The organism is Shinella sp. R2-11, from assembly GCF_055330205.1.
This window is the reverse complement of sequence record NZ_JBVAPC010000003.1, coordinates 566,263-621,163: the sequence shown is the minus strand read 5'-3', so window position 1 is coordinate 621,163 and position 54,901 is coordinate 566,263. Positions and strand designations below refer to the sequence as shown.

55 protein-coding genes and 1 pseudogene (1 of these 56 cut by a window edge) are annotated in these 54,901 nt (G+C 65.1%); 43 read left to right on the top strand and 13 right to left on the bottom strand.

Annotated features, from left to right (window positions below; translation table 11 throughout):
• Together ACZ1A1_RS11245 and ACZ1A1_RS11240 are read left to right on the top strand one after the other, a co-directional pair.
• Nucleotides 1-651, top strand: the 3' portion of a protein-coding gene (locus tag ACZ1A1_RS11245) for a Gfo/Idh/MocA family protein (RefSeq protein ID WP_463619995.1). 357 nt of this gene lie to the left of the window's left edge; only the last 651 of its 1,008 coding nucleotides appear in the window; its start codon lies off the left edge, out of view; its stop codon occupies nt 649-651.
• A gap of 39 nt (nt 652-690) precedes the next feature.
• Entirely contained in the window at nt 691-1,818 is a 1,128-nt protein-coding gene (locus tag ACZ1A1_RS11240) for an NAD(P)/FAD-dependent oxidoreductase (RefSeq protein WP_463619994.1), read from the top strand.
• Between the two features lie 284 nt (nt 1,819-2,102).
• On the opposite strand, the gene ACZ1A1_RS11235 is transcribed toward ACZ1A1_RS11240, so the two are convergent.
• Complete coding sequence (locus ACZ1A1_RS11235) at nt 2,103-2,969, bottom strand: MurR/RpiR family transcriptional regulator (protein WP_415215138.1); 867 nt, start codon at nt 2,967-2,969, stop codon at nt 2,103-2,105.
• Nucleotides 2,970-3,098: 129 nt separating this feature from the next.
• Between ACZ1A1_RS11235 and ACZ1A1_RS11230 the strand changes: the two genes are divergently transcribed.
• Genes ACZ1A1_RS11230 through ACZ1A1_RS11200 form a run of 7 tightly spaced genes read left to right on the top strand, consistent with a single transcriptional unit; the run spans nt 3,099 to nt 9,344 of the window.
• Nucleotides 3,099-4,364 (top strand): ABC transporter substrate-binding protein, encoded by a 1,266-nt coding sequence (locus ACZ1A1_RS11230; RefSeq protein WP_463619992.1) that lies wholly within the window; start codon nt 3,099-3,101, stop codon nt 4,362-4,364.
• 11 nt (nt 4,365-4,375) lie between these two features.
• The gene (locus ACZ1A1_RS11225; protein WP_463619991.1) at nt 4,376-5,260 is read left to right on the top strand and encodes a carbohydrate ABC transporter permease; all 885 of its coding nucleotides are present in this window, start codon (nt 4,376-4,378) and stop codon (nt 5,258-5,260) included.
• Nucleotides 5,253-6,071 (top strand): carbohydrate ABC transporter permease, encoded by an 819-nt coding sequence (locus ACZ1A1_RS11220; RefSeq protein WP_119254740.1) that lies wholly within the window; start codon nt 5,253-5,255, stop codon nt 6,069-6,071. The genes ACZ1A1_RS11225 and ACZ1A1_RS11220 overlap by 8 nt, the downstream gene beginning before the upstream one ends.
• The gene (locus tag ACZ1A1_RS11215) at nt 6,068-6,868 is read left to right on the top strand and encodes an ROK family protein (protein ID WP_463619990.1); all 801 of its coding nucleotides are present in this window, start codon (nt 6,068-6,070) and stop codon (nt 6,866-6,868) included. The genes ACZ1A1_RS11220 and ACZ1A1_RS11215 overlap by 4 nt, the downstream gene beginning before the upstream one ends.
• Nucleotides 6,865-7,710 carry a class II fructose-bisphosphate aldolase gene (locus tag ACZ1A1_RS11210; RefSeq protein WP_463619989.1) on the top strand — a complete coding sequence of 282 codons (846 nt, stop codon included), beginning with the start codon at nt 6,865-6,867 and terminating at the stop codon, nt 7,708-7,710. The genes ACZ1A1_RS11215 and ACZ1A1_RS11210 overlap by 4 nt, the downstream gene beginning before the upstream one ends.
• 6 nt (nt 7,711-7,716) lie before the next feature.
• The gene (locus tag ACZ1A1_RS11205; protein ID WP_463619988.1) at nt 7,717-8,295 is read left to right on the top strand and encodes a P-loop nucleotide/nucleoside kinase family protein; all 579 of its coding nucleotides are present in this window, start codon (nt 7,717-7,719) and stop codon (nt 8,293-8,295) included.
• Complete coding sequence (locus ACZ1A1_RS11200; protein ID WP_463619987.1) at nt 8,295-9,344, top strand: ABC transporter ATP-binding protein; 1,050 nt, start codon at nt 8,295-8,297, stop codon at nt 9,342-9,344. The genes ACZ1A1_RS11205 and ACZ1A1_RS11200 overlap by 1 nt, the downstream gene beginning before the upstream one ends.
• Before the next feature lie 51 nt (nt 9,345-9,395).
• On the opposite strand, the gene ACZ1A1_RS11195 is transcribed toward ACZ1A1_RS11200, so the two are convergent.
• Nucleotides 9,396-10,295, bottom strand: coding sequence for a GntR family transcriptional regulator (locus ACZ1A1_RS11195; RefSeq protein ID WP_463619986.1), 900 nt, complete (start codon nt 10,293-10,295; stop codon nt 9,396-9,398).
• Between the two features lie 303 nt (nt 10,296-10,598).
• Here ACZ1A1_RS11195 and ACZ1A1_RS11190 point away from each other — a divergent pair, with 303 nt between their 5' ends.
• The 7 genes from ACZ1A1_RS11190 (at nt 10,599) to ACZ1A1_RS11160 (ending at nt 17,376) form a co-directional block, all read left to right on the top strand.
• Nucleotides 10,599-11,414: an ABC transporter substrate-binding protein gene (locus ACZ1A1_RS11190; protein WP_313192478.1), complete on the top strand. Its 816-nt coding sequence runs from the start codon at nt 10,599-10,601 to the stop codon at nt 11,412-11,414.
• Between the two features lie 96 nt (nt 11,415-11,510).
• On the top strand, nt 11,511-12,227 hold the full coding sequence (locus ACZ1A1_RS11185) for an amino acid ABC transporter permease (protein ID WP_203319994.1): 717 nt from the start codon (nt 11,511-11,513) through the stop codon (nt 12,225-12,227).
• 9 nt (nt 12,228-12,236) lie between these two features.
• On the top strand, nt 12,237-12,977 hold the full coding sequence (locus ACZ1A1_RS11180; protein ID WP_463619985.1) for an amino acid ABC transporter ATP-binding protein: 741 nt from the start codon (nt 12,237-12,239) through the stop codon (nt 12,975-12,977).
• A 28-nt stretch (nt 12,978-13,005) separates the two neighbouring features.
• Entirely contained in the window at nt 13,006-14,163 is a 1,158-nt protein-coding gene (locus ACZ1A1_RS11175; RefSeq protein ID WP_463619984.1) for a M20 family metallopeptidase, read from the top strand.
• Nucleotides 14,164-14,165: 2 nt separating this feature from the next.
• Entirely contained in the window at nt 14,166-15,257 is a 1,092-nt protein-coding gene (locus tag ACZ1A1_RS11170) for a mandelate racemase/muconate lactonizing enzyme family protein (RefSeq protein WP_463619983.1), read from the top strand.
• Between the two features lies 1 nt (nt 15,258).
• The gene (locus ACZ1A1_RS11165) at nt 15,259-16,431 is read left to right on the top strand and encodes a M24 family metallopeptidase (protein WP_424549105.1); all 1,173 of its coding nucleotides are present in this window, start codon (nt 15,259-15,261) and stop codon (nt 16,429-16,431) included.
• Between the two features lie 21 nt (nt 16,432-16,452).
• On the top strand, nt 16,453-17,376 hold the full coding sequence (locus tag ACZ1A1_RS11160; RefSeq protein WP_463619982.1) for a dihydrodipicolinate synthase family protein: 924 nt from the start codon (nt 16,453-16,455) through the stop codon (nt 17,374-17,376).
• 61 nt (nt 17,377-17,437) lie between these two features.
• On the opposite strand, the gene ACZ1A1_RS11155 is transcribed toward ACZ1A1_RS11160, so the two are convergent.
• Nucleotides 17,438-18,637: a pyridoxal phosphate-dependent aminotransferase gene (locus tag ACZ1A1_RS11155; RefSeq protein WP_463619980.1), complete on the bottom strand. Its 1,200-nt coding sequence runs from the start codon at nt 18,635-18,637 to the stop codon at nt 17,438-17,440.
• Between the two features lie 165 nt (nt 18,638-18,802).
• On the opposite strand from ACZ1A1_RS11155, the gene ACZ1A1_RS11150 reads away from it, so the two are divergent.
• From ACZ1A1_RS11150 to ACZ1A1_RS11140, 3 genes are read left to right on the top strand one after another with little or no spacing between them, the layout of a single operon-like run.
• Complete coding sequence (locus ACZ1A1_RS11150) at nt 18,803-19,957, top strand: glutamine amidotransferase-related protein (RefSeq protein ID WP_463619979.1); 1,155 nt, start codon at nt 18,803-18,805, stop codon at nt 19,955-19,957.
• 12 nt (nt 19,958-19,969) lie between these two features.
• Nucleotides 19,970-20,755 carry an SDR family oxidoreductase gene (locus tag ACZ1A1_RS11145; RefSeq protein WP_463619978.1) on the top strand — a complete coding sequence of 262 codons (786 nt, stop codon included), beginning with the start codon at nt 19,970-19,972 and terminating at the stop codon, nt 20,753-20,755.
• 11 nt (nt 20,756-20,766) lie between these two features.
• On the top strand, nt 20,767-21,465 hold the full coding sequence (locus ACZ1A1_RS11140; RefSeq protein ID WP_463619977.1) for a fumarylacetoacetate hydrolase family protein: 699 nt from the start codon (nt 20,767-20,769) through the stop codon (nt 21,463-21,465).
• Nucleotides 21,466-21,511: 46 nt separating this feature from the next.
• Here the strand turns inward: ACZ1A1_RS11140 and ACZ1A1_RS11135 are convergent, their stop codons facing one another.
• Both ACZ1A1_RS11135 and ACZ1A1_RS11130 read right to left on the bottom strand, forming a co-directional pair.
• On the bottom strand, nt 21,512-22,573 hold the full coding sequence (locus tag ACZ1A1_RS11135; RefSeq protein WP_463619976.1) for an aldo/keto reductase: 1,062 nt from the start codon (nt 22,571-22,573) through the stop codon (nt 21,512-21,514).
• A gap of 17 nt (nt 22,574-22,590) precedes the next feature.
• Nucleotides 22,591-23,676 carry a LacI family DNA-binding transcriptional regulator gene (locus ACZ1A1_RS11130; RefSeq protein ID WP_463619975.1) on the bottom strand — a complete coding sequence of 362 codons (1,086 nt, stop codon included), beginning with the start codon at nt 23,674-23,676 and terminating at the stop codon, nt 22,591-22,593.
• Nucleotides 23,677-23,872: 196 nt separating this feature from the next.
• On the opposite strand from ACZ1A1_RS11130, the gene ACZ1A1_RS11125 reads away from it, so the two are divergent.
• The 6 genes from ACZ1A1_RS11125 (at nt 23,873) to ACZ1A1_RS11100 (ending at nt 30,286) form a co-directional block, all read left to right on the top strand.
• Nucleotides 23,873-24,895: an ABC transporter permease gene (locus ACZ1A1_RS11125; RefSeq protein ID WP_463619974.1), complete on the top strand. Its 1,023-nt coding sequence runs from the start codon at nt 23,873-23,875 to the stop codon at nt 24,893-24,895.
• A gap of 29 nt (nt 24,896-24,924) precedes the next feature.
• Nucleotides 24,925-25,935 carry a substrate-binding domain-containing protein gene (locus tag ACZ1A1_RS11120; RefSeq protein WP_203315555.1) on the top strand — a complete coding sequence of 337 codons (1,011 nt, stop codon included), beginning with the start codon at nt 24,925-24,927 and terminating at the stop codon, nt 25,933-25,935.
• A 75-nt stretch (nt 25,936-26,010) separates the two neighbouring features.
• Complete coding sequence (locus ACZ1A1_RS11115) at nt 26,011-27,579, top strand: sugar ABC transporter ATP-binding protein (RefSeq protein WP_463619973.1); 1,569 nt, start codon at nt 26,011-26,013, stop codon at nt 27,577-27,579.
• Entirely contained in the window at nt 27,576-28,610 is a 1,035-nt protein-coding gene (locus ACZ1A1_RS11110) for an ABC transporter permease (protein WP_463619972.1), read from the top strand. Before ACZ1A1_RS11115 ends, ACZ1A1_RS11110 begins: the two co-directional genes overlap by 4 nt.
• 22 nt (nt 28,611-28,632) lie before the next feature.
• Entirely contained in the window at nt 28,633-29,634 is a 1,002-nt protein-coding gene (locus tag ACZ1A1_RS11105) for a dihydroxyacetone kinase subunit DhaK (RefSeq protein ID WP_463619971.1), read from the top strand.
• 4 nt (nt 29,635-29,638) lie between these two features.
• Nucleotides 29,639-30,286: a dihydroxyacetone kinase family protein gene (locus ACZ1A1_RS11100; RefSeq protein WP_463619970.1), complete on the top strand. Its 648-nt coding sequence runs from the start codon at nt 29,639-29,641 to the stop codon at nt 30,284-30,286.
• 52 nt (nt 30,287-30,338) lie between these two features.
• On the opposite strand, the gene ACZ1A1_RS11095 is transcribed toward ACZ1A1_RS11100, so the two are convergent.
• Nucleotides 30,339-30,917: a UbiX family flavin prenyltransferase gene (locus ACZ1A1_RS11095; RefSeq protein WP_463619969.1), complete on the bottom strand. Its 579-nt coding sequence runs from the start codon at nt 30,915-30,917 to the stop codon at nt 30,339-30,341.
• Entirely contained in the window at nt 30,914-32,425 is a 1,512-nt protein-coding gene (locus ACZ1A1_RS11090) for a UbiD family decarboxylase (RefSeq protein WP_463619968.1), read from the bottom strand. The genes ACZ1A1_RS11095 and ACZ1A1_RS11090 overlap by 4 nt, the downstream gene beginning before the upstream one ends.
• A gap of 107 nt (nt 32,426-32,532) precedes the next feature.
• Here ACZ1A1_RS11090 and ubiT point away from each other — a divergent pair, with 107 nt between their 5' ends.
• Genes ubiT through ubiV form a run of 3 tightly spaced genes read left to right on the top strand, consistent with a single transcriptional unit; the run spans nt 32,533 to nt 34,963 of the window.
• Complete coding sequence (ubiT, locus tag ACZ1A1_RS11085) at nt 32,533-33,039, top strand: ubiquinone anaerobic biosynthesis accessory factor UbiT (RefSeq protein WP_313192497.1); 507 nt, start codon at nt 32,533-32,535, stop codon at nt 33,037-33,039.
• A complete protein-coding gene (ubiU, locus tag ACZ1A1_RS11080; RefSeq protein ID WP_463619967.1) occupies nt 33,030-34,007 on the top strand; it encodes a ubiquinone anaerobic biosynthesis protein UbiU in 978 nt (325 codons plus the stop codon). Before ubiT ends, ubiU begins: the two co-directional genes overlap by 10 nt.
• A gap of 23 nt (nt 34,008-34,030) precedes the next feature.
• Entirely contained in the window at nt 34,031-34,963 is a 933-nt protein-coding gene (ubiV, locus tag ACZ1A1_RS11075; RefSeq protein ID WP_463619965.1) for a ubiquinone anaerobic biosynthesis protein UbiV, read from the top strand.
• Nucleotides 34,964-35,078: 115 nt separating this feature from the next.
• Here the strand turns inward: ubiV and ACZ1A1_RS11070 are convergent, their stop codons facing one another.
• The 3 genes from ACZ1A1_RS11070 to ACZ1A1_RS11060 all read right to left on the bottom strand — a co-directional run bounded on the left by ACZ1A1_RS11070 (nt 35,079) and on the right by ACZ1A1_RS11060 (nt 38,574).
• Nucleotides 35,079-36,452 carry an aminotransferase gene (locus tag ACZ1A1_RS11070; protein ID WP_463619963.1) on the bottom strand — a complete coding sequence of 458 codons (1,374 nt, stop codon included), beginning with the start codon at nt 36,450-36,452 and terminating at the stop codon, nt 35,079-35,081.
• 11 nt (nt 36,453-36,463) lie between these two features.
• Entirely contained in the window at nt 36,464-37,960 is a 1,497-nt protein-coding gene (locus ACZ1A1_RS11065) for an NAD-dependent succinate-semialdehyde dehydrogenase (protein ID WP_463619962.1), read from the bottom strand.
• A gap of 131 nt (nt 37,961-38,091) precedes the next feature.
• Nucleotides 38,092-38,574: an Lrp/AsnC family transcriptional regulator gene (locus ACZ1A1_RS11060; RefSeq protein ID WP_313192502.1), complete on the bottom strand. Its 483-nt coding sequence runs from the start codon at nt 38,572-38,574 to the stop codon at nt 38,092-38,094.
• 102 nt (nt 38,575-38,676) lie between these two features.
• Here ACZ1A1_RS11060 and ehuR point away from each other — a divergent pair, with 102 nt between their 5' ends.
• The 11 genes from ehuR to ACZ1A1_RS11005 all read left to right on the top strand — a co-directional run bounded on the left by ehuR (nt 38,677) and on the right by ACZ1A1_RS11005 (nt 49,211).
• Entirely contained in the window at nt 38,677-40,062 is a 1,386-nt protein-coding gene (ehuR, locus tag ACZ1A1_RS11055; protein WP_463619961.1) for a MocR-like ectoine utilization transcription factor EhuR, read from the top strand.
• A gap of 121 nt (nt 40,063-40,183) precedes the next feature.
• Entirely contained in the window at nt 40,184-40,969 is a 786-nt protein-coding gene (ehuA, locus tag ACZ1A1_RS11050) for an ectoine/hydroxyectoine ABC transporter ATP-binding protein EhuA (protein ID WP_463619960.1), read from the top strand.
• Nucleotides 40,970-41,052: 83 nt separating this feature from the next.
• On the top strand, nt 41,053-41,898 hold the full coding sequence (gene ehuB, locus ACZ1A1_RS11045; protein WP_409529974.1) for an ectoine/hydroxyectoine ABC transporter substrate-binding protein EhuB: 846 nt from the start codon (nt 41,053-41,055) through the stop codon (nt 41,896-41,898).
• A gap of 199 nt (nt 41,899-42,097) precedes the next feature.
• Entirely contained in the window at nt 42,098-42,757 is a 660-nt protein-coding gene (ehuC, locus tag ACZ1A1_RS11040; protein WP_313192505.1) for an ectoine/hydroxyectoine ABC transporter permease subunit EhuC, read from the top strand.
• A gap of 2 nt (nt 42,758-42,759) precedes the next feature.
• A complete protein-coding gene (gene ehuD, locus ACZ1A1_RS11035; protein ID WP_313192506.1) occupies nt 42,760-43,422 on the top strand; it encodes an ectoine/hydroxyectoine ABC transporter permease subunit EhuD in 663 nt (220 codons plus the stop codon).
• On the top strand, nt 43,422-44,204 hold the full coding sequence (gene eutA, locus ACZ1A1_RS11030; protein ID WP_463619959.1) for an ectoine utilization protein EutA: 783 nt from the start codon (nt 43,422-43,424) through the stop codon (nt 44,202-44,204). The genes ehuD and eutA overlap by 1 nt, the downstream gene beginning before the upstream one ends.
• Nucleotides 44,201-45,202 (top strand): hydroxyectoine utilization dehydratase EutB, encoded by a 1,002-nt coding sequence (gene eutB / locus ACZ1A1_RS11025; protein WP_463619958.1) that lies wholly within the window; start codon nt 44,201-44,203, stop codon nt 45,200-45,202. Before eutA ends, eutB begins: the two co-directional genes overlap by 4 nt.
• Nucleotides 45,199-46,191: an ectoine utilization protein EutC gene (gene eutC, locus ACZ1A1_RS11020; protein ID WP_463619957.1), complete on the top strand. Its 993-nt coding sequence runs from the start codon at nt 45,199-45,201 to the stop codon at nt 46,189-46,191. The genes eutB and eutC overlap by 4 nt, the downstream gene beginning before the upstream one ends.
• A gap of 34 nt (nt 46,192-46,225) precedes the next feature.
• Nucleotides 46,226-47,407, top strand: a complete 1,182-nt coding sequence (gene doeA, locus ACZ1A1_RS11015) for an ectoine hydrolase DoeA (RefSeq protein WP_463619956.1) — start codon at nt 46,226-46,228, stop codon at nt 47,405-47,407.
• 3 nt (nt 47,408-47,410) lie between these two features.
• Nucleotides 47,411-48,406, top strand: a complete 996-nt coding sequence (gene doeB, locus ACZ1A1_RS11010; protein ID WP_463619955.1) for a N(2)-acetyl-L-2,4-diaminobutanoate deacetylase DoeB — start codon at nt 47,411-47,413, stop codon at nt 48,404-48,406.
• A 112-nt stretch (nt 48,407-48,518) separates the two neighbouring features.
• Complete coding sequence (locus ACZ1A1_RS11005; RefSeq protein ID WP_463620111.1) at nt 48,519-49,211, top strand: DUF72 domain-containing protein; 693 nt, start codon at nt 48,519-48,521, stop codon at nt 49,209-49,211.
• 46 nt (nt 49,212-49,257) lie between these two features.
• On the opposite strand, the gene ACZ1A1_RS11000 is transcribed toward ACZ1A1_RS11005, so the two are convergent.
• Nucleotides 49,258-49,440 carry a hypothetical protein gene (locus ACZ1A1_RS11000; RefSeq protein ID WP_463619954.1) on the bottom strand — a complete coding sequence of 61 codons (183 nt, stop codon included), beginning with the start codon at nt 49,438-49,440 and terminating at the stop codon, nt 49,258-49,260.
• 139 nt (nt 49,441-49,579) lie between these two features.
• On the opposite strand from ACZ1A1_RS11000, the gene ACZ1A1_RS10995 reads away from it, so the two are divergent.
• Nucleotides 49,580-50,071 carry a DUF3597 domain-containing protein gene (locus tag ACZ1A1_RS10995; RefSeq protein ID WP_463619953.1) on the top strand — a complete coding sequence of 164 codons (492 nt, stop codon included), beginning with the start codon at nt 49,580-49,582 and terminating at the stop codon, nt 50,069-50,071.
• Between the two features lie 368 nt (nt 50,072-50,439).
• Entirely contained in the window at nt 50,440-50,793 is a 354-nt protein-coding gene (locus ACZ1A1_RS10990; protein ID WP_313192515.1) for a hypothetical protein, read from the top strand.
• 157 nt (nt 50,794-50,950) lie between these two features.
• On the opposite strand, the gene ACZ1A1_RS10985 is transcribed toward ACZ1A1_RS10990, so the two are convergent.
• Nucleotides 50,951-52,189 (bottom strand): MFS transporter, encoded by a 1,239-nt coding sequence (locus ACZ1A1_RS10985; protein ID WP_415215100.1) that lies wholly within the window; start codon nt 52,187-52,189, stop codon nt 50,951-50,953.
• A gap of 826 nt (nt 52,190-53,015) precedes the next feature.
• On the opposite strand from ACZ1A1_RS10985, the gene ACZ1A1_RS10980 reads away from it, so the two are divergent.
• Nucleotides 53,016-53,750, top strand: a complete 735-nt coding sequence (locus tag ACZ1A1_RS10980) for a hypothetical protein (RefSeq protein ID WP_463619952.1) — start codon at nt 53,016-53,018, stop codon at nt 53,748-53,750.
• 422 nt (nt 53,751-54,172) lie between these two features.
• Nucleotides 54,173-54,298: pseudogene (locus ACZ1A1_RS10975) on the top strand (ABC transporter permease); the annotation flags it as partial.
• 55 nt (nt 54,299-54,353) lie between these two features.
• Here ACZ1A1_RS10975 and ACZ1A1_RS10970 read toward each other — a convergent pair.
• Nucleotides 54,354-54,779, bottom strand: coding sequence for an NUDIX hydrolase (locus ACZ1A1_RS10970; RefSeq protein WP_463619951.1), 426 nt, complete (start codon nt 54,777-54,779; stop codon nt 54,354-54,356).
• Nucleotides 54,780-54,901 lie beyond the last annotated feature (122 nt).

Below are 54,901 nucleotides of genomic sequence, written 5' to 3'. Positions count from 1 at the left end.
CCGGTCGCCGAAGCCTTCATGGTGCGCCATCATCCGCAATGGAGGAAGGCGCGCGCGCTGGTCGCCGAAGGGCGGCTTGGCGAGGTGAGGGCGATCCAGACGATCTTCTCCTATTATCTCGACGATCCCCGCAATGTCCGCAACCAGGCGGATATCGGCGGCGGCGGCCTGTTCGACGTCGGATGCTATGCCATCAACACGGCCCGCTTCCTGTTCGGCGCCGAGCCGCTGCGGGCCGTCGCGCTGATGGAGCGCGACCCGGCCTTCGGCACGGACCGGCTGACGAGCGGGCTGCTGGCGTTTCCCGGAGGCCGGCAGCTTGCCTTCACCTGTTCCACGCAGCTTGCGCTCACGCAAAAGGTCACGGTGCTCGGAACGCGCGGGCGGCTGGAAATCCCGATCCCCTTCAATGCGCCGGCCGACGAGGCGACAAGGCTCGCGCTTGACGACGGCCGGGACCTGGCCGGCGGCGGGCGCGAGGAAATCGCCATCGAGCCGGTCGACCAATATCGCGAGCAGGCCGACGCCTTCGCTGAAACGATCCTTTCCGGCAAGCCGCTCGAGACGGGGCTGGAGGACGCGATCGCCAATATGAAGGTGATCGACGCGCTCTTCCGTTCCGCCGTCAGCGGCCGCTGGGAAGAACCCTGACCGCCCGTCCATCTGCATGACCAAACGAAAGACAATCCCATGACCGACAATACGATCTCCTCGGCCGTCATCATCGGTGCCGGCATCTTCGGCGTCTCCACCGGCGTTCAGCTTGCCCGCCGCGGCATCCGCGTCACGATTCTCAATGACGGCCCGCCGGCGAACGGCGCTTCCGGCCGCTCGCTCTCCTGGCTGAACTCGGCACGCATGCGCTCGGAGCCTTATCACCGCCTGCGCATGGCCGGCATCGACCGCTACCGCACGCTCTCAGCCCGGCATCCCGAGGCCGAATGGCTTCGCTTCGACGGCGGCCTGACCTGGGATGCCGACGACGAGCGCAACGAGATCGACGCCGCCTACCGGCATGAGCTGTCGCTTGCCTATGACGCGCAACGGCTGTCGGCCGCGGATGTCGCCGGCGTCACGCCCGGCGTCGATGGGGGCACGATCACGCCGCAGGGGGCGATCTTCAATCCCGGCGAGGGCTGGGTCGACCTGCCGGCGTTGATCGGCGTGCTTCTCGAGGAGTTTTCCGCCCTCGGCGGCGTGCTCGTGACGGACCAGGGGCGGGCGCGCGTCGTGATCGAAGGTGGCCGGGCCGTCGGCGCCGAGACGGCGACGGGTGAGCGGTTCCCGGCCGATGCCGTCGTGCTGGCGACCGGGCCCGCCGTGCCGAGGATGGCCGCCGAGAGCGGGCAGACCATCGGCGACGGCACGCCGGTCGCCCTTCTGGTGCAGACCCGGCCGCTCGTCCATCCTCTGCGCGCGGTCCTCAACACGCCCCGCGTCGCCGTCCGCCCCGCGCCGGGCGGCACCTTCGCGCTGGATGCCGACTGGGCGGCCGACGAAGGCGTGCGGCCGCGCGCGGACGGCGGATACGATATCGATGACAGCGTCGTCACGGCCCTTCTGGCCGAAGCCGCAAAGGTGATGGAGGGCAATCCCAGGCTCGAAGTCGCCACGATCGGCGTCGGCGGCAAGCCCATCCCCGGCGACGGCGAGCCGGTCGTCGGCGCGCTCAAGGCGATCCCGGGCTACTATGTCGCCTTCAGCCACAGCGGCGCGACGCTCGGCCTCATCGTCGGCGAGCTGCTCGCCCATGAGGTCGCCACCGGCGCCGAGCACCCCATGCTCGCGACCTTCAGGCCGGAGCGCTTCGCGCCATGAAAGGGCATGTCCTGCCGGGCGGTGCCTGAAGCATGAAAATCGCTGCGATGACCTGGGTTTTGGCACAGATCATCGCGGCGTGGCTCCTCCAACGGCGTCGCCGCCCGCATCGCGGCGACCGGCGGCAAGCCGGATGTGGCATTGACCGCACCGTTGCCGGCGCTGCGCCGCGTGCCGTCACGGTCGCTGCTTCCTCTGATGCTGGCAATTCGCCACTCGCGTAGTGCCCTCCGGTTGTGCGAACACCCCGCGCCGTGCTCCTTGCATGGGAGGAAAAATGCATTTCATCCCCGCTCGCCCCGCAGGTCTTCCTCGATTCTTGACACATTCTGCATCATCTTCTCGTTGCCGAATGCCAGGCAGTGGAACAGCACCTCGTTGAACATGATCTCCAGCGCGCGTGTCATAACGGCGTCCGCACCGAACAGGTTGATCCCCGGCGGGGTGATGATCGGGATGTCGGCAATGGCTTCCAGCGGGGAGGTGGAGACGCCGAGGACGGCGGCGAGCGTGGCGCCGCGCGTCCTGGCGATCTGGGCGGCGTGCAGGGTCGGCCGCGTCCGGCCGGAATAGGAAATGGCAATCGCGAGATCGCCCGGTTCCATCAGGGATGCGCCGGCGATCTGGTTGTGATGGTCCTCGGAGAACGCGATACGTATGCCGAGACGCATCAGGCGCTGATGCAGGTCCAGCGCCACGACCGCCGAGGCGCCGACGCCGAAGACCTGCACGCTGCGCGCGTCGCGGATGGCATTGACGAGCCGGTCGAGCTCCGTGGAATGGGACAGGAGATCGGCAAAGCGCAGCGCCCGGACGGACGCGCTGTGAAACACCTTGTAGGCGATTTCCGCGAAACTGTCGGAATGGGCGATGGCGTCCGACACCACATTCGTCGAGACCGGCCCCTGCATGCTGCGGCTTTCCTGAAGCAGTGCCCGGCGCAACTCCTTGAGGCCGTTGTATCCCAAGCGCTTGCAGAGCCGATCGACGGTCGAGCGGCTCGTGCCCGTCCGTTCGGCGATGGCCGAGGAGGGCAGGCCCGCAACATCATATTCGGCAATGCTCAGCAAGAGCTCGATGACGCGCTTTTCAGCGGCCGAAAACTCCATGCGCGAGACGCGGTGGAGCAGAGAATCCCCTGTGGAGGTCATTTTACCCTCGTTTTTGACGCATTTTGCTTCATAAATTGCACAAAAAAACATTTTGCGAAACATAAATTGTCATGTAGGCAAAAGACGGAGGACGGCTCGGGAGTGAGGCCGTCAGCAATGGAGGAAATCATGAATTTCATCAGGAAATCCGCATATATTGCCGCATTGTCTGCTGCGACCGTCCTGTCGGCATCGTCCATGGCCGCCGCCGTCGAGCTGACCTTCTGGCACCACACCTATCCGCCGGCACGCGAATTCATCGAGAAGAAGGCCGCTGAATTCACCGCGCAGCATCCCGACATCACGATCAAGCTGCATGACGACCCGCATGGCGACTATGAGGTCAAGCTGCTCGCCGCGATCGCCGCCGGCAACGCGCCGGACATCGTCAACGTTCTCGACTACCTGTTCCCGCAATATGCCGGCCGCGGCATTCTGGCCGAAGTCGACAATGCCGCGTTCGGCGTGAAGGACGCCGCCGAGCTCGAGGCGTTGTATCAGCCCCAGGCCCTCTCCGGCCTGACGATCAACGGCAAGGTCTACGGCGTTCCGGAAGAGTTCAACACGCTGGCGCTCTTCATCAACAAGGCGCATTTCAAGGAGATCGGCCTCGATGCGGAAGACGAGGCGAACTGGCCGAAAAACTGGAACGACCTGCTCGACGTCTCGGCAAAGCTGACGAAGGAAGACGGCTCGCGCCTCGGCTTCAACTGGGTCTGGAACCTCGATCCCTACTGGTACGCCCAGCAATACTGGCCGATCCTCCAGCAATATGGCTGCGATGTCGTGGATGCGAACGGCAAGGCGACGATCAATTCGGATGCCTGCGTCAAGGCCTTCACCGAAACGTGGCAGACGCTGATCGACAAGAAGATCGGCGGGCCGACCATGGCGACCGTCAATCCGGTCAACGCGCTGCAGGACTTCAGCGAAGGCCGCCAGTCCATGGCGATCGCCGGCATCTGGGCGCCGCCGCTGTTCTCCGACGAGGTCAAGGAACAGTATGTCGTCGCCCCGCTTCCGCAGCTCGACGCCGCCAATCCGAAGACGCTCCTGAACTCCTATGCGCTGGCCGTCACGGAAGGTTCGAAGCACAAGAAGGAAGCCTTCGAGTTCCTCAACTTCCTGACCTCCGACAGCGCGGGCTACCTTGCCGCCACGGGCTATGTCACGGGCCGCAAGGGCTGGGCCGAGAGCGAGACGGCGAAGAACACCCGCGGCGCGGCGATCTTCGCCGAAGGCCAGAAGCACGGTTCCTTCGTCTGGCGCTCCGAGACCTGGACGCAGGAAGGCAACGCGATCAAGGCCGCCATCGAGCAGTTCGCCCAGGGCGTCCCGGTGAAGGATGCGCTCGACCAGGCCGCCCAGGACATCGACACCGTCCGGCAGAAGTAAGGCCCGCAGCAATGAAGATCGGACAGAGCCGTTTCCGGCAGAGCAACGTGACCGTCTGGGGCATCGTCTTCGCGCTGCCCGCCCTCGGCTACATCCTGCTGTTCCAGCTCTATCCGATCCTCTTTTCCTTCTACATCAGTCTTCATGACTACGATCTCCTGTCGGACCCGGTCTATGTCGGCTTCAAGCACTTTGCCGCGCTGCCGCATGACCGGGCCTTCATGAGCTCGCTCTGGATCACCATCGCCTATGTCGCCTACACCGTCGTGCCGGTTCTGGGATTGTCGTTCGTGATGGCCTGGGCGCTGACGCAGGTGCGGACGTCCCGCGGGTTGTGGCGCACGCTTCTCTTCATCCCCTCGGTCATGCCGATTGTCTCGGTCGCGCTCGTCTGGAAGCTGATCTTCAACTTCAACGGACCGATGAACGACGCGGTCACCAGCCTCGGCAGCAGCCCGATCCCCTGGCTCAACAACAGCAATTACGCACCGATCGCTCTCGTCATCATGAGCTGGTGGCACGCGGCGAGCTACTACATGATCATCTTCCTTGCCGGCTTCCTGGCGATCCCGCGCGACTATTACGAGGCGGCGTCGATAGACGGTGCGCGCGGCTTCCAGGTCCTGCGCTACATCACGCTTCCGGCGATGAAGCCGACCATCGCGCTGGCGGTCGTGCTGTCCACGGTCAACGGACTGAAGACCTTCGCCTTCCAGCAGATCGTCACGGACGGCGGGCCGGCCAATTCCACGCAGATCATGACCCTTCTGATCTACAAGACGTCGTTCAGCTATCTCGATATGGGCCGCGCCAGCGCCTATTCGGTCGTGCTTTTCGGCGGCATCCTCCTCGTCAGCCTCGTGCAGATCTGGCTTCTGAGGGACCGCAATGCCTAGCTCCGCCTTCCAGCGCTACAGCGCCATCGCCATTCTGCTGCTCGGGGCCGTGCTCACGCTCTATCCCGTCGTGTGGATGGTGTCCTCGTCCCTCAAGGAGAGCCGGGAAATCTTCAGCACCGCGCTTTTCTCGATCGGATCGGCCGGGTTCAGGAACTATGTCTCGGCCTTCTCGCAGCGCCCGTTCTTCGTCTATCTCCTCAACTCGCTTCTCGCCTCGGGCATTTCCGTGATCCTGACGGTGCTGCTGAGCGCGCTTGCGGGCTATAGCTTCGCCAAGTTCCGTCATGGCCTCGCGCCCCTCTTCTGGATGATCGTGCTCGTTTCCGTGATGATCCCGCTCGAAGCGATCGTCATTCCGCTGTTCCTCGAAGTGCACGCCTTCGGCTGGACCAACACCTATGCCGGCCTGATCCTCCCCACGGCCTTCAACGTGGTCGGCATCTTCATCTTCCGCCAGGCGATGGTGTCGATCCCCGACGCCTATATCGAGGCGGCGCGGATCGACGGCGCGAGCGAGCCGCGCATCCTTTTCTCGATCATCCTGCCGATGGTGCTGCCGACGGCCGGCGTGGTCGCGATCCTGACGTTCAATCTGACCTGGAACAGCTATCTCTGGCCGCTGATCGTCGCCTCCGACGATACGCTGCGCACGCTTCCGCTCGGCATGGCCGCGTTCCAGGCCGGCTTCAACACGCAGTACGGCGAGGTCATGGCGGTTTCCGTGTTCGGCGCCTTGCCCACCGCGATCTTCTTCCTCTGCCTCCAGCGGTATTTCGTCGAAGGCGCCGTCGCATCGGGTGTCAAATGAGATATGCGATCGATCTCGGCGGCACCCATGTGCGTGTGGCGGCCGCGCAGTCCGGCTGCGAATGGCGCCACCAGCACCGCTCGCGCCGCGTGCCCGGAATGACGCCGGCCGACTTCGTCGCCCTGCTGTCCGACCTCATCCGCGAATGGGGCACCGCCCGGCCGCAGTCGATCGGCGTCTCGGTCGCCGCGGTGGTCGATGACGAGGGCTATCTCCTCGCCTCGGAAAACCTCGGCTGGAAGGATGTGCCGCTGCGCCGGATTCTGGCGGATGCCTTTTCCTGTCCCGTTCTCGTGGAGACCGACGTCTTCTGCGGCGCTGCCTATGAAACGCGGCTCGGTGCCGCGGCAGGCGCGACCTCCGCGCTCTATCTCGGCATCGGCACGGGCATCGGGCATGCGCTGATCCTCGATGGCCGCGTGTGGCGCGGTGCGCGGCGCGGCGCGAACGCCTTCGGCCATATGATCGTCGATCCCTCCGGCGCGCGCTGCTATTGCGGCCATCAGGGATGCCTTTGCACCGAGGCCTCCGGCCTCGCGCAGGCGGACAAGTCGGCGAGCGACGTGCCCCTTCAGCGTCTGGCGCTGTCCATCGGCAATGCCGTCACGCTTGTCGAGCCCGAATGCGTCATCCTTTCCGGCGGCGCCTTGAACCAGGCGTGGTTCGATCTCGACCGGCTCGCCGCGCTCATTCCGGCCTTCACCTATCCCGCAGCAAGCCAGCCGCGCCTGATCCGCAGTTATGCGGCAGACCCGAACCTGTGCGGCGCCCTTTTACTATCGATGGAGCAATCATGATCAGAGAAAGCGCAACCTACTGGATCAACAAGGCCTATCGCGAGGGCTGGGCCGTGGGCATGTTCAACGCCCATCACCTGGAGGCCGTTCAGGCGATCTCCAGCGCTGCCGAGAAGGCGAGGGCGCCGCTGATGCTCAGCACCACGATGGGCGGCCTCAAGCATGTCGGCCTCGATTATTTCATGGGTATGGCTGAAGCCGCGCGCGACCGCACGTCCGTCCCGCTCATCCTCCATCTCGACCATGGCGCCGACTACGAGACGGTGCGGATGTGCATCGAGGCGGGCTTCGATTCCGTCATGATCGACGCGTCGAGCGCATCCTATGACGAGAATGTCGAACTCGTGCGCAAGGTCGTTGCGCTGGCGCGCCGCCACGGCGTCGGCGTCGAGGCGCAGATCGGCGAAACGCTGGCGGAAGAGGGCGACGAGGTCATCGAGCGCAAGACGACGGTCGAGGAGGCGGTGGCCTTCGTTCGCGACACCGGCGTCGATTATCTCGCCGTCTCGATCGGCAATACGCCCGGCGTTCTCGGCGACGGCGCGCCGATCGACGTGCCGCTGGTCGAGCAGCTTTCCGCCGCGCTCAAGATGCCGCTGGTGCTGCACGGGGGAACGAGCGTTCCCGCCGAGACGGTTTCCGCGGTGGTCAAGGCGGGCATCGCCAAGATCAACATCGACGCTGCCGTCAAGGGCGGCTTCCGCGAAGCGCTGATCAAGGCCTACAGCGTCGCCGACCCGGTGGTCGACACGCGCGAGCCGATGGCGGAGTCGCGCAGGCTTGCCGAGATCGCCGTCGACCGCCGCCTGCGGATGTTCGGCGCCAACGGACGCGCGGAGTAAAGAGCCATGCCGGCAGCGCCTGCGTCCCAAGTCATCCTGCTCGTGGGCCTGCCCGGCGTCGGAAAGACGACGCTCGCCGATGCGCTGGCCCGGCGCATCGGTGCGGAGATTCTCAGCCGCGACAGGATCCGGGATGCGATCTTCCCGGATGTCTATCTCGACTATTCCCCCGATCAGAACCAGGTCGGGACGGATGCGCTGCTTTCCGTCCTGCAATATATCCTGCACCGTCACGATGGCGCCCGCCTGATCATCGACGGCAAGCCGTTTTCGCGTGCGCACGAGGTCCGCAGCATCGTCGCGCTGGCGGAGCGGCACCATGCGCGCGTCCATGTGGTGCACTGCGACGCGCCGCTCGATGTCATCAGCGAACGGTTGAAGAACGGCCTTTCCGATGCCTCGAACCTCAGGGCGCAGCGCACCCCGGAAAAGGCCGCGCGCATTCATGGCGAATTCGAGCCGCTCGATATCCCGCACATCAGGGTCGACATGACGGGCGCGCTCGACGGCATCGTCGAAGAGATCGTCGCCTATATGGCGGAGGGCGGGAACGCCGCGCCGCTCAAGAAAGAAAGTGGAACCTGATGGCCAGCGTAACCCTCTCCGACGTCCGCAAGCGGTTCGGCGACCTCGAAACCATCCACGGTGTCTCGATCGATATCGCCGACGGCGAATTCGTGACCCTTGTCGGCCCGTCCGGATGCGGGAAGTCGACGCTGCTTCGGATGATCGCGGGGCTGGAATCGGTGACGGGCGGCTCGGTCTCGATCGGCGGCAATGTCGTCAACGACGTCGCACCGCGCGACCGCGACATCGCCATGGTCTTCCAGAGCTACGCGCTCTATCCGCATATGACGGTCGCGGAGAATATGGGTTTCTCGCTGAAGCTGCGCGGATTGCCGAAGGACGAGATCGACAGGGCCGTTCGCTCCGCCGCCGCCATTCTCGGCCTGGAGCCGCTTCTTGCGCGCTATCCGCGCGCGCTTTCCGGTGGCCAGCGCCAGCGCGTGGCCATGGGGCGCGCGATCGTCCGCAAGCCGGCGGTCTTCCTGTTCGACGAGCCGCTGTCCAACCTCGATGCCAAGCTGCGCGTGCAGATGCGCCAGGAAATCAAGGACCTGCACCAGAGGCTCGGGACGACGTCCATCTATGTCACGCATGACCAGGTGGAAGCCATGACCATGGCCGACAAGATCGTCGTGCTGCGCAATGGCAGGATCGAGCAGGTCGGCCGCCCGCTCGACCTCTACGATCGCCCCGTCAACCGCTTCGTCGCCGGCTTCATCGGCTCGCCCGCCATGAATTTCATACCTTGCAGCGTGTCGCAGGGATTGCTCGTCGCCGGGGACGGAACCGTCCTCGCGACGGCGACAGGCGCATTGGGAGCCTCGGGCGATATCGTCTTCGGCATACGCCCGGAGCATGTGGAGATCGACCCTGCCGGCATTCCGGCCCGTGTCCTTCTCGTCGAGCCGACGGGGTCGGAAACGGTATTGTCGCTGGAGATCGCCGGGGAACGCATCCTCGCCAGCATGCGCGAGCGAACGACTGTCGATATCGGATCGACGGTCCACGTCTCCTTCCGGAAGGAGGCGTGGCATGTCTTCGATGAGAGCGGGGTGCGGCTTGGATAGGGTGCCGGTGCGCGTTTCCCCATCCTTCGCGCGGCGATGCCGCACATCCGGTCAGGCGCCTTCGCGCTTCGTCCGCTCGGCGCTGGCCTTCGCCCTTTCGAGGTGGCTTTTCATCAGATCGGCCGCGCGCGCGCGGTCGCCCTCCTGGAGCGCGGTGATGATGCGCAGGTGCTCCTGGCACCATTCGCGCACGCGCCGCCCGTTGGTGTAGCTGGCGAATTCCAGCAGGCGGCGCAGGCGGTTCTGGTGCTGGATGGACTGGAGCAGGAAGGTGTTGCCGGAGCATTCCGCGATGGTTTCGTGGAAGCTGGCGTCGAGCTCGAAGAGCTGGCGCGCCGGCAGGCTGTTGAAATCCGGCCGGGCAAGGAGGTTCAAATGCTCCAGGCGGATATGTTCGAGCGCGGCCGGATGGGTACGGAAACTGTCCATCAGGATGCCCGACGGTTCGATGACGCAGCGGAATTCATAGCTGGCGTCCAGCGCGAACTTGTTGTCGAGGGTCGGCTGGAAGGTCCAGTTGCGCCCCGGGCCGCGCGTGATCAGCCCGTCGGCCATCAGGGCCGAGAGCGTCTTCTGCAGGACGTTGCGCTCGACCCCGTAGCGGCGGGAGATTTCCGCCTGCCCCACCGTCTCCCCGAGCTGGTGCGTCAGCCTGTCCTCGACGATGCGGGCATAGAGATCCTGCTGCGGCGAACTGGGGACCTCCACTTCCGTCCGGCCGAGCGCCTCGGCGCCGATCTTCATGAAGAAGCCCTTGTTCTTGCGGGCCTCCACCACGCCTCTTTCCGCCAGTAGCATCAATGCCGCGCGGATCGGCGTGCGGGAGACCTGCAGCACGTCGGCAAGCTGCTGCTCGCGCAGGTGATAATCCACCTGGAAACGCGAGGCGCGCGCCAGTTCGACGATGCGATTTGCGAGGAGGTAGCGGTTTTGACGGGGATTTTTGTCCATAGTCCGAAAGAAAATTGTACTGTTATTTGCCTATCATACAGGCAACCTGTGCGTTTTTCAAACTTCTCGTTGCTGCTTCTGCACGATTTTGCACCGTAAAATAGGTGAAAAACGGCTGATTTTCAGGAAATTCCGTTTCGCGGGCATGTCTTGCCGGCAAGTTCTCCGAGCTATCTCCATCGCAATATGGGTTGACGGGGTGTCGGTCAAATTGTACAAGTTGATAAATTAAAAACAATAAGGCTCCATCAAGGGGCACGGTCTGCAAATTCGAATTCTGCAAACACGAATGGGGAACTCCGCATGAACCGTCTTCTTCGCATTCTTCTTCTCGCAACCGCGCCGCTCGCCGTTTCCGGCGCGGCTGCCGCCCAGTCCCTCGACGGCGTCAAGCTCGTCGAGGCGGGCAAGCTGACCTATGGCGTGGCGGCCAGCTTCGCGCCATTCGAATATGTCAACGAGGGCAAGCTCACCGGCTTCGACATCGACTTCATCCAGGCGCTCGCCGAAAAGCTCAAGGTCGAGCCGGCGGCGATGAACATGGAGTTCAAGGGCCTCATCCCGGCACTCCAGGGCGGGCGCATCGATATCATCAACTCCGCCATGTACATCAATCCGACCCGCGCCGAGCAGGTCGATTTCGTGCCCTATCTCGAGATCGGCAACAACGTCATGGTCCAGACCGGCAATCCCAAGGGGATCACCGGCCGTGACGACACGATCTGCGGCAAGACCGTCGCCGTGACGCTCGGCGGCATTTCGGAAAGCCAGGCGCGTGCCGACAACGAGCGCTGCAAGGCCAAGGGGCTCGGCGAGGTGAAGGTGCTGACGCTGCCCACCGCGCAGGACAGCGCGCTTTCCCTGAGCCAGGGCCGGGCCGACGCCAACTACGAAAGCACGCCGGGCGCGGTGATGGCGCTGGAGAAGATGCCGGGCGTCTTCGAGATCGCCGGCGAGCCCTTCGAGATGGATACCCAGATCGGCATCGCGACGCCGAAGGGCGCGACCGAGCTGCAGGCCGCGCTTGCGGCGGCCATCAAGGCCATGGCCGAGGATGGCTCCTATGACAAGCTGATCGCCAAGTGGAAGCTGCCGCCGTCGGTTTCGCTGTTCGACTGAGCTTCGCCGGGCCGGGGGCGCCAGGCGTCTCCGGTCCCCTCGCGCCGATACTCCATGCGGTCTCCGGTCCGCTTTAAAAACAGGGAAAGCTGACTGATGTCACTTGATCTGGTCTTCCAGTATCTACTCTCGCCCACCTTCTTCCACGGTGCGGCCATGACCCTGCTGATCACGGTCAGCTCTCTCGTCTTCGGCCTGCTGGCCGGCTTTGTGCTCGCGCTCGTCAATCAGGTGAAGTTCCTGCCTGTCCGGCTGATCGCGGTGTTCTATCTCTGGCTGTTCCGCGGCACGCCGGTCCTCTTCCAGATCATCTTCATCTACAATGTCCTGCCGACCTTCGGCATCCGCCTGACCGCGTTCGCGTCCGGTGTCATCGCGCTGTCGCTCAACGAAGGCGCCTACATGGCCGAGATCATCCGTTCGGGCCTTCAGGCGATCAAGAGCGGGCAGCGCACGGCAGGCATGGCGCTCGGCATGACCAGGCTGATGGTGATGCGCTATGTCGTCCTGCCCCAGGCCGCGCGCATCATGCTGCCGCCGATCGGCAACCAGACCATCGGCATGCTCAAGACATCGGCCCTGGTCTCGGTCATCGCCGTGGAGGAGCTGCTGCTGGTGGCCAACCAGACCGCATCGGCGACCTTCCGCTACTTCGAGGCGCTGAGCGCGGCCGGCATCTACTATCTCGCGCTGACGACCATCTTCATGGCCGGCCAGTACTGGATGGAACGCTCGCTCGAACCCAAGCGCAGCCGTGCCCCGAAGCGCTCCGTCCTTTCCATCCTGCTGCAGCCCGCTGCCGAGAATAATTGAGGCCATCCGATGACCGGTTCCGCTTTCCTCGAAGTCAATGGCGTCAACAAGTATTTCGGCCCCCTGCATGTCCTGAAGGACTGCTCCTTCTCCGTGACCAAGGGCCAGACCGTGGTCCTGATCGGCCCCTCCGGCTCGGGCAAGTCCACGCTGCTGCGCTGCCTCAACCTCCTGGAGCCGCCGAGCGCAGGATCGATCTCCTTCGAGGGCCGGGAGATCACCGGCGACCTGCGCAACGCCCACAAGCTGCGCGCGCAGATCGGCATGGTGTTCCAGAATTTCGAGCTGTTCCAGCATCTCAACGCGGTCGAGAACATCATGCTGGCACCGATGAAGGTGCTCGGCTATTCGCGTCTCGACGCCCATGACCTGGCGGTCGGCCTCCTGCACAAGGTCCACATTCCCGACCGCGCCGATCACCTGCCGGACGAATTGTCGGGCGGCCAGCAGCAGCGCGTGGCCATCGCCCGCGCGCTGGCGATGAAACCCAAGCTGATGCTCTATGACGAGCCCACCTCGGCGCTCGATCCGGAAATGATCCGCGAGGTGCTCGACGTCATGACCGAGCTTTCCGCCGATGGGATGACCTCGGTCTGCGTCACGCACGAGATGGGCTTCGCGCGCCGCGCGGCCGACCGGATCATCTTCATGGAGCGGGGCTCGATCATCGAGAACGCCACGAGCGAGGTGTTCTTCAGCGGTGAGGCCAGCGACCGCGCCAAGCAGTTCGTCAACCAGATCCTGCACTGAACTCCGTGCCTTTTCAGGGAAGTCCGATATGAACATCCGCCCCGATGCCGCTCGCATGAAGCGCGAGCTGGGTGAACTCGTCGCCATCAATTCCGAAAACCCGCCGGGCGGGGAGGGCGCGGTGGCACAGTGGGCGCGCGAACGGCTCGCATCGCTCGGTTTCGAGGTGAAGCTGATCGAATATGCCCCCGCGCGCTTCAATGTCGAAGCGCGGCTGGTCAACGGGCCCGGCCCCGTCTTCGCGTTCAACACCCATATGGACACGGTGCCGGCGGGCGATGGCTGGACCTCCGATGCCTTCACCCTCACCGAGCGCGACGGCCGGCTCTACGGCCGGGGAAGCTGCGATTGCAAGGGGCCGCTGGCCGCCATGATCGAGGCGGCGCGCATGCTGGTCGCCGAGCGGCAGGCATGGTCCGGCACGCTGATGGTGGTCTTCACCGGCGACGAGGAGGTGGCGAGCGCCGGCGCACGCCACTATGCGGCGTCGCGGCCGGAGATCGATGCCGTCGTGGTCGGGGAACCGACCGGCAATGCCTGCTTTTCGGCGCACAAGGGGTCCTTCCGGCCCGTCGTGCGGATAACGGGCAAGGCGGCGCATTCCGGCAGCCCGCATCTCGGCGACAACGCCATCTTCCGCGCCGGCCAGCTCATGCCGCTGCTTGCCGCGTTCCATGACGAGGTCCTGGCGCAGCGCAGCCATCCGCTCGTCGGCAATCCGAGCCTGACGGTGACGCGCATCAAGGGCGGGCATGCCGACAATGTCATCCCGGCCGAATGCGAGCTGCTGCTCGACCGCCGCCTGATCCCCGGCGAGACGGATGCGAGCGCCGAGGCGGAAATCCGCGCGCTGCTGGCGGACGCGGAAAGGACGCACGGCATCCGCGCCGAGATCGTCGGCTATCATGCGACCACGGGTGGGGCGACCGATACGCCGGAAACCGCGCCCGTCGTGCAGGCCGCTATCGCCGCCTGCCGGGCGGCTGGCGTTGCCGAAGCCGGCCCGTTCGGCTTCCAGGGGGCATGCGACCTCGTGCATTTCATCGAGGCGGGCGCCGAGGGCGTGGTGATCGGCGCCGGCGACATTCGCGTCGCCCATCGTCCTGATGAATTCGTGCCGGCGGACGAGTTCGTCGCGAGCGCTGCGATCTATGCCGACATCGCGCGGCGCATCCTGGCGGCGTGACGATGCGGATTCATCTCTACCGTTCTCTGCTGACCTATGCGGGCCTGACGGTGCACACCGCCAGTTCCGGGCCCGTGCCCGGTCTCGACACGCTTCACCTCGAAATCGATGACGGGCGGCATCGCGGGATCGGCGAGGTGCGCATCAACTGCGCCTATCTGAACGGCTACGAGCCGGAGGATCTGCTGCAGCGCACCCGCGCGGCGATCGCCGGCTTCGATTGGCAGGCACCGCCGGATGCGGTTCGTGCCGCCGTCGCCGCAAGCCCGTTGCCGGCGCCGGTGCGCATGCTGTTCGACATCGCGCTCTGGGACCTCGATGCCCGGCGCGCCGGACTGCCGCTCGCGCATCTTCTGGCCGGCGAGGCACGGACGCTTTCGCATGCCACGAACCAGACGCTCTTTCTGTCGACCGACGAGGCGTTCGATCGGCAGGTGGCGCTTTACCTGTCGCGCGGTTTTCGCGACCTGAAGCTGCGGGTCGGCCAGGATATCGAGGCCGATTGCGCCCGCCACGCGCGCATCCGCGCCGCCCATGGCGAAACGGTCAAGCTTGCCGCCGACGCGAATGGCGCCTGGACGGCGGCGGAAGCGCCGGAGCGGCTTGCGGCGCTTTCGCGCTTCGGGCTCGCCTATGTCGAGCAGCCGATCGCGGCCGGCGACTGGGATGCGATGACGCGGCTTGCCGCCGGTGCGCCGATGCCGGTGATGCTGGACGAGAGCCTTGCCTCCTGCGCCGATGTCGGGACGCTGGTGGCGCGCGCGCCGTCGGCGGCCGGCCGGCTTCAGGGGCACCTCAAGCTGATCAAGCTCGGCGGGCTGACGCCCGCGCTTGCCGCCGCGCGGTCCCTGGCCGCGGCGGGCATTCCCTTCATGATCGGCCAGATGAACGAGGGCGGGATCGCGACGGCGGCCGCGCTTCACCTCGCCGTGGCGACGCGGCCCCTCCATGCCGAGCTCTACGGCGCGGACGGGCTGGTCAACGATCCGGCCGAAGGCCTGACCTATGCGGACGGCGAGGTCGCTGTCCGCCATGAGCCCGGCCTCGGGCTGAATTTCCGGGCGCCTTCCGCGCCCCTATCCCTGGGAGAATGAGATGGATAGCGCAGGTGTCGTGTTGGGCCAGGAGTCGGCCTTTCCAAGAGACGAATACGAGAAGAGGCAGGCGCGTGCGCGGGCCGGCCTTGCCAGGGCCGGGCTCGATGCCCTGGTCATCACGGGACCGGAGAACATCTTCTATCTGACGGGGCAGCAGACGCCGGGCTATTACACCTTCCAGGCGCTGGTGCTGCCGGCCGAGGGCGATCCTGTCTTCGTCATCCGCCAGCTCGAATATTTCAACTTCATCGCCAACACGTTCATCTCCGACGCCGAGGTCTACCAGGACAGCGAGGATCCGATCGGCTTCCTGATGAAGGTGATCACGCGCAAGGGTCTTTCCGGCAAGCGCGTCGCCATCGACAAGCGCGGCTGGTTCCTGCCGATCGCGGTCTACGAGACCCTCCAGTCGGCCCTCGGCACGGTTCACGACGGCGCCGGCATCGTCGAGGCGCTGCGCGCCGTCAAGTCGCCGCTCGAAGTGGAGAAGCTGGAAAAGGCGGCGTCCTATGTGGATGCCGGCATGCGGGCCGGCCTTGCCGCCGTCCGGGCGGGCGCCTCCGACAACGACCTGGTCGCGGCCATGATGGAGGCCGCCATCCGGGCGGGCTCGGAATATATGGGCATGGAACCGCTCGTCTCGACCGGCCGGCGCACGGGCGTGCCGCATGGGACATGGCGGCGCACGGCCCTTTCGGCGAACGATCCCGCCTTCCTCGAAATGGCCGCGGTGCACGACCGCTACCACGCCGCGCTGATGCGCTCGGCCTGGGTCGGCCCGGTGCCGCAGGAGGCCGAGGACATGATGAAGGTCTGCCAGGACGCGCTCGCCGCGGCGCTGGACGAGATCAGGCCCGGCGTTGCCTGCGAGGTGCCGCACATCGCCTGCCAGAAGGTCATCGATGCCGCCGGCTACACGGACAACTTCCGAAAGCGCCTCGGCTATTCGGTCGGCATTTCGTTCGCGCCGGACTGGGGCGAGGGGGCGATCCTTTCGCTGAATGCCGGCGTCAAGACCGCGCTCCAGCCGGGCATGACATTCCATCTGCCGCCCGCCCTCCGCATCTACGGACGTTTCACCGTGGGGGTCTCGGAAACCATCGTCGTCACGGAAACGGGCTGGCGCCAGCTTGGCACCGTGCCGCGCGCTCTCACCCGCATCGACGCGTAACCAATTGCAAGGAGAATACGAATGAAGGACCGTCAGGAGGCGCAGGCGCGCCTGAAAGGCATCTTCAACATCACCATGACGCCCTTCACCAGGGAGGGTGCGCTCGACAAGGCGGGGCTTGCCCGCAACGTCGAGCGCGTCATCGCCCTCGGCTATGACGGCGTGCTCATCGGCGGCACCTATGGCGAGTTTCCCACCATGACGGTGGCGGAGCGCGCCGACGTCTTCACGCATGTCATGGACGTGATCGGCGATCGCATTCCGGCAATGCTCTGCTCGGCCGGCTCCGACCCGCGCGACGTCTACGAACTGACGAAGCTCGCCGGCGATCTCGGCGGCGTGCCGATGGTGACGGCGCCCTACGTCTCGGAGATCACCGACGACCAGATCGTCGACTTCTTCCGCGACGTGGCGCCGCTCTCGAAGACGGGGATCATCATCTACAACGCGCCGGGCATCGGCATCACGCTTTCGCCGGCCCTGATCAGCCGCCTGGCCGACATCGATGGCATGGTCGGCCTGAAGCAGGGCGACCTCAACCCGACGGCGATCGACCGCATCGCGAACGACCTGCGCGGCCGCGTGCGCACCTTCTGCGCCTCGGACCTCGCCTTCCTCGGCCCCGTCATGGCCGGTTTCGACGGCTTTTCGACGACCAACAGCGGCGCGCTGCCGGAACTGATCCTCGCGACCTACCGCGCGCTGGAAGCCGGCGATGCATCGACGGCACGCGACCTGCACGCGCTCTGGTACGATTATCGTGCGCTCGCCCGCGCGCATGGCCAGCCGCAGCTTGTGAAGGCGGCGATGAACCTGCGCGGCTTCGACGGCGGGTCCGTCCGCCTGCCGCTGCGCGATATCCCGGCCGCCGTCCAGCCGAAGCTGCGTGCTGTCATGGAAAGGCTCGCCGCGGATTCGCGCACGGGCCTCAAGCTCGCCGCCTGAGATCGCGTCTTGACGAAAAGCCCCCGCCGCGGTCGCGGCGGGGGCTTTCGCATGCCGATGGTCAGGCGAGCCGGCCGAGGGCTGCGGCCACGCGCGACAGCGCTTCGGCGAGCCTGCCGTCGTCGATGGCATAGGCGATGCGCAGGTGCCCGGGCATGCCGAATGCCGAGCCGTGCACCATGCCGACATGGGCCTCCTCCAGAAGATAGCCGGCGACATCGAGGTCCGAGGCCAGGACGGTGCCTGCCGGTGTCCGCCTGCCGAAAAGGCCGGTGCAGTCGGCGAAGACGTAGAAGGCGCCCGGCGTGGGCAGCGCGGAGAGGCCGGATATCGCCGCGATGGCGGAGAGCACCTGTTCACGGCGCGCCAGCAGCGTCCGTTTCCAGCCGTCCAGGAAGGAGAGGTCGCCGTCGAGCGCGGCGATGGTCGCGGCCTGCGAGATGGTCGAGGGGTTCGACGTGCTCTGCGACTGAAGGACGTCCATGGCGCGGATCAGCCATTCCGGCCCGCCGGCATAGCCGAGTCGCCATCCCGTCATCGAATAGCCCTTCGAGACGCCGTTGATCGTCAGGACACGGCCGGCCAGCCGCGGCATCGCGGCCGCAGGCGCCACGAAGCTGCCATCGTGGACGATATGCTCGTAGATGTCGTCCGCCATGACGAGGGCGTCATGTCCTGCCAGCACCTCTTCCAGCGCCGAGAGTTCGGAGTGGCCATAGACCGCGCCCGTCGGATTGTTCGGCGAGTTCAGGATGACCCAGCGGGTGCGCAGGGTCAGCGCGGCCGCCAGCGCCTCGGGCGTCAGCTTCCAGCCGTTCCGCGCGTGGCACGGCACGATGACGGGCTTTGCGCCTGCCAGCCGGATCATGTCCGGATAGCTCACCCAATAGGGCGCGGGCACGATCACCTCGTCATCCTCGCCGAGGGTCGCCAGGAAGGCGTTGAAGATCAGTTGCTTGGCGCCCGTCCCGGCAATGATCTCGGAGGGGGCGTAGCGAAGGCCGTTTTCCCGTTCGAACTTGCGCGCGATGGCCGCCTTGAGCGCGGCGGTGCCGGAGACGGCCGTGTATTTGGTGTCCCCGTCGCGAATGGCCTGGATGCCGGCCTCGCAGACATGGGGAGGGGTCGCGAAGTCCAGTTCTCCTTCGCCCAGGTTGATGACGTCGGCGCCACGGGCGGCCAGCGCCCGCAGCTTGTTCGATATTTCCGCGGTCGGCGACGCGCCGACGACGGCCATGCGGGGCGAGAGTCTGGAATTCATGGATGCTACCTCCGTTACGATCCCTGCATTGTCTATAATGATAAAAAAAATACAATATTGGGATTGAAACTTTTCCGATAAGGAGGATAAGTATGGGAAAAATAGCGCAGTAAGATTGTACGTTTCCATTCAACAAGTGCATGTGATGGATTCTCGGGAGAGGTCATGGGGCGCATCATCCTCGTTCGGCACGAAACGGATCATCCCGCGCTCTACGGTGCGGCGGCGGCGCTCGTCGCGGCTGCCGAAGGCGGGCGGCTGTTCTGGCCGGCGGCACGATTCGACCTCGACCGCCATCCCGATGCCGAACAGCATGTCGCCGATGAAGGCGCACTCATCCCGAGCGGCCTGATCTGGGCGGACCGCCTCACCGGGCGAAGCGCCCGCCCTCTCGTGGAGCTTGCGGGCGAGGCGGTGGCCGTGGTGCCCGTTCATTCCGCTTTTCTTGCCGATGGCGATGCGGTGTCGCGGCTTGCCGCAGCGGGCGCGGAAGACAGGACCGTCCGTCTGGAGGAGAACCGCTTCCTTGACGCCGACGGCCGCGTGATCGGCTGGCGGGACCGGTTCGGCCGGGTGCTGCCCGCGGAGCCGGCCGCCGTCGCGCCGCCCGGCCTCGTCCTCGCCCTTGCGGGGCCGGCGGAACAGTTTCTTGAAACCTGCCCGGCGCCGCTTGCCGCGCTGGCGGATGCCATCGATGCCGAGGCGCCGGGAGCCGAGCTGCGTTTCCTCGATCCGCGCGACCTGCCGGCCGATCCGCTTGCCGGCGTCGACGGTGTGTTGCTGCCCGGCGGATCGCAGATGTCGTCGGTGGCGGGGCAGATCGCGCTCGCCCGCGCCGCGCGGGCAGGCGGGACCCCGATCGCGGGCCTCTGCCTCGGCATGCAGAGCATGTCGACAGCGGTCGCCCGCGAGCTTTCCGGCTGGGAGGATACGGACATGGCGGAGGCGGCTCCCGCCGCTGCCCGTCACAGTTTCATCCGCATTGAGACAGGCGAATACAGGCTCGGCCGGCGCATCACCCGGTCCATGCCGGGCAGCCGTCTCCGGCAGCTTCTCGGGGCCGAGAGCGAAATCGCCTGCAATCACCGCTACAGGCTGGCCCCCGCCCTGCATGAGGGGCTGGCAAGCCGCGGCGTGCTGGTAAGCGCGCTCGGGGGCGAGCCGGGCCAGGATATCGCCGACGCGATCGAGGCGACGGACGGCTTCTACATGGGCATGCAGGGGCATCCCGAGCTTTCGTCCCGCCCGGGGCATCCGCACCCGCTTCTTCGCGCCTTCGTGGCCGAAGCCGCAAGAACCGCCCGCGCCCGTCGGGCCTGACAGGAGAGAACCATGGATCTTGAACTCAGCCGCCGCACCGCCCTCGTGCTCGGTGCTTCAGGCGGCCTTGGCCGGGCCATCGCGGAAAGCCTCGCCGCCGAAGGCGCCAATGTCATTCTCGGCGGCCGTTCCGCCGAACGGCTGGAGCCGGTGCGCTCGGCCATTGCGCCGTCCGCACCGGGCCGCATCTCCACGCTCGTTACGAACCTTGCCGATCCGGCGGCCGTGGAGCAGGCGATCGCCGAGCTGCAGGCCGGCGACAAGCCCGACATCCTCGTGCTCAACGGTGGCGGCCCCGCGCCGGGTGCGATGGCCGCGCTGGATGCGGACAGCCTCGTTCCGCAGTTCCGCGCCATGGTCGAGGCGCCGATCCGCATCGCCACGGCCCTCCTGCCGCATATGCGCGAGCAGCGCTTCGGCCGCATTCTCGTGCTCCTGTCTTCCGGCGTCGTGCAGCCGATCCCCAATCTCGGCCTGTCCAACACGCTGCGCCTTTCCCTCGTCGGCTGGGCGAAGACGCTCGCCGCCGAAGTGGCGGCCGACGGCGTGACGGTCAACGGCCTCATCCCCGGCCGCATCCACACCGACCGCGTCGACCAGCTGGATGCCGCCGCCGCCAAGCGGACCGGCAAGACGGCGGACGAGGTCGCTGCCGCCTCCCGCGCGACGATCCCGATGGGGCGCTACGGCGCACCGCGCGAGTTCGCCGATGCGGCGTGCTTCCTCTGCTCGGGGCGTGCGGGCTACATCACCGGCACGAGCCTGCGCGTCGACGGCGGCATGCTGCGCAACATCTGAGGCAGAAAACCATGAGCGACTATGTCATCGACCCGCCCCCGGTGGTGAGCCTGCCCGTTGCCGGCTCCACGGCGCGCTTTCCCGTGCGGCGCATCTTCTGCGTCGGGCGCAACTATGCCGACCATGCGCGCGAAATGGGCCACGACCCGGACCGCGAGCCGCCCTTCTTCTTCGACAAGCCGGCGGACGCCCTGGTCGTGGGGGACGAGGATGTTCCCTATCCAAGCTGCACCCAACAGCTGGAGCACGAAGCGGAGCTGGTGGCAACGCTCGGCAGCGGCGGCCGCGACGTCGACTCAGCAAAGGCATCGGAACTCGTCTTTGGCTATGCTATCGGCAACGACCTCACCCGGCGCGACATCCAGGCCGAAGCCAAGAAGCTCGGCCGTCCCTGGACGATGGCCAAGGGGTTCGACGGTTCCGCCGTTTGCGGCCCCGTACACCCCGTCGCGCGCATCGGCCATCCCTCGGAAGGGACTGTTCACCTGCATGTCAACGGAACCCAGCGCCAGGCCGGCGACATTTCGCAGATGATCTGGAGCGTGCCGGAGATCATCGCCGGCCTGTCCCGGCTCGTCGAATTGAAGCCCGGCGACCTCATCTATACCGGCACCCCCTCGGGTGTCGGCCGTCTCGTTCCCGGCGATGTGGTGGAAATCGCCATTGCGGGACTGGGCAAGCTCCGCAATCGAATTGCAAGCGGCGGCTGAAAACGAAGGCGAGGATTTATGAAACCTCGCCCTGCGCCCGGGTGGTTCAGATCATGTCCAGATCGGCGTAGCTGTCGTGCAGCGCCCGGTCAGCGGGGCTGAAGCGGGCGCTGGCGAAATTGTGCTGGTGCCAATAGGGATAGATATAGGGCGGGCGGCTGACCTTGTTCAGCGTGTCCAGCTCGTCTTCCGAGAGCCTCAGGTCCGCGGCTGCAATGTTTTCCCGGAACTGGTCTTCGCTGAGGCCGCCGACCACGAGGCTCGATATGGCGGGGCGCGACAGCGTCCAGGCGAGCGAGACCTGTGCGACGGTGACGCCGCGCTGCCGGGCAATGCCTTCCAGCGCATCGACGATGGTCCACAGGCGTTCGCGGTCGCGGATCGGCGGTTCGCTCCAGCCGGCGGCCTGGCGGGAATCGGCCGGCGTTTTGTTCCTGCCGAAGGCGCCGGAGAGCAGGCCGGCGGCGAGCGGGCTCCAGACCATGACGCCGAGGCCCTGGTCGATGGAGATCGGCAGCAGCTCGTATTCGGCCTCGCGCGCTTCCAGCGTGTAGTGGATCTGCTGGGTCACGAAGCGCGGCAGGTTCTTCGCCTCGGCGACGCCGAGCGCCTTCATGATGTGCCAGCCGGAATAGTTGGAGCAGCCGATATAGCGGATCTTGCCCTGCTGGCGCAGCGTGTCGAGCGCCGACAGCATTTCCTCGACCGGCGTCACGCCGTCCCATTCATGCATGAAGTAGATGTCGATATGGTCGGTCCTCAGCCGCTTGAGGCTCGCCTCGCATTCGCGGATGAGGTGGTAGCGCGAGGTGCCCTCGTCGTTAGGCCCGTCGCCGATGCGCATGCGGGCCTTGGAGGAGATCAGCACCTTCTCGCGCTTGTCGCCGAGCGCCTCGCCGAGGATTTCCTCCGAGCGGCCGAGCGAATACATGTTGGCCGTGTCGAAGAGGTTGACGCCGCCGTCGATGCAGCAGTCGATCAGGCGACGGGCTTCCGCCACGCCTTGGCTGGCCACGCGCGAAAACGCGCCGACCCCGCCGAAGGAGAAGGTGCCCATGGCGATGGCCGAAACCTTGAGGCCCGTGCGGCCGAGCGTCCTGTATTCCATGGTCTTCCTCCTCGGGTTTATTCCGCCGGCTGCCTTGCGGCGCGCCGCGGGCGCTCCTGCGTGGTCTTCGATACGCCGTGCTCGTGGCTGGCGCGCAGGACGAGCTCCGCGCCGACGAGGATCTTGACTGGCGGCTGCGGGTCGGCGGCCGCGATCAGGTCGTCGAGCACGGTGACCGCGAGATAGCCGATCTTGCGCTTCGAGACGTCGATGGTCGTCAGGCCCGGCTCCATGGTCGCGCTCTGCGGCAGATTGTCGAAGCCGATGATCGAGACGTCCTCGGGGATCGAGACACCGTGCTCGCGCAGCGCCCGGATGAAGCCGTAGGCGATGATGTCGTTGGTGCAGAAATAGCATTCGGCGAGGTCGAGGCCGCCTGCGAGCAGCGTGCACGTGTCGTGATAGGCCCCGTCATAGGTCGATTCCACCGAGAGGATGTCGGCCTCGTTCACCGGCAGGCCGAGGCGCGCCATGTTCTTGAAGAAGGCCTCGCGGCGCAGGCGGAAGTTGGTCGTGTCGACATGGGAGGCGACGAAGCCGATGCGCTCGAAGCCCTGCATGCGGAAGCGAGAGAGCACCTTGTAGACGGCGTCCTCGTTGTTCATGTCGACGAAATTGGCGTCGAGCACGTCGTAGAACGTATCGATGAAGACGGTCGGCAGGCCGAGGCCCTGGATCAGGCGGATATCGGCTTCCGTCAGCTCGGTGCCGAGCGCGATGACGCCGGAGATCGGTGCGCCGGCCAGCGATTCCGCCACGGTGCTGATCGGCTGTCCCTCGAAGCTGACGACCTCCAGCGTGTAGTTGCGCCGCGTCGCCTCGGCGGACATGCCGTCGATATAGTCGGAGATGAAGACGCTGTGGTCGCGGTTGACGGTGTGGCCGTGCTTGGCGATCTTCAGGAAGCGCAGCGTCTCGCCCGGCTCTGTGCTGCTGCGGGTTGCCCGAGGCACGTAGTTGAGGCTTGCCACCGCCTCCAGCACCCGCGCCCGCGTCACGCCGGAAATCTCTCCCTTGCCGTTCAGCACGAGCGAAACCGTCGCGGGCGATACGCCCGCCGCTTCCGCGATATCCCTGATGGTCAGTTTTCCCGGTTTCTTCATGCGGCGACAGGCTGCCTTTTATGCTGCGACTGCGAACAAGTTTACTAAACGATTTAGATAATATTTGCGAGGATTAGGGCAATTCGGCGCGGATCGCAACCGACAGGCCGCACAAACAGGGCTTGTCAGAGCAAATTTCCTTTGCTAGCGTTTTAGTGAAGCTGGATTTTGTTTAGTAAACAAAAGGGAGGAGTCCATGCAGAAAACCGGCGGGCAGCTGGCGATGCTGGTTGTCATCAACGGCCTTTTGCTCGTGGCGGGCGCCCTCATTTCCGGCGGCTCGTTCCTTTCCGTTTTCAATCTCCAGTCCATGGCGAGCCAGGTGCCGGAAATCGGCCTGCTGGCCATCGGCGTCATGCTGGCCATGTGCGCCGGCAATGGCGGCATCGACCTCTCCGGCATCGCGCTTGCCAATCTCTCGGGCGTGCTCTCCGCCGTGATTGTCTCGTCCTTCCTGTCGGCGACGGAAAGCGGCACGGCCTTCAGTCTCGCCTTCATCGCGGGCGCGCTGCTCGTCGGCCTTGCCGGCGGCGTCATCAACGGCCTCTTGATCTCGCGGCTGAACATCACGCCCATCCTCTGCACGCTCGGCACGCAGATGGCCTTCATGGGGCTTGCGGTCGTGGTTTCCGGCGGCAAGGCCGTGATGGTCGGCAGCCCGGCGCTGCTTTCCAGCATCGGCAACGACATGATCGCGGCCGTGCCGATCAGCTTCCTTCTTTTCGTGCTGGTCGCCGGCATCGTCGCCGCGCTGCTGAAGTTCACGCCCTATGGTCTCTGGCTGATGCTGATGGGCACCAATCCCAAGGCCGCCGTCTATGCGGGCTTCCCGCGGAACGGCGTGATCGTCGCCACCTATGCGATCTCCGGCACGCTGTCGGGCCTTGCCGGCGTCATCATCGCGGCGCGCAACGTCAACGTGAAGTTCGATTATGGCAGCTCCTACCTGCTGATCGCCATCCTGATCGCCGTGATGGCCGGCGTGAAGCCGGAGGGCGGCTACGGGCGCGTCGTCTGCGTCGTGCTCAGCGCCATCGCCCTGCAGCTCATGTCGAGCCTGCTCAATTTCGGCGGCCTTTCCAATTTCGTGCGCGATTTCGCCTGGGGGCTGCTGCTGCTCACCTTCCTGGCCGTCGGCCGCTACGACATTGCCGGCTTCCTCGCCCCGGGTCGCCGCTCGCAAACCCCTTCGGTGCCTGTCCCTCAAGCGCCGAAGTGAAAGTGGAGGGAAAATTCGTGGAGGAAAACATGAAATCGTTCTCGAAGAAGGTTCTGGCCGGAACCACCGTTGCAGCCGTCGCGCTCGCAGGTTCCATCGGCGTATTGGCCGCCCAGGAGAAGCCCGTCATCGCCACCGTGGTCAAGATCAGCGGCATTCCGTGGTTCGACCGCATGAACACGGGCGTCGTCGCCTACCAGGAAGCCAATCCGGACGTCGTCGCCAGCCAGAGCGGCCCGGCGACGGCCGACTCGGCCCAGCAGTTGCAGATCGTCAACGACCTCGTCGCCAAGGGCGTCAACGCGCTCGCCGTCGTGCCGATGGACCCGGCCGTCCTGGAAGGCACCTTCCAGCGCGCCATGGAGCGCGGCATCGTGGTCGTGACGCACGAGGCCGACAACCAGGTGAACACCAATGCCGACGTCGAGGCCTTCGACAATGCCGATTACGGCGCGGCGCTGAACGAGCGCCTGGCCGAATGCATGGGCAAGGAAGGCAAGTGGACGACCTTCGTCGGCTCGCTCGGCAGCCGCACGCATATGCAGTGGGTCGGTGCGGGCGAGGAGAACGCCAAGAAATATGCCGGCATGGAACTTGTCGATCCGAACAACGAATCCTTCGACGACGCCAACGGCACCTATGAGAAGGCCAAGGAAATCCTGCGCAAGCACCCTGACATCAAGGGCTTCCAGACCTCGGCCGGCAACGACGTCCTCGGCGTCGGCCGCGCCATCGACGAAGCGGGCCTGAGCGGCAAGATCTGCCTCGTCGGTACCGGCCTTCCGAACCCGTCGGCCGACCTTCTGGAATCCGGCGCCATCACGGCGATCGGCTTCTGGGATCCGCAGAAGGCCGGCATGGCGATGAACGCCGTCGCCAAGCTGCTGCTGGAGAAGAAGGAAGTCACCGACGGCATGGACCTCGGCGTCGAAGGCTACAACAAGGTCTCCGTCAAGCAGGGCGCCGGCAAGGGCCTCCTGATCCTTGGCAACGGCATGGTTCTCGCCGACAAGGCAACCTACAAGGAACACATGTTCTAATCCGGCAAACCGTCAGCCGGCCGGGAGGCTTTCCTTCCGGCCGGAACCGTCCGGCGTGGCGACGCGCCGGTCAGCATGAGGACAATTTCCGTGGCGGCACAAGCACATACCGCGCAGCAACCGGCAGCGCTCCTTGAACTCAGGAACATCCAGAAATGGTTCGGCGGCGTCCATGCCCTGCGCGGTATCGACCTGACGCTCCAGCCGGGCGAGGCCTACCATCTCCTGGGCGAGAACGGTTGCGGCAAGAGCACCGTCATCAAGATCATGTCGGGCGCACATGCGCCGACCTCGGGCGAGATCGTGCTGGGCGGCGAGACCTTCTCCTCGCTGACGCCGATCCAGTCGCTCGCCGCCGGCATCGAGACCGTCTACCAGGACCTATCGCTGCTGCCGAACCTTACGGTCGCCGAGAACGTCGCGCTGAACGAGCAACTCGTCAACGCCAACGGCCGCCTCGCGCGCCTCTTCGATCGCAAGCGGCTGCGGGAGACAGCGGAACGGGCGCTCGCCGCCGCGGGCCTGCCGACCGACCGCGCCTTCCTCAACACCATCGTTTCCGACCTGCCGCTCGCCTCGCGCCAGCTCGTCGCCATCGCGCGGGCCATCGCGACCCGCGCCAAGCTCGTCATCATGGACGAGCCGACGACGTCGCTGACGCGCCGCGAGGTGGACAATCTCATCCGCGTCGTCGAGCGCCTGCGCACCGAAAACGTCGCCGTGCTCTTCGTCACGCACAAGCTGGACGAATGCTACCGCATCGGCGGCCATGCCGTCGTCTTCCGCGACGGCCAGTGCGTGGCGCAGGGGCCCATCGCAAATTACAGCAAGAAGGAACTGGCCGAGCTGATGACCGGCCGTTCCATCGATGCCCAGCGCTATCGTACCGGAAAATCCTCCGATGCCGACCTCCTGAAGGTCGATCGTCTCGTTGCCGATGGCGTGCGGGACATGAGTTTTTCGCTGAAGAAGGGCGAAATCCTCGGCATTACCGGCCTTGCCGATTCCGGCCGCAACGAACTCGCCATGGCCTTGACGGGTGTTGCGCCCGCCTCGGGCGGCACGATCGCGCTCGATGGCAAGGCCGTTTCCGTGCGCTCGCCGGCCGAGGCCATCGAGCGGGGCATCGGCTACGTGCCGGAGGATCGGCTGGCCGAGGGGCTCTTCCTCGACAAGTCGATTTTCGAGAACGAGATCGCGCTCATCGTCTCGCGCCTTGCCAATTCGCTTGGCGTCGTCGACCGGGAGGAGGGGCGCAGGATCGCCGCCCGGCTTTCCGAGGAGATGCGGCTCAACACGAAGAACCTCGACCTGCCGGTCGGCGCACTCTCGGGCGGCAACCAGCAGCGCGTGCTGATCGGCCGCTGGCTCAGCATTGCGCCGAAGCTGCTCGTGCTGCACGGGCCGACCGTTGGTGTCGACGTCGGCTCCAAGGACACGATCTACCGCGTCATCCAGGCGCTCGCCGAAGCGGGCATGGGTCTTGTCATCGTCAGCGACGACCTGCCCGAGCTTCTGCAGAACGCCGACCGCATCCTCGTCATGAACAGCGGCCGGGTGGTCGCGGAGGTGGATGCGGAGGCGGCAACCGAAGACCAGCTTTACAAGGCGATGCTGACGACCATGACGGAGACTGTGCAATGAACGCTTCACGGACCGATGAACTCCACGGCGCCGCCGGCCCGTCGCGTTCCTTCAGCTTCGGTGAACTCGTTCGCCGCCGGCCGGAGACCATCACCTTCCTGCTGCTGGTCGCGATCTGCGTCAGCGTCGCCATCGCCAACCCGGCCTTCCTGCAGCCCTCGACGCTCATCGACATCGGCCGCGCCAGCGTGGTCATGGGGCTCTTCGCGCTCGGCGTCTTCATCATCCTGGCGGCGGGCGGCATCGACGTGTCCTTCACGGCGATCGCGGCCTTCACCATGTATTCGATGACGGTGCTGGTGCAGAGCTACCTGCCGGGCCTTCCCATCGTCGCCGTCATCCTCATGGCGACGCTCGGCGGCGCGGCGCTCGGCATTGTCAACGGCCTGCTCGTCCATCACCTGAAGGTGCCTTCGCTGATCGTCACCATCGGCACGCAATATCTCTTCCGCGGCTTCCTGCTCTCCTTCATCGGCACGGTCTGGATCATGTCGCTGCCGCCGCAGATGGGCGCCTTCGGCCGCATGCCGCTCGTCCAGTTCGAATCCGCCAACGGCGCGCTGATCACGCTGCCCTTCTACTTCCTCGTCCTGCCCGTCGCGGCCCTCGTGACCTGGTGGATCCTCAACCGCACCCTGATGGGCCGCGCCATCTTCGCCGTCGGCGGCAATGCCGATATCGCAAGCCGCCTCGGCTACAGCCTGCGCACCGTGCATGTCTTCCTGTTCGGCTATGCGGGGGCGCTCGCGGGCCTTGCCGGCATCATCCATGTCTGCGCCAACCGGCAGGCCAATCCCTTCGACCTCGTCGGCACCGAGATCAACGTCATCGCCGCCGTCGTACTCGGCGGCGCGCGCATCACCGGCGGCACGGGCACGGTGCTCGGCACCCTTCTCGGCGTGCTGCTGATCGTGGTGCTCAACAGCGTGCTCGTCATGGTCGGTATTCCCAGCACCTGGCAGCGGCTCGTCGTCGGCAGCTTCATCCTGCTGGCCGCCGCCTTCTTCGTCACGCGCCAGCGCAAGAAATAACCCCCATTCCCGGAGGAAACCCATGAAGAAGTTCCTGAACGACCCCGTCAACTTCGTCGACGAGATGCTGGAAGGCATCTACAAGGCGCATCCCGCCGTCACCTATGCGGCCGACGACTTGCGCTGCCTCGTGACGGCCCGGACCAGGCCCGGCAAGGTCGGCATCGCCACCGGCGGCGGCTCCGGGCACCTTCCGACCTTCCTCGGCTTCGTCGGCGACGGCATGCTGGACGGCGCGGCCGTCGGCGGCGTCTTCCAGTCGCCCAGCGCCGAGCAGATGTACCAGGTGACCAAGCATATCGACCAGGGCGCCGGGGTCCTCTACATCTACGGCAACTATACCGGTGACATCATCAATTTCGACATGGCGGCCGAGCTTGCCGATCTCGACGGCATCGCCGTCAAGCAGGTCGTCGGCAATGACGACGTCGCTTCCTCCATCGTCGGCGAGGAGCACAAGCGCCGCGGTGTCGCGGGTATCTTCTTCATCTACAAGGCGGCGGGCGCCGCGGCAGCGGAGGGACTTTCACTCGACGAGGTCACGCGCCTTGCCGACAAGGCGCGCCTTCGCACTCGGACCATGGGCGTCGCGCTTTCGAGCTGCGTCGTGCCGGAGATCGGCCACGCCACCTTCTCCATCGGCGAGGACGAGATGGAGATCGGCATGGGCATCCATGGCGAACCCGGCATCAGCCGCAAGAAGCTCGCGCCGGCCGACGCCGTCGTCGACGAGATGATGGACCGCATCTTCGCGGAGACCGACTACAAGCAGGGCGACACTGTCGCCGTTCTGATGAACGGCCTCGGCGGCACGCCGCTGGAAGAACTCTATATCCTCTTCCGCCGCGTATCGCAGCTTCTGGAGGCGCGGGGCGTCACCGCCAAGTACGTCTGGGTCGGCGAGTTCGCCACCTCGATGGAGATGGCCGGCGCCTCGATCTCGATTCTGCATCTCGACGAGGAACTGGATCGCCTCATCGCCGCCCCGGCCAACACGCCGTTCTTCCAGCACGTCGCGGGGTGATGCCATGACGCTTCAGACATTGAACGCCGCCAGCCTGATCGACCTCTTCAAGAGCTGGAAGGAACTCTTCGCCGAACAGCGCGAATTCCTGATCGCGCTCGACGGCAAGGTGGGCGACAGCGATCTCGGCATCACCATGAGCAAGGCCTTCGCCGCCGCCGCCGAAGCCCTCGAAGCGGAAGGCGAGGCGGCGGGTATTTCCAAGCTGCTGCGCACCGCCGGCGCGACCATGGCCCGCACCGCGCCCTCCACCATGGGCACGCTGACGGCGACCGGGTTCCTGCGCGCCAGCAAGGCCGTCGAGGGCAAGGATGCGCTCGGCACCGCCGACATGGCCGCCTTCTGGCGCGCCTACCGCGATGGCGTTGCCGAACGCGGCAAGGCGAAGGTCGGCGACAAGACGCTGCTCGACGTGCTCGATCCCATCGCCACGACGCTGGAGGCGCAGGCCGCCGCGGGCGCCTCGCTTTCCGACGCGCTGAACGTGACGGCGGATGCGGCCGAACAGGCGCTGGAGGCCACCAAGTCCATGCTCGCGCAGCATGGCAAGGCGGCGGCATTCCAGGAAAAGACCGTCGGCCTGCAGGATGCCGGCGCGACGGTCGGCGCTCTCCTGATCCGCCGCATGGCGGAAGAGGTCGCACGCCGGTAGAATGCCGGCGTGTGGCGTCTGATGGCCGGGAGCGCCCTCCCTTCCGAATTTTCTAGGGCGTTCCCTGCCAGCTCCTTGAAAGCGGTGATTGCGGCAGGGCAAGGAGGTCGATGGCGCGTGTGGCGAGATGGTCGATGATTTCGGCCACCGATTGCGGGCAATGGTAGAACGCCGGAACGGGCGGCATGATGATCGCCCCCATTTCGGTTGCCGCGACCATGGTGCGCAGGTGGCCGAGGTGCAACGGCGTTTCGCGCGCCAGCAGGACGAGGCGCCGTCGCTCCTTGAGCTGGACATCCGCGGCGCGGGTCAGCAGCGTATCGGCCCGGCCGGTCGCGATGGCCGACAGCGTCTGCATCGAGCATGGTGCGATGATCATGCCGCGGACGGGAAAGGAGCCGCTGGCAATCGAGGCGCCGACGTCGCCGATCGGGTGATGCCGGTGGACGAGGGCTGTCAGGCTGTCGAGCGTGTCCAGGCCGCATTCCAGCGCGAGCGTGCGGCGCGCCGCATCGGAGACGACCAGATGGGTTTCGATGTCGGGCAACACCGCGAGCCGTTCGAGGATGCGCAGGCCGAGGGCCGCGCCCGATGCCCCGGAAATGCCGACGATGACGCGCTCCATCGTCATGCGCCCGCCTCTCCAAGCCCGAACGAATGCCAGAGCGCATCGACGCGTGCGATCACCTCGGGCGCCATGGCAAGCGGCTGCCCCCATTCACGGTCGGTTTCCGTGCCGATCTTCGTGGTGGCATCGAGGCCGAGCTTGCCTCCAAGGCCGGATTTCGGCGAGGCGAAATCGAGATAATCGATCGGCGTATTGTCGACGACCATGAGGTCGCGGCTGGCGTCGAAGCGGGTGGAAAGCGCCCAGATGACATCCTGCCAGTTCCTGACGTCGATGTCCCCGTCCACGGTGATGATCAGCTTGGTATAGCTGAACTGCGCCAACATGGACCAAAGGCCCATCATCACCCGCCGCGCCTGGCCGGGATAGCGCTTGTCGATGGAAACGACCATGGCGCGGTAGGAGCAGGCTTCCGGCGGCAGCCAGAGGTCGCGGATTTCGGGAAACTGCCGCTTCACCAGCGCGACGAAAAGATCGTTCATCGCCTCGCCGAGCCGTGATGGCTCGTCCGGCGGCCGGCCGGTATAGGTCGAGAGATAGAGCGGATCCTTCCGCATCGTGATGGCCGACAGCGTCAGGACAGGGAAGGCCTCGACCGAATTGTAATAGCCCGTATGGTCCCCGTAAGGGCCTTCCTCCGCGGTCTCCCTGATGGAGACGGTGCCTTCGAGCACGATTTCCGCGCTGGCGGGGACCGGCAGGGGCACGGTGACCGCTGACGCGGTCTGCTGCCGCTGGCCGCTGAGCACGCCGGCAAAGGCAAGCTCGCTCATGCCGTCCGGCAAGGGCATGACCGCGGAAAGGATCGTTGCGGGATCGGCGCCGATCACGATGGCGACCGGCATGTCCTTGCCATGGTCCTGCCAGAGCCGGTGGTGGCGCGCGCCGCCGCGATGCGCCAGCCAACGCATGATCAGCCGGTTTTTCCCCAGCTTCTGCATGCGGTAGATGCCGACATTGGTGTCGTCGGGATCGTAGGGCGCCTGGGTGATGACCAGGGGCCAGCTAACGAGCGGCGCGGGCTCGCCCGGCCAGCAGGTCTGGATCGGCAGGCGGTCGAGGTCGATGGCGTCGCCCTGCCAGATCGTGTGCTGGCAGGGTGGGCGGGAGACGGTGCGCGGGTTCATCGACAGCGCGGCCTTCAGATGCGGCAGCTTCTGCCAGGCATCGCGCATCGAGCGCGGCGGCTTCGGGTCGCGCAGGTCCGACAGGAAGGCGGCAAGGCGCGGCAGGCCGCCGGTTTCCAGCCCGAACCCCCACTCGATCCGCTCGCGCGTGCCGAAGAGATTGGCAAGGAGCGGAATAGGCTGGATGTTGCCGTCGGCATCGACCGGCTTTTCGAAGAGCAGCGCCGGCCCCTCCTGCGCGAGAACGCGGCGGTGGATCTCCGTGATCTCGTGCACCAGCGAGACGGGCTCGCTGATGCGCTTCAGCCGCGCCCGCCGCTCCAGGAGCGCGACGAAATCCTGGAGACCGTCATAGCGGCGGGGAGTGGGGATATCGGCTTTCATGACAAACCCTTGCAGGGGAAAAACGTCGTGGTCTTTGTGCTGGCGCAAACACCGGGAGGCTGCCGCTCCCTAGTCTTCGCGCGTTCTTTCCCGCCAAGGCGAACCGCATGCCCGATCTTTCCCCGCTCCTTGCCAAACCCGTTGAAATCGCCCCTCTCTGGCTGCTGGAGGGCGTGGCGCGGACGATCTTTTCCGGCGTGCTCAAGGCCCATCCCGATATTTTCGACCGGCTCGGCGATTACAGGCAGACCCGCTATTGCTTCTCGCCTTCCGATCTGCCGCTGCATTTCCGCGTCGTTCCGGCGGCGCAGGCGCTCTGTGTCTTCCGCGGCGCGCCGCCCCTGGCGGATGCGCGCATCGAGGGGCCGCTCGCGCTCCTGCTCGGCCTTCTGGAAGGGCGGTGCGATGCCGATGCGCTGTTCTTCTCGCGCGATCTCTCCGTTACCGGCGACATGGAGGCGATGCTGGCGCTGCGCAACGCGCTCGACGACAGCGCCATCGACCTGCCGAGCGAACTGGGTGCGCTTGCCGGGCCGTTTTCGCCGCTGGTGGCGGGGGCCGCGCGTCATATCCGGGCGCGGGCGCTCGAAGGGAGGGATGCGACATGGAACTGATCTGCCCCGCCGGCACGCCCGCCGCCTTCCGCGAGGCGGTCGAGGCGGGAGCGGATGCCGTCTATTGCGGCTTTCGCGACGAGACCAATGCCCGCAATTTCCCCGGCCTCAATTTCAGCCGCGAGGAATTGCGCCAGTCCATCGCACTTGCCCGTGGCAAGGGCGTGCAGACCTTCGTCGCCCTCAACACCTTCATGCGGGCGGGCGACGAGGCGCTGTGGTATTCCGCCGCGGACGATGCGGTGGCGCTTGGGGCGGATGCGCTGATCCTCGCCGATTTCGGGCTGATGGCCTATGTGGCCGAGCGCTATCCGCAGCAGCGCCTGCATGTCTCCGTCCAGGCGTCGGCGTCGAACCCGGATGCGATCCGCTTCCTCATAGAGGCGTTCGGCGCCAGGCGCGTGGTGCTGCCGCGGGTGCTGGCGGTGCAGGATATCGCCCGTCTCACGCGGCAGATCGATTGCGAGGTGGAGGTCTTCGCCTTCGGTGGCCTCTGCGTCATGGCGGAGGGGCGCTGCTCGCTCTCCTCCTATGCGACCGGCAAGTCGCCCAACATGAACGGTGTCTGCTCGCCGGCAAGCCATGTGCGCTACCGGGAGGAGGGCGGCACGCTCGTCTCCGAGCTCGGCGCCTATACGATCAACCGTTTCGGCTCCGGCGAGGCCTCCGGCTATCCGACCCTCTGCAAGGGGCGCTTCGATGTCGGCGGCTCGCAGGGCTATGCCTTCGAGGATCCGGTCTCGCTCGATGTCATCGACGAGATCGACGCGCTGAAGGCGGCGGGCGTCTCGGCGCTGAAGATCGAGGGTCGGCAGCGCGGCAAGGCCTATGTCGCCGAAGTGGTTTCCTCATTGAAGAAGGCGCTTGGCGCAACGCCTGCCGAGCGCTCCGTCCTCGTTTCCCGGCTGCGGGCGATGAGCGAAGGACAACGCACCACCGCCGGCGCCTATGACAAGCGCTGGCGATAAAGAAAATCCCGGGAGACGACAGGATGGAAGCGAAGCGGGCGGCGTTGAGCCTCGGGCCGGTCTATTACCTCTGGGATGGGCCGAAATGGCGGGATTTCTATTTCCGCATCGCCGACGAGGCGGATATCGGACACGTCACGCTGGGCGAGACGGTCTGTTCCAAGCGCCAGCATTTCAGCGAACCGCACGTCGCCGAGGTCATCGAGCGCCTCGAGGCGGCCGGCAAGCAGGTGACGCTCTCGACACTCGCCATGGTGACGCTGGAGCGCGAAAGCCGGCATGTGCGTGATCTCGTTCGCGACAGCATCCACCCTGTCGAGGCAAACGACCTTTCGGCGCTCGGCCTGCTCAAGGGAAAGCCGCATTCGGTCGGCCCGCTGGTCAATGTCTACAATGCCGCGACGGCGCGCACGCTTGCCGCGCGCGGGGCGGACAATATCTGCCTGCCGCCGGAGCTTCCGGCCGCCTCCATCCGGCAGATGCTGGCCGCCATGCCGGACTTTTCCTTCGAGCTCTTCGCCTTCGGCCGCATGCCGCTCGCCATTTCCGCGCGCTGTGCCCATGCCCGCTCGAAAGGGCTGACCAAGGACAATTGCCAGTTCATCTGCGGCGAAGACCCGGACGGCCTGCCGCTGCGCACGCTCGACCGCCAGTCCTTTCTCGTGCTCAACGGCGTGCAGACCATGTCGAACAGCTGCGTCATGCTGCTGGACGACCTTGCTCCCCTGATTTCCGCCGGGCTCTCGCGTGTTCGCCTGTCCCCCCAGGACTGCGACATGGTGGCGGTGGCGAAGCTCTACAGGATGGTTCTGGACGGAAGGATGGATGGCGACGAGGCGATCGCGGCCATTTCGACGATCTATCCGTCGGTGCCGTTCTCGAACGGCTTCCTGCACCAGAAAGAAGGAGCCGCCTGGGTTTCGCGCGGGCGCACGTTGGCGACGGGGCCGACTTGAAGCGAATTCGCCTATTCTGACCTCGTCGGCCTTTTCTCCCGGGCTGCCATGAAGACCGCGCTGGAAAGGCATGATGCGCCGGGGCAGCGTCGCCGCTGCCCCGGCTATTCGAATCTCAGCCGAGAACGGCCTTCACCGCGTCGGCCGTCGCCTTCACGACGATATCGGCCTCCTCGCGGGTCAGGCACAGCGGCGGGGCGAAACCGAGAATGTCGCCTTGCGGCATGGCGCGGCCGATGACGCCGCGTTCGAGGAGGGCGCTCGCCACTTGCGGGCCGATCTTCTGCGAAGGATCGAAGAAGGCGCGGTCGTCCCGGTCCTCGACGAATTCCACGGCGGCCATCAGGCCATCGCCGCGCACTTCGCCGACATTCCGATGGTCGCCGACGGCCTTTTCGAGTTCGCTGCGGAAATAGGCGCCCGTCGCGCCGGCATTTTCCACAAGGCCGAGTTCGTCGATCAGCTCCAGATTGGCGACGCCCGCGGCGGCGCAGATCGGATGGGCGGAATAGGTCCAGCCATGGCCGATGGCGCCGAGTTCGTCGGACCCCTTGACCAGCACTTCCCAGACCTTGTCGGAGACGATGGTGCCCGAGAGCGGCGCATAGGCGGAGGTGAGGCCCTTGGCGATGGTGATGAGCGCCGGCTTCATGCCGTAATGGTCCGAGCCGAACATCGTGCCGAGGCGGCCGAAGCCGGTGACGACCTCGTCGGCGACGAGCAGGATGTCGTATTTGTCGAGCACGGCCTGGATCTTCTGCCAATAGCCCTTCGGCGGCGGCACGATGCCGCCGGTGCCGAGGATCGGTTCCCCGATGAAGGCGGCGACCGTCTCCGGGCCCTCGGCGAGGATCATCTCCTCCAGCTTGTCGGCGCAATATTGCGAGAACTGCTCCTCGTCCATCGAGCGATCCGGCCGGCGGAAGAAATAGGGCGCTTCCGTGTGCAGGATCGGCGCGCGCGGCAGGTCGAAGGCGTTGTGGAAGAGGTGGAGGCCGGTCAGCGAGCCGGTCATGACGCCGGAGCCGTGATAGCCCCGCCAGCGCGAGATGATCTTCTTCTTCTCCGGCCGGCCGAGGATGTTGTTGTAGTACCAGATGAGCTTGATGTTGGTCTCGTTGGCGTCCGAGCCCGAGAGGCCGAAATAGACCCGGCTCATGCCCTCGGGCGCGCGGTCGATGATCATCTTGGACAGAGTGATCGAAGCTTCCGTGCCGTGGCCGACATAGGCGTGGTAGTAGGCGAGGTTCTTCGCTTGCTCCGCGATGGCGTCGGCGATCTTCTGGCGGCCGTAGCCGACATTGACGCAATAGAGGCCGGCAAAGGCGTCGAGGCTCGTCTTGCCGCCGGTGTCGGTGATGTAGACGCCTTCGCCGCCGCCGATGACGCGCGTCGGCGTCTCGCCGCGGGCATGCATGCCCATATGGGTGGAGGGATGGAAGAAGTGGTCGCGGTCCCAGGCGGTGAGTTCGTTGCGTCTGTCGGCCATGGTCTTTCCTTTCAGGCAGCGGTGTCGATGCAGAGATATTTGAGCTCGGTGAAGGCCTCCATGCCATGGCGCGAACCCTCGCGGCCGAGGCCGGATTGCTTCCAGCCGCCGAAGGGGATCGGGCCGCCGGTGATCTTCACGCGGTTGACCGCCACCATGCCGTATTCCAGCGCGCGGGCAAGGCGCATCTGGCGCGCGCCGTTTTCCGTGACGACATAGGCCACGAGGCCGTATTCGGTGTCGTTGGCCCGCGCGATCACCTCCGCCTCGCTGTCGAAGGCGGTGACGGCGGCCACAGGCCCGAAGGTCTCCTCGCGCATGATCACGGCGTCGTCGGGCACGTCGGTCAGCAGCGTCGGCTGGAAGAACAGCGGTCCGGCCTTGTGGCGCTTGCCGCCGGTGAGAAGCCTTGCTCCGCGCTTGACCGCATCGGCCACCTGCTCCTCCACCTTGGCGATGGCGCGTTCATGCATCAGCGGGCCGATCTCGGCGTCCGGCTCCAATCCGCCGGCGACCTTCAGCGCCTCGATGCGCTCCCTGAAGGCTCTGGTGAAGGCGGCGAGCACGGGGCGCTCGACATAGATGCGGTTGGCGGCAAGGCAATCCTGGCCGGAGGTCGCGAACTTGGCGTTGACGGCGATGTCGGCGGCCTTGTCGATATCGGCATCGGCGAAGACGATCAGCGGCGCATGGCCGCCCAGTTCCATGACGAGCCGCTTCATGGTGGATGCGCACTGGCCGGCGATCAGCCTGCCGATCTCCGTCGAGCCGGTGAAGCTCATGGCACGGATGCGGGGATCGGCATTCATGCGGCCGACGATGGTCGCGGCATCCCCGGTCACGACGTTGAAGACACCGGCGGGAAGGCCGGCCCGTTCGCCCAGTTCGGCAAGGGCGAGGGCCGAGAGCGGCGTTTCGCTGGAGGGATGGGCGACGACCGTGCAGCCGGCGGCAAGTGCCGCGGCGGCCTTGCGGGTGATCATCGCGGAGGGGAAGTTCCACGGCGTCACGATGCCGACGACGCCGAGCGCCTCTCGGCGCACGATCATCTCCGCGCCGGGCAGGTGGCTGGTGACGCTCTCGGCGTTGAGGCGCTTTCCCTCCTCGGCATACCATTCGACGAAGGACGCGGCATAGTCGATCTCGCCGCGGGATTCGGCCAGCGGCTTGCCCTGTTCCAGCGTCATCAGCAAGGCAAGATCCTCGCGATGCTCGAGCATCAGCTCGCCCCATTGGCGCAGAATTCTGCCGCGCTGCTGCGGCAGCAGGTCCCGCCAGGCGGAGAAGGCGTCGCTGGCGGCCGAAACGGCCTCCTCGGTCTGCCCGGCGTCGAACTCGGCAACCCAGGCAAGCGTGGCGTTCGATGCGGGATCCGTCACCTTGAAGCTTGCGCCGTCCCGGCCGGCGGTCCAGCGGCCTCCGACATAGGAGAGCTCGCGCAGCAGATGCGGATCGGCGAGGCGGGCAAGCGCGTCGTGAAATGTCGTGCGGGCAAATACGGCGGTCATGGCGGCCTCCTCGGGTTGTCGGGAGGAGTCTGCCCGAGGCGGAGCGACAGATTGTCTATTGCCGGGGCCGGGGGCAGAGACTTTGACCAAAGATATCCGCCGCCGTGGACAATCTCTCTATTCGGGGCCCTTTATTCGGGAACGGGCAGCAGCGTTGCCAGCGGCAGCACTGTTTCCTCCTTCACCGTCTTGGTGACGATGTAGGTGAAGTAGCGGTCGATGCCCAATTCGCGGTCGAGCAGGCCGTCGACGAGACGCTGGTAGGCGTCGATATCCGCCGCCATGATCTTCAGGATGTAATCGACGCCGCCGCCGACCGACCAGCAGGTGACGATCTCCGGCGTTGCCGCCACCGCGCGCTCGAAACGCTCGAAATCCGCCTGGCGGTGATTGGCGAGCGTCACCTCCATCAAGACGCTGGCGACCGGGGCGACGCGGCGCACCGCGACACGGGCATGATAGCCGGAGACGATGCCGGCCTTTTCGAGCTTGCGCAGGCGCAGCCAGCAGGGGGTGGGGGAAAGCCCCGCCCGCTCCGCGAGCGCCAGCTTGGTGATGCGTCCGTTCTCCTGGATCGCCTCCAGGATGCGCAGGTCGATGGCGTCGAGTTTCATGCGGTCGCCCTCCGGGCGGAAATCATGTCAAAGCGGAGAAAAAGACAATGGGAAGCCATTTTGGCGTTGTCAATTGAACTGAATTTGAGCACTGTTGAAATCATGACAAATTGGCGACCCGATATATCCCAATTGCGCCGGCCGGCCTACCTTTCCCTCGCCGAGCAGATCGCCCGCGCCATTCAGGAAGGTCACCTGCCGAACGGCACGCGTCTTCTACCCCATCGCAAGCTTGCCGACGACCTCAAACTCTCCGTCCAGACCGTCAGCCGCGCCTATGACGAGCTGATCCGCCGGGGGCTCATCTCCGGCGAGATCGGCCGTGGCTCCTTCGTCCAGACGCGGCCGAGGGAACCGGAGCCGCCCTACCTGCCGGAGCGCCTCGGCGAGCTGGTGGATCTCTCGATCCTGAAACCCGTCTGCGAGCAGTTGCACCTGGAGCGCATGCGCGAGGCCTTCGGCTGGCTGGCGGAAAACCTGCCGTCGAGCTCTGCGCTTTCCTTCCGGCCGAACATGGTCTTCCCGCGCCACCGGAATGTCGCCGCCGAATGGCTGGCGCGCTGCGGGCTCGATATCTCGCCGCTCAATATCAGCCTCACCAATGGCGCTACGTCGGGGATGACGGTAGCCTTGATGAGCGTTGCCCCGCCCGGCTCCACGGTGGCGACGGAGGCAATCAGCCACCATACGCTGGTGCCGCTTTCCACCTATCTCGGCCTGCATCTCGAAGGCCTGCCGATCGACCATGACGGCATGATCCCCGAGGCGCTGGACGAGGCGTGCCGGACGGGCGTCATCCGCGCCGTCTTCCTCCAGCCCTCGGTCATCAATCCGACGGCGACGCTGATGAGCGCCGAGCGCCGGCAAGCGCTCGCCGAAGTGGCCCGGCGCCACGATATCTCGATCATCGAGAACGACATTCTCGGCCCGCTCGTCGAGGATCGTGCGCCGCCGATTGCGGCCTATGCGCCGGAGCGCACGCTCTACGTCACGAGCTTCACCAAGATCACGGTGCCGGGCCTGCGCATCGGCTATCTCGCCGCGCCCGACCGCTATGTCGCGGCGGTCACCAACCGCCACCTCGTCTCCAACTGGATGGCGACGCCCTCGATCGCCGAGATCGCCACGCGCTGGGTAAGCGACGGCACGGCGATGGAGCTCGTCACCTGGCAGAGGAAGGCCCTTGCTGTTCGCCATGCCATTGCGGAGGACGCCTTCGCAGGGCTTCCGTATCATGCCCATCCGCAGAGCCTGCATGTCTGGCTGCCGCTGCCGGAGGGCCATACGGAGGAGGGCTTCGTGTCGCAGGCGCGGCTGCGCGGCGTGGCGATCGCCCCCGGCTCCTCCTTCCGCACGGCCGATCAGGGCTGGCATCCGGCCGTGCGCATCTCGCTCGGCTCGACGACCGAGCAGGAACTGCGCACGGGCCTCGGCATTCTGGCCTCGTTGGCCAGCGGAAGTCCGGAAGCGCTGCTGCTCGCGATTTGAGGAAATTGCCTGCCAATCGGGCATCTGAAGAATAATTGTACTGATATTATTATTCGGATTGACATGATTTAGGGCGGCGCGCATCGTTAGGCCATCAGCGTCTCGACAGGGAGAGACATGCATGACCGTGCCGATCATCCGCATCGACAATATCGTGAAGCGCTACGGTCCCTTGACCGTGCTCGACGGGCTGTCGATGGAGGTGCTGCCGGGCGAGAAGCTCGCCCTCATCGGTCCGTCCGGCTCCGGCAAGACGACGATCCTGCGCATCCTGATGACGCTCGAGAGCATCAGCGGCGGCCATATCGAGGTCGATGGCGACCAGCTCTACCACATGCCGAAGAACGGCGGCCTCGCCCCGGCGGACGATCGCCACCTGCACAGGATGCGCGCCAAGATCGGCATGGTCTTCCAGCACTTCAATCTCTTCCCGCACAAATGCGTGCTCGACAACGTCACCCTGGCGCCGATGCTGACGAAGGGCGTCGCGAAGGCCGCTGCGGAGAAGCGGGCGATGGAGCTTCTCGACATGGTGGGCCTTGCCGACAAGGCGAAGAACATGCCCGCGCAATTGTCCGGCGGACAGAAGCAGCGTGTTGCCATCGCCCGCGCTCTCGCGCTCTCGCCGAAGATCATGCTGTTCGACGAGGTGACGTCGGCGCTCGATCCCGAACTGGTCGAGGAGGTGCTGAACGTCATGCGCAAGCTCGCCGCCGAGACCGACATGACCATGCTGCTCGTCACCCACGAGATGGGCTTCGCCCACGACTTTGCCGACCGCATCCTCTTCTTCGATCGCGGCAGGATCGTCGAGGAGGGCAAGCCGGACGAGATTTTCCGCAATCCCAGGCAGGAACGCACGCAGACCTTCCTGCGCAAGATCATCGCGGCCGGGCACCGCGTCTGAATGGCTCGCGCCGCTCGGAAACAAGGCTCCAAGCAAGATCCCAATAACAACCAGAAACAGCCAGAGGAGTTCACAATATGAGCATGAGAACGCTTTTGACCCTGGCGGCCGGCGCAAGCGCGCTGATGGCCGCCATCGTCGCCACCCCCGCTTTCGCCGATGACGCCAAGCTGGAGGAGCTGAAGGCGCAGGGCTTTGCCCGCGTCGCCATCGCCAACGAGCCGCCGTTCACGGCGGTCGCCGCCGACGGCAAGGTTTCGGGGGCTGCCCCGGATGTCGCCCGCGAGGTCTTCAAGCGCCTTGGTGTGGCCGATATCGTCGCCTCTATTTCCGAATACGGCGCGATGATCCCCGGCCTGCAGGCCGGCCGCCACGACGTCATCACCGCCGGCCTCTTCATGAAGCCGGAGCGCTGTGCCGCCGTCGCCTATTCCGAACCGGTGCTGTGCGATGCCGAGGCCTTCGCGCTGAAGAAGGGCAATCCGCTCGGCCTCAAGAGCTACAAGGACATCGCCGACAATCCGGATGCGAAGATCGGCGCACCGGGCGGCGGCACCGAGGAGAAGCTGGCGCTCGAAGCCGGCGTGCCGCGTGACCGCGTCATCGTCGTGCCGGATGGCCAGAGCGGCCTGAAGATGCTGCAGGACGGCCGTATCGATGCCTATTCGCTGCCTGTCCTGTCCATCAACGATCTCGTTGCCAAGGCGAACGATCCCGGGATCGAAGTGGTCGCCCCCGTGGAGGGCGCTCCGGTCTATTGCGACGGCGCGGCGTTCAGGAAGGGTGACGAGGCCCTGCGCGATGCCTTCGACGTGGAGCTCGCCAAGCTGAAGGAAAGCGGCGAATTCGCCAAAATCATCGAGCCCTACGGCTTCTCCGCCAAGGCCGCGATGTCGACGACGCGCGAGAAGCTTTGCGCGGCACAGTGATAGGGGCGGGTTCGCCCCTCATCCCGCTGCCGCGACCTTCTCCCCGTGAACGGGGAGAAGGGACTTGTGGCTCCGGTTTCCCATCGTCGTTGACGATCTGGAAAACGATGCCGGTTCGCCCTTCGCCCCGTTCACGGGGAGAAGGTGCCGGCAGGCGGATGAGGGGCTTTGCCCGGTTGAAGCTAACTTGGAACACACCATGACCGACTGGTCCGGCTATATAGGGCTGATCCTGCAAGGCGCGCTCGTGACGCTCGAGCTTACCGTCATGGGCTCGGCGCTCGCCGTCATCATGGCATTTCTCGCGGGCCTCGGCCGCGTCAGCCGTTTCATGGCGGTGAGGGCGCTCGCCACGACCTATATCGAGTTCTTCCGCGGCACCTCGATCTTCGTGCAGCTCTTCTGGGTCTATTTCGTGCTGCCCTTCGCGGGCGTCACGCTCTCGCCGCTGCAGGCCGGCGTCCTGGCGCTCGGCCTGAATGTCGGCGCCTATGGGGCGGAGGTGGTGCGCGGTGCCGTCAGGGCGATCGGCCGCGAGCAGCGGGAGGCCTGCATCGCGCTCAACCTTTCGCGCAGCCAGGCGATGCGCCACGTCATCCTGCCGCAGGCGCTGCCCCTGATGCTGCCGACCTTCGGCAACAATGCCATCGAGCTCCTGAAGGGCACCGCCGTCGTCTCGCTGATATCGCTCACCGACATGACCTTCCAGGCGCAGGTGGTGCGCGCGCAGACGGGCAGCACGCTGATCCCCTTCGCCACCATCCTCGTGCTCTATTTCCTGATGGCGCTCGCCATTTCCTACGGCATGCGCTGGCTGGAGCGCCGGGTCACCCGCGGCCTCGATGGTGTAAGGACCTGATGATGGAGTGGGACTGGAATTTCGTCTGGCAGATCATGCCGACCCTCCTGGAGGGCCTGAAGATCACGATCCTTGCGACCGTGCTCGGGGCCGCCGTCGCCGCCGTGGTCGGCCTCGCCTTTGCCATCCTGCGCATGACTGCGCCGAAGCCGGTCGCGAGGACGACGGGCTTCATCGTGGAGTTCATCCGCGGCACGCCGCTGCTCGTGCAGCTCTACTTCATCTTCTATGTGCTGCCGGATATCGGCATCCGCCTGCCGGCGCTGCTGGCCGGCGTCATCGGGCTCGGCCTGCACTACGGCACCTATGCGGCAGAGGTCTACCGCGCCGGCATCGAGAACGTGCCGCGCGGCCAGTGGGAGGCGGCGAAGGCGACGAACCTCACTGAGCGCCAGACCTGGATCCACGTCATCCTGCCGCAGGCGATCCCGCCGATGATCCCCGCGCTCGCCAATTATCTCATCGCCATGTTCAAGGAAACGCCGCTGCTCTCGGCCATCACCGTGCTGGAGCTGATGAACCAGGCGAAAAGCGTCGCCAACAGCAGCTACCGCTATATCGAGCCGATGACGCTGGTCGGCGTGTTCTTCCTGATCATGAGCCTCATCTCCGTCGTCTTCCTGCGCTGGCTGGAAGAACGCTATGCTCGGCTGGAGGAACGCTGATGCAGACGCCCGGCCTCACCCTCGCCTCGCGCGCACCAGGGCTCGACGACCGGCCGCTGGCCAAGCGCGTCGGCCTTATCATCCTTGCGACCGACCACACGACGGAAGTGGATTTCCAGCGCATGGTGGCCGGCGAGCGGATCGGCGTCTATGCGACGCGCATCCCCTATGCCAATCCGGTGACGCCGGAAAACCTGCGCGCCATGCAGCCCTCGCTGACGGCGGGCGCCGCGCTCATCCTGCCGGACGAGCCGCTGGACGTCGTCATGTATTCCTGCACCTCCGCCTCCGTTGTCATCGGCGATGCAGAGGTGGAGGCCGCCGTGCGGGCCGCAAAACCCGGCGCGGCCGTCGTCACGCCCACGGCCGCGGCGGTTGCCGGCCTCAAGGCGCTCGATGCGAGGCGCATTTCCGTGCTGACGCCCTATACGCTCGAAACCAGCAGGCCGATGGCTGATTATTTCCTGGGGCTCGGCTTCGATATCGCCCGTTTCACCTGCCTCGGCCTGACCGACGACCGCGAGATGGCGCGCATTTCCCCGGCCGAGATCGTCGCCTTCGCCAGGGAGGCGATGGCGCCGGACAGCGATGCGCTGTTCATTTCCTGCACGGCTGTGCGGGCGGCAGGCGTCGCGGCCGAGATCGAAACGGTCATCGGCAAGCCGGTCGTCACCAGCAACCTGGCGACGGCCTGGGCGTGCCTGCGCCTCTGCGGCGACCAGGCGGCGCGGCCGGAGCTCGGCCGGCTGATGACGCTCGCCTATTCGGGACGCGGAGCATGAGGAACCTTCCCGTGACCCTGAGGGAGATTGAACAGGCGGCCCGGCGCATCGAAGGCCGGATCCGGCGCACGCCGTTTGCGCTCTCCGCTTCGCTCTCCGAGCGTTTCGGCGTGCCCGTCGGCCTCAAGCTCGAACATCACCAGACGACCGGCAGCTTCAAGCTGCGCGGCGCGACGAATGCGGTGCTGTCGCTCTCGCCGGAAGAGCGGGCGCGGGGCGTCGTCGCCGCCTCGACGGGTAATCACGGCCGCGCGCTCGCCCATGCCGCCAAGGCGGAAGGATCGACCGCGACGATCTGCATGTCGCGGCTCGTGCCCGACAACAAGGTCGCGGAAATCCGCCGGCTCGGCGCGAATGTCCGCATCGTCGGCCGCTCGCAGGACGAGGCGCAACTGGAGGTCGACCGGCTGGTCGCCGAAGACGGCCTCGTCATGGTGCCGCCCTTCGACGATACGGCCGTGGTAGCGGGGCAGGGCACGCTCGGGCTGGAAATCGTCGAGGCAATGCCCGACGTGGCGACGGTGCTGGTGCCGCTTTCGGGCGGCGGACTGGCGGCAGGCGTCGCCGCGGCGGTGAAGGGACGTTCACCCAGGACCCGCATCATCGGCCTCACCATGGAGCGGGGCGCCGCGATGAAGGCGAGCCTCGATGCCGGGCGGCTGGTACAGGTCGAGGAAGTCGCGAGCCTTGCCGATTCGCTGGGCGGCGGCATCGGGCTCGACAATGCCGTGACGTTCGAAATGTGCCGCGCATTGCTGGACGACGTGATCCTCCTTCCCGAAACCGAGATCGCCGCCGGCATGCGGCATGCCTATGGTGAGGAGCGCGAGGTGATCGAAGGAGCCGGCGCCGTCGGCATCGCGGCGCTGCTCACCGGCCGGCTTGGCCGGCTGGAGGGACCGGCGGCGGTCGTTCTCTCCGGCCGTAACGTGGACATGGGCCAGCATCTGCGGGTCCTCAATGGAGAGGCCGGACTGTTGCGGGAGGACGCGGCGTGACGACGATGAAGATACTCACCGAGGCGGAGCTGCGGCGCATCGTTCCGCTCGATCTCGAAGCAATCGCCTGCGTGGAGGACGCCTTCCATGCGCTTGCCACCAAGGCCGTCGCCATGCCGCCGATCCTGCGGCTCGATATTCCCGAGCATCGCGGCGAGGTGGACGTGAAGACGGCCTATGTGCCCGGCCTCGATGGTTTCGCGATCAAGATCAGCCCCGGCTTCTTCGACAATCCGAAGATCGGCCTGCCGAGCACCAACGGCCTGATGGTGCTGTTCTCCACCAAGACCGGCCTCGTGCAGGCGGTGCTGCTCGACAACGGCTACCTGACGGATGTGCGCACCGCCGCCGCCGGCGCCGTCGCGGCCCGCCATCTTTCACGCCCGGACGCCTCGGTCGCCGCCATTTTCGGTGCCGGCATGCAGGCAAAGCTGCAGCTCGAAGCCTTGAGCCTCGTCCGGCCAATCCGCGAGGCGCGCATCTGGGCGCGCGATGCGGCGAAGGCCGAAACGGCGGCGCTGGAGCTGACGGCGAAGCTCGGCTTTCCCGTCAGCGCCGTGGCGGATGGCCGGGCGGCGGTCGACGGGGCGGATATCGTCGTCACCACCACCCCCTCGGAAAGGCCCGTCCTCAAGGCCGAATGGCTCCAGCCCGGCCAGCATGTCACCGCCATGGGCTCGGATGCCGAGCACAAGAACGAGATCGAGCCGGCCGTCATCACCGGCGCCGGCCTCTATGTCGCCGACAGCCTCAGGCAGACGCGCCGGCTCGGCGAGCTGCACCACGCCATCGAAGCGGGCCTCGTGACGGAGGGCGCGCTTTTCCCCGAACTCGGCGAGATCATCGCCGGGCGCAAACCGGGCCGCAGCGGCCCCGACGAGATCACCGTGGCGGACCTGACCGGCACGGGCATTCAGGACACGGCTATCGCAACCCTTGCCGCCGCCCGTGCGGCGGGGGCGGGCGCCGGCACGGTCTTCGAGAGTTGAGACCGGCTTTTCGCCGGGTATAGAGGAAAAACCGATGAAACAAGCGAACCTGAAGTTCACGCTTCCGGAGTATGAAGCGCGTCTGCAAAAAACGCGCAAGGCCATGGCAGCCAAGGGCATCGACGTGCTGATCTGCAGCGATCCGTCGAACATGAACTGGCTGACGGGCTATGACGGCTGGTCCTTCTACGTGCACCAGTGCGTCGTCGTGCCGCCGACGGGCGAGCCGATCTGGTACGGCCGCGGGCAGGACGCCAACGGCGCGAAGCTCACCGCCTATCTGAAGCACGAGAACATCATCGGCTATCCGGACCATTACGTGCAGTCCACCGAGCGCCACCCGATGGATTATCTTTCGGCGAAACTCGCCGAGCGCGGCCTCGACAAGCTGACCATCGGCGTGGAGATGGACAATTACTGGTTCTCCGCCGCCGCCTTCGCCTCGCTGCAGAAGCACCTGCCGAATGCCCGCTTCGTCGATGCCACCGCGCTCGTCAACTGGCAGCGCGCCGTCAAGAGCGAGACGGAAATCCGCTACATGCGCAATGCCGCGCGGATCGTAGAGAAGATGCATGAACGCATCTTCGACAAGATTGAGGTCGGCATGCGCAAATGCGATCTGGTGGCGGAAATCTACGATGCCGGCACGCGCGGCGTCGATAGCATCGGCGGCGATTATCCGGCCATCGTGCCGCTCTTGCCCTCCGGTGTCGAGGCTTCCGCGCCGCACCTCACCTGGGACGATCGGCCGATGCAGTCGGGCGAGGGTACCTTCTTCGAGATCGCCGGCTGCTATCACCGCTACCATGTGCCGCTCTCGCGCACGGTCTTCCTCGGCAAGCCGACGCAGGCCTTCCTCGATGCGGAAAAGGCCACTCTGGAAGGCATGGAGGCGGGGCTCGAAAAGGCGCGGCCCGGCAATACCTGCGAGGACATCGCCAATGCCTTCTTCGCCGTGCTCAAGAAATACGGCATCGTGAAGGACAATCGCACGGGCTACGGCATCGGCGTTTCCTATCCGCCGGACTGGGGCGAGCGCACGATGAGCCTGCGCCCCGGCGACCGCAGCGAGCTGAAGCCGGGCATGACGTTCCACTTCATGACGGGGCTCTGGCTCGAAGACATGGGCTTCGAGACGACGGAAAGCATCCTGATCACCGAAACCGGCGTCGAGTGCCTGGCCAATGTGCCGCGCAAGCTTCTCGTGAAGGATTGAGCCATGCGCGCGTCTCCGATCAGCCCCACGGTCGATTTTTCGGCCGGGGGCGTGCAGCACGGCTTCCTGCGCCTGCCCTACAGCCGGGACGATTCCGCCTGGGGCTCCGTGATGATCCCGATAACGGTGGTGAAGAACGGGGAGGGCCCGACCGCCCTTATGACCGGCGGCAACCATGGCGACGAATATGAGGGGCCGATCGCGCTCTTCGACCTCGCCCGGTCCTTGAAGGCTGAGGAGGTCACCGGCCGGATCATCATCGTGCCCGCGATGAATTACCCGGCATTCCTGGCCGGCACGCGCACCTCGCCGATCGACAAAGGCAACATGAACCGCAGCTTTCCGGGCGCGCCCGACGGTACGGTGACCCAGAAGATCGCCGATTATTTCCAGCGCGTTCTGCTGCCGCTCGCCGATATCGTGCTGGACTTCCATTCAGGCGGCAAGACTTTGGATTTCCTGCCCTTCTGCGCCGCTCATATCCTGCCGGACAAGGCGCAGGAGGCAAAAGCCTTCGAGCTCGTCAGCGCCTTCGGTGCGCCCTGGTCGATGAAGATGCTGGAGATCGACGCGGTCGGCATGTACGATACGGCGGCGGAGGAGATGGGGAAGATCTTCATCACCACCGAACTCGGCGGCGGCGGCACGGCGACCGCGAAAAGCGCCGGCATCGCCAAGCGAGGCATCCGGAACGTGCTGAAGGCGGCGGGTATCCTGAAGGGGAGGGCGGAAGCCTCCGAGACCATCTGGCTCGACATGCCCAACGGCAACTGCTTCTCCTTCGCGGAGGACGGCGGCCTTATCGAACCGCTCTTCGACCTAGGCGAAGCGGTAAAAAACGGCGACGTCGTCGCCCGGATCTATCCCGTCGGCCGCACCGGCGTTCAGCCGCTGGAAGTCAGGGCGAAAATGGACGGCATCCTCGCCGCCCGCCATTTCCCCGGCCTCGTCAAATCCGGCGATTGCGTCAGCGTGCTGGCGGCCGTCGTGCCGTCATAGAGCAGGTTTCCGCTTTCCGATGCGGGCCCATGTAGCCGGCACGGGAACTCCAATGCCGGTCTTCCCATTCCTCCTGCGGCCGCATTCTGGCGGGCCGCAGGAGGAAATCGATTTGCCGATCATTGCGACCGCCGCCTGGTCGATCCCGCAAAAATGGGCCCACCGGTTTTCTCGGGAGGGAAGTGGCCTGACCAGATATGCGTCCGTGTTCGACGGTGTCGAGATCAACTCGACCTTCTATCGCCGGCACAGGACTACGACCTTCGCGCGATGGGCCGAGTCGGTGCCGGACGGCTTTCGGTTCTCGGTGAAGATCCCCAGGGAGATCAGCCATGGCCGGGCGATGAAGGATATCGCCGAACCGTTCGACGCTTTCCTCGAAGACATCGCGCCGCTCGGAGAAAAGTGCGGCCCGATGCTGTGCCAGTTGCCGCCCTCGCTGGCGTTCGATGCCGACAAGTTCGAGACCGCATTCAAGACGATGCGGGATGCCGATGCGGGACCGATCGTCATCGAGGTGCGCCACAAAAGCTGGGCATCCGAGGCGGCATTGGAGCTGCTCGAGACATACGCGATCGACCGGGTTCTCGCCGATCCGGCGCTGGTGTGGCCTATAGAGGATTTCCCCGAGCCGCCGCGATATATCCGCCTGCACGGCAAGCCGAAGGTTTATTATTCGAGCTACACCGATGAAGAGATAAGGGCGTTCCGGAACCTTGCGGCGCCCGATGGCTGGTGCGTCTTCGACAACACGGCCTCCGGGGCCGCAATCGAAAATGCACTGACGATGCTCGATGAGCAATAACGGTTCGGATGAAAGGCGCGAGTGAAAGCGCCCTCCGTCTGCCGACTCAACGGTGCATTTTCGCAGGCACTTCCTCACCCGGTACGGAAGTGATGTCGGGCGCTTCTTCAGGCACGACATCAGGTCCCGGTTCTTCGATCGGGCGCTCGGGGATGTCGGGCAACGAATCCGGCGTTTCTTCCGGTGGAACCTCCACCGGCTTTTTCGGGTCCTTCGGATCGATGGGCATATCGGCCTCCTGTTCATGTCGTCAAACCCGTCTTTTCCGACATTGTTCCGATCTTGCAGGGCTTCAGGCTGCCGCGGGTCATTGAAACCCCAGAGCCACGCGCTAATGTCACATGTGTCAAACGCTAAAGGAGCTGTTCATGGGCATTTTCAGCCGCATTAAGGAAAAACTTTTCGGTGGTTCGGCGGAGCAGCCGGAACGGACCGTGACCGCGGGCGCCAGCAGCCCTTCAAGTGCCGATATGGCCGGGACGACCACACAGGGCACCGGGGCGAAGCCGGCGCAGGACGGCGGCAATTCCAAGCTCGGCGACGAAGTCACCGCGACGCTCTCGGGGGCGCATTCAGAATCCGGCGCCGCGAAGCAGGCCGGGCCGGTCGATGTCGCAGCCGTCATGGATGCCGCGGTGAAGAAGAACGGCCAGAAACTCGATTGGCGTCGTTCGATCGTCGACATGATGAAGGCGCTCGATCTGGATTCGAGCCTGTCGGCACGCAAGGAACTCGCCGACGAGTTGGGCTACACGGGCGACAAGAACGACTCCGCCACCATGAACGTCTGGCTTCACAAGGCACTCATGAAGGCGCTGGCCGACAACGGAGGGAAGGTGCCGGCGGAGCTGCTTGACTAGAGGCTCCCACAAGCCAGGTCCGCAGAGACCATAGGAAAATCTGGAGGCAGGCGTCGCCCGCGGCTCCCGGGGTTCCGGGAAGGCGTATTTACGGGCGGCGACTGCCGACAGTCGCGCCATATGCGAAACCGACGTGCATATCCTTCTCCCTTTGCAAGATGATCCAAGTATCCTCGGTGTTCCGGCGCCAGCTTCGTCTTCTCTTGCAAGACAAACGCCCACCGAAGCGGGTATCCCGTTAGCCTTCGGCGACCTTTGTTCCTCTTCACTCTCCTCTTCGATCTGAACGATACCGACGGCGTCGGAACAATTGCCAGCTGATGGGGTTTGCCCATCATGCGGATTGTCCGCCAAACGAGGAGATGAAGATGTTTTTGAAACTGGCAACGGTAACGGCTGCGGCCGTATTCATGAGCGTTTCGGCCTATGCGCAGACACAGGGAGGCGACAACAATCAGTCGCCCGGTGGCGAGGCCGATCACTCGGCGGTGAACCAGGGCGCTGGTGATAATCACCAGATCTGGAGCGGCGAATCCGGCGACGTGTTCTTCAGCGACGTACAGAACCGCAAGATGCGGTCGGAGGCGGAATGGCCGGATCGCTGGACCAAGCTTTCCGACGACCAGCGCGCCGAGATCAAAAGGCGCTGCGATGCCGCCTCGCAGACAAATCGCGACGATGCCGAAGCCGGCGCGATCTGCTCGTTCGTCGGCAAGAATTAACCGGCATGAATGAAAACAGCCGCGCGCTTTGCCGCGCGGCTGTTTTCATGGCTATCCATGGTGGGCCATCCGGTCTGCAGAAATGGATCCGGCCATGTTCGGGTCGGAGGTTGCATTTGAGAACAGGGCGTCACAGCTATCAAAAGTCTTGTGAACGTTATTTTCGGTCCGGCGCGTCCAATGCATCGATCTTGCGCAACTGCGGGAACATCCACGCCCAGAGCACCGAGACGGCCAGGGTGCCGATGCCGCCGATGACGACAGCCGGTACGACGCCGATGAAATGCGTCATGACGCCTGCGCGGAATTCGCCGAGTTCGTTCGATGCGCCGATGAAGACCGAGTTGACGGCATTGACGCGGCCACGCACTTCGTCCGGCGTCCAGAGCGCCATCAGCGTTTCGCGCACATAGACCGAGATCATGTCGCCGGCGCCCATGAAGGCGAGCGCCACGATCGAGAGCCACGGCGTTTGCGACAGGCCGAAAACCATCGTGGCGAGGCCGAACACGGCGACGCCGACAAACATCTTGATTCCCGAACCATGCCGGATCGGAAACGTCGCCAGGAAGATCGCCATGGCGATCGCGCCGACGCCGGGAGCCGCACGCAGGAGGCCGAGGCCCAGCGGCCCGAGAACCAGAATGTCGGACGCGAAGATCGGCATCAGCGCGACAGCGCCGCCGAGCAGCACTGCGAAGAGATCGAGTGAAATCGCGCCGAGCACGACCTTCTCGAAACGGATGAACTTGAAGCCGGCAAGGATATAGGTCCAGCTCGTCGGTTCGCCGACCTTGCGCTGGGCAGGCTTGGGGATGAGGAAGACCAGTACGGTGGCGGCGGCCATGAAGGCGAGGGCGACCGAATAGGCGACCGTCGGATCGAGCCCGTAGAGCAGACCGCCCGTCATGGGGCCGACGATCGAGGCCGTCTGCCAGGACGAGGCATTCCAGGCGAAGGAGTTGGCGAGGTCCTTTTCCGGCACGAGATTGGGCGAAAGCGACTGGACCGCCGGTCCCATGAAGGCGCGCTCGATGCCGAAGATCACGAGAATGACGAAGACCGGGACGGGCGCGAAGGTGCCGGTAACGGTGAGCAGCAGCAGCGCGGCGGCGCAGAACGCGCTGATGGCAAGGCAGATCGAGACGATGGAGCGTCTGCTGTAGCGGTCGGTCACGGAACCGGTGACCAGGATGAGCAGCAGCGAGGGTAAGAACTGCACCAAGCCGATCATGCCGAGCAGGAAGGCGCTCCGGGTGACCTCATACATCTGCCAGCCGACGGCGACCGAGATGATCTGGATCGCAAAGGCGGCGAGGAAACGGGCAAAGAAAAACTGGGTGTAGGAACGATGCCGAAAGGCGGCAAAGCGGTCGCCCGCCGATGTGATTTGCATGAAAGGCTCTTGTGGGAAGAAGCAGCGGCCCGCCGGTCGTGGAATACGTGCCCAACGGGTTGATTGCCGGATAAGAAGCCGGGGAATGAATATTTGTCAACGGGAAACAGCCATGACGAAGGGCGCGCGTTCAATCGGCAACCCGGAACTGATCACAAGTTTCGCGCTATGCGAGCCGCTGTTGATGATACTTAAGCAGGGGTGTAGCTCGCGGCTGGCGCTTATGGCAGGCCAATGTTGCTAGCAATTGCTTTTCGTAAGCAAGCGGGTTCATCTACTGTAGACCTGCTTTATGACACGAAACACGACTGCCAGAGGTGAGGCTAGCTACACCAATCTTGTGGCTACCCCGACGCAGTCGGCAACCGAAGTCTTAACGTTACGGCCAGCGCTCGCATTGATGCCAGAGATTGTGAAGCTTGGTTCAGTCGTCGGAAGTCCAGGCTAATTCCAATTCTGCGTCAACAGCGATCATGCTGCACACATAATCGATCGTTTATGAATTAAACCAAGGACGTGCCGCTATTCACAATCGCATCAATGCCCCCTTGGCAACTGAGTATGAGAGCTTTGGATTGCTATAAGCGGAAAATATGGCGATGGATTTTTCGTTGTAAGCTATTGTAATAATTTGAATAACCACTTTCATGTGTAATTCCTTTTGCATTATTGCCCGGATGGATTTTACCGTGATGAACTATGTAGTTCTTATGTTCTGATCGTTTTGGGTTCAGAGTTGGTTGACGGCGGAAATTGACTCTAGCATACTGACTGCAGAGGCTGGCTTTAGCATCTTATGGAAGGTCGGGATAAGTTCGGAGGGCGCATGGTAGATGAACCGCAGAATTTGAACAATGAATCCGCAAGCGACTCCGAACGGGTGAAGGGCTCGAGGATTCCTCCTTACATTTCGTATAAGACTTTCCTTAGGTTGCTCGAAGAATTAAAGACTAGCATGCCGCCGCAGATCGACCGGTCGGTCCTACGTCGCTTTTCCGGCGGAATGCAGAACCAGGTTATTCATACTTTGAAGGCACTGAGCCTGATTGACGACAACCGTGTCCCGAAGCCGATGTTGAAGACGTTGGTGGACGCGCTCGGCACCGCAGAATTCAAGGAGCCGTTTCGGCAGGTAATGAAGGCGACCTACCCATATATCTTCGAGCTAGATTTGATGACGGCGACGCCGACGATGTTTGCCGACAAGTTCAAGGAAGCGACCGGAGCAAAGGAAGATATCCTTCGAAAGTGTCGGACATTCTTCCTTCATGCCGCCAAGGAAGTCGGTATCCCGCTTGGCCCTCGCATCGAGCAGGGTACGTTCCCACGCGCGCGTTCCAATGGTGGGAAGCGGGCGAAAGCTGCCCCTAAAGTCAAGATCGACGATAACATACAGGACCAGCCGCCACCAAAGGTCGACCCGACCGTTTCTGTGGTTGACCGGTTGCTGAGCAAGTTCCCAGAGTTTGATCCTAGCTGGCCGGACGACATCAAGAAACAATGGTTCGATGGCTTCCAGCAGTTCATGTCGGGAGCTGGAATCAAAAAGAGCGACACCTGAAGATGCCGCTCTCTTCAAATCGAGTGTTCCGCGTCTCTGCTCGCCAGCGTCACGCGGGACAGAACCCTAGCAAGAAAGGAGGATGTGTCATGTGGTTCATGACCCGGAGAATACCGGAAGCCGCCTTAGGCGGCTCAACCCATCCCTCCATAGGGGGGAAGCGCGAAGGTGCAGGAGCGTTTAGCTTCTTCGCCTTCGCGTTACACGTATCAAATCCGCTCGAATCCGTCTAGGGCTGGGCTATGCCAAACGAAAGGGCGTCGAGAAGAAATTCGAGGAAGCCACCCGCGAACTTGAAACGGGCAACAGCAAGCAAGCAAGCTTTTGGCGCGGCCAAAGGCAAAGCTGCCCAAGGACGAAAAGCTCCCCTCATCCGGACGACCGTCGACCCGCGCGTCCGGTGGCCGTGCCCCGGCGCCGTCAATCGTTTCTTGCTGGCGGGCCTCAATTTTTACTGGCAACAGGTCGGCACCAGCCTCCTCATTTTCTCCATCCTCGCGATCGACTTCGCCAAACGCAAAGCAGCCGGGCGGGCCTGCTTCCGATAAATGTGTTGGTCAGATATTCTCATGAGGTGGTCCACTAAGTCGCGAACGTGTTTCCCTATCGCTCCAATTCCATCGATAGCTGCATCCGGCGAAAGGCCGGGAGGATGCGGTCGCGGGTCAGGGGGGCGAGCGGCAGGGACGCGGCATTGTGGACCTTTATCCATCGCGCCTCCTCGATCTCTGCGGCCGGGGCGATGACCTCGTCGCGAAGGCGGATCAGGAACACATAGGCGTTGACGATGTATCCCGGTTCGTTCGCGGCCTCGGCCTGGTAGGAGCCGAAGGGCGTCATGCGGTCGGCGGCAATGTCGAGACCCAGTTCTTCCTTCAGCTCCCGGATAAGGGCCTCCTTCGGTCCTTCCGTGTCTTCGATCTTTCCGCCCGCCTGCATGAATGCATGCGTACCGCGCTTGCGCACCAGAAGCGTGTCGCCGTCGTCGCGAAAGACCAGCGCTGCCGAGATCCGGATCTCCTTGTGCATGTTCCCTCTCTGGTCTGGATGGCGTGGCCGCCGGCTCGGCTGTTTCATACGTCGATATATTTCAAAAAATATACTGATTTGGGAAGAGTCCATATCGGTGTAGGGGGCAATTGCGGTCCCTG

Coding starts and splice junctions, on each gene's coding strand:
- ACZ1A1_RS11205 (WP_463619988.1), top strand. CDS start 7,717: ATGCCGGCAGCGCCTGCGTCCCAAGTCATCCTGCTCGTGGGCCTGCCC.
- doeB (WP_463619955.1), top strand. CDS start 47,411: ATGCGCGCGTCTCCGATCAGCCCCACGGTCGATTTTTCGGCCGGGGGC.
- ACZ1A1_RS11135 (WP_463619976.1), bottom strand. CDS start 22,573: ATGGAATACAGGACGCTCGGCCGCACGGGCCTCAAGGTTTCGGCCATC.
- ACZ1A1_RS11170 (WP_463619983.1), top strand. CDS start 14,166: ATGCGGATTCATCTCTACCGTTCTCTGCTGACCTATGCGGGCCTGACG.
- ACZ1A1_RS11115 (WP_463619973.1), top strand. CDS start 26,011: ATGAGGACAATTTCCGTGGCGGCACAAGCACATACCGCGCAGCAACCG.
- ACZ1A1_RS11065 (WP_463619962.1), bottom strand. CDS start 37,960: ATGACCGCCGTATTTGCCCGCACGACATTTCACGACGCGCTTGCCCGC.
- ACZ1A1_RS11095 (WP_463619969.1), bottom strand. CDS start 30,917: ATGACGATGGAGCGCGTCATCGTCGGCATTTCCGGGGCATCGGGCGCG.
- ACZ1A1_RS11140 (WP_463619977.1), top strand. CDS start 20,767: ATGAGCGACTATGTCATCGACCCGCCCCCGGTGGTGAGCCTGCCCGTT.
- ACZ1A1_RS11125 (WP_463619974.1), top strand. CDS start 23,873: ATGCAGAAAACCGGCGGGCAGCTGGCGATGCTGGTTGTCATCAACGGC.
- ACZ1A1_RS11220 (WP_119254740.1), top strand. CDS start 5,253: ATGCCTAGCTCCGCCTTCCAGCGCTACAGCGCCATCGCCATTCTGCTG.
- ACZ1A1_RS11150 (WP_463619979.1), top strand. CDS start 18,803: ATGGGGCGCATCATCCTCGTTCGGCACGAAACGGATCATCCCGCGCTC.
- ACZ1A1_RS11195 (WP_463619986.1), bottom strand. CDS start 10,295: ATGGACAAAAATCCCCGTCAAAACCGCTACCTCCTCGCAAATCGCATC.
- ACZ1A1_RS10995 (WP_463619953.1), top strand. CDS start 49,580: ATGGGCATTTTCAGCCGCATTAAGGAAAAACTTTTCGGTGGTTCGGCG.
- ehuD (WP_313192506.1), top strand. CDS start 42,760: ATGGAGTGGGACTGGAATTTCGTCTGGCAGATCATGCCGACCCTCCTG.
- ehuB (WP_409529974.1), top strand. CDS start 41,053: ATGAGAACGCTTTTGACCCTGGCGGCCGGCGCAAGCGCGCTGATGGCC.
- ACZ1A1_RS11145 (WP_463619978.1), top strand. CDS start 19,970: ATGGATCTTGAACTCAGCCGCCGCACCGCCCTCGTGCTCGGTGCTTCA.
- ACZ1A1_RS11215 (WP_463619990.1), top strand. CDS start 6,068: ATGAGATATGCGATCGATCTCGGCGGCACCCATGTGCGTGTGGCGGCC.
- doeA (WP_463619956.1), top strand. CDS start 46,226: ATGAAACAAGCGAACCTGAAGTTCACGCTTCCGGAGTATGAAGCGCGT.
- ehuR (WP_463619961.1), top strand. CDS start 38,677: ATGACAAATTGGCGACCCGATATATCCCAATTGCGCCGGCCGGCCTAC.
- ACZ1A1_RS11235 (WP_415215138.1), bottom strand. CDS start 2,969: ATGACCTCCACAGGGGATTCTCTGCTCCACCGCGTCTCGCGCATGGAG.
- ACZ1A1_RS11200 (WP_463619987.1), top strand. CDS start 8,295: ATGGCCAGCGTAACCCTCTCCGACGTCCGCAAGCGGTTCGGCGACCTC.
- ehuA (WP_463619960.1), top strand. CDS start 40,184: ATGACCGTGCCGATCATCCGCATCGACAATATCGTGAAGCGCTACGGT.
- ACZ1A1_RS11160 (WP_463619982.1), top strand. CDS start 16,453: ATGAAGGACCGTCAGGAGGCGCAGGCGCGCCTGAAAGGCATCTTCAAC.
- ACZ1A1_RS11210 (WP_463619989.1), top strand. CDS start 6,865: ATGATCAGAGAAAGCGCAACCTACTGGATCAACAAGGCCTATCGCGAG.
- ACZ1A1_RS10985 (WP_415215100.1), bottom strand. CDS start 52,189: ATGCAAATCACATCGGCGGGCGACCGCTTTGCCGCCTTTCGGCATCGT.
- ACZ1A1_RS11225 (WP_463619991.1), top strand. CDS start 4,376: ATGAAGATCGGACAGAGCCGTTTCCGGCAGAGCAACGTGACCGTCTGG.
- eutB (WP_463619958.1), top strand. CDS start 44,201: ATGAGGAACCTTCCCGTGACCCTGAGGGAGATTGAACAGGCGGCCCGG.
- ACZ1A1_RS11185 (WP_203319994.1), top strand. CDS start 11,511: ATGTCACTTGATCTGGTCTTCCAGTATCTACTCTCGCCCACCTTCTTC.
- ACZ1A1_RS11060 (WP_313192502.1), bottom strand. CDS start 38,574: ATGAAACTCGACGCCATCGACCTGCGCATCCTGGAGGCGATCCAGGAG.
- ACZ1A1_RS10990 (WP_313192515.1), top strand. CDS start 50,440: ATGTTTTTGAAACTGGCAACGGTAACGGCTGCGGCCGTATTCATGAGC.
- ACZ1A1_RS11110 (WP_463619972.1), top strand. CDS start 27,576: ATGAACGCTTCACGGACCGATGAACTCCACGGCGCCGCCGGCCCGTCG.
- ACZ1A1_RS11175 (WP_463619984.1), top strand. CDS start 13,006: ATGAACATCCGCCCCGATGCCGCTCGCATGAAGCGCGAGCTGGGTGAA.
- eutA (WP_463619959.1), top strand. CDS start 43,422: ATGCAGACGCCCGGCCTCACCCTCGCCTCGCGCGCACCAGGGCTCGAC.
- ACZ1A1_RS11120 (WP_203315555.1), top strand. CDS start 24,925: ATGAAATCGTTCTCGAAGAAGGTTCTGGCCGGAACCACCGTTGCAGCC.
- ACZ1A1_RS11105 (WP_463619971.1), top strand. CDS start 28,633: ATGAAGAAGTTCCTGAACGACCCCGTCAACTTCGTCGACGAGATGCTG.
- ACZ1A1_RS11240 (WP_463619994.1), top strand. CDS start 691: ATGACCGACAATACGATCTCCTCGGCCGTCATCATCGGTGCCGGCATC.
- ehuC (WP_313192505.1), top strand. CDS start 42,098: ATGACCGACTGGTCCGGCTATATAGGGCTGATCCTGCAAGGCGCGCTC.
- ACZ1A1_RS11070 (WP_463619963.1), bottom strand. CDS start 36,452: ATGGCCGACAGACGCAACGAACTCACCGCCTGGGACCGCGACCACTTC.
- ACZ1A1_RS11190 (WP_313192478.1), top strand. CDS start 10,599: ATGAACCGTCTTCTTCGCATTCTTCTTCTCGCAACCGCGCCGCTCGCC.
- ACZ1A1_RS11100 (WP_463619970.1), top strand. CDS start 29,639: ATGACGCTTCAGACATTGAACGCCGCCAGCCTGATCGACCTCTTCAAG.
- ACZ1A1_RS11230 (WP_463619992.1), top strand. CDS start 3,099: ATGAATTTCATCAGGAAATCCGCATATATTGCCGCATTGTCTGCTGCG.
- ACZ1A1_RS11000 (WP_463619954.1), bottom strand. CDS start 49,440: ATGCCCATCGATCCGAAGGACCCGAAAAAGCCGGTGGAGGTTCCACCG.
- ACZ1A1_RS11130 (WP_463619975.1), bottom strand. CDS start 23,676: ATGAAGAAACCGGGAAAACTGACCATCAGGGATATCGCGGAAGCGGCG.
- ubiU (WP_463619967.1), top strand. CDS start 33,030: ATGGAACTGATCTGCCCCGCCGGCACGCCCGCCGCCTTCCGCGAGGCG.
- ACZ1A1_RS11155 (WP_463619980.1), bottom strand. CDS start 18,637: ATGAATTCCAGACTCTCGCCCCGCATGGCCGTCGTCGGCGCGTCGCCG.
- ubiV (WP_463619965.1), top strand. CDS start 34,031: ATGGAAGCGAAGCGGGCGGCGTTGAGCCTCGGGCCGGTCTATTACCTC.
- ubiT (WP_313192497.1), top strand. CDS start 32,533: ATGCCCGATCTTTCCCCGCTCCTTGCCAAACCCGTTGAAATCGCCCCT.
- ACZ1A1_RS11090 (WP_463619968.1), bottom strand. CDS start 32,425: ATGAAAGCCGATATCCCCACTCCCCGCCGCTATGACGGTCTCCAGGAT.
- ACZ1A1_RS11165 (WP_424549105.1), top strand. CDS start 15,259: ATGGATAGCGCAGGTGTCGTGTTGGGCCAGGAGTCGGCCTTTCCAAGA.
- ACZ1A1_RS10980 (WP_463619952.1), top strand. CDS start 53,016: ATGGTAGATGAACCGCAGAATTTGAACAATGAATCCGCAAGCGACTCC.
- ACZ1A1_RS11180 (WP_463619985.1), top strand. CDS start 12,237: ATGACCGGTTCCGCTTTCCTCGAAGTCAATGGCGTCAACAAGTATTTC.
- ACZ1A1_RS10970 (WP_463619951.1), bottom strand. CDS start 54,779: ATGCACAAGGAGATCCGGATCTCGGCAGCGCTGGTCTTTCGCGACGAC.